This is a genomic window from Brevibacillus sp. SYP-B805 (assembly GCF_011059135.1).
Lineage (GTDB): Bacteria > Bacillota > Bacilli > Brevibacillales > Brevibacillaceae > Brevibacillus_F.
The window spans coordinates 56,153-112,936 of sequence record NZ_JAALGD010000012.1 but is presented as its reverse complement, the minus strand read 5'-3'; the positions used below and the strand labels follow the sequence as shown (position 1 = coordinate 112,936).

63 protein-coding genes, 1 other RNA gene and 1 other annotated feature (2 of these 65 only partly in view) are annotated in these 56,784 nt (G+C 57.1%); of the genes, 60 read left to right on the top strand and 4 right to left on the bottom strand.

Features of this window, described 5'->3' with window-relative positions; translation table 11 throughout:
• The 13 genes from G3578_RS15260 to G3578_RS15200 all read left to right on the top strand — a co-directional run.
• Positions 1–64, top strand: partial view of a sugar ABC transporter ATP-binding protein gene (locus tag G3578_RS15260; protein ID WP_165213820.1) — the final stretch only. 1,442 nt of this gene lie to the left of the window's left edge; only the last 64 of its 1,506 coding nucleotides appear in the window; the start codon falls outside the window, past its left edge; the stop codon is at positions 62–64.
• Entirely contained in the window at positions 27–998 is a 972-nt protein-coding gene (locus G3578_RS15255) for an ABC transporter permease (protein WP_165213819.1), read from the top strand. The genes G3578_RS15260 and G3578_RS15255 overlap by 38 nt, the downstream gene beginning before the upstream one ends.
• A gap of 132 nt (positions 999–1,130) precedes the next feature.
• A complete protein-coding gene (locus tag G3578_RS15250; RefSeq protein ID WP_481752750.1) occupies positions 1,131–1,772 on the top strand; it encodes an HD domain-containing protein in 642 nt (213 codons plus the stop codon).
• Positions 1,759–3,438 carry a CocE/NonD family hydrolase gene (locus G3578_RS15245; protein ID WP_165213818.1) on the top strand — a complete coding sequence of 560 codons (1,680 nt, stop codon included), beginning with the start codon at positions 1,759–1,761 and terminating at the stop codon, positions 3,436–3,438. The genes G3578_RS15250 and G3578_RS15245 overlap by 14 nt, the downstream gene beginning before the upstream one ends.
• A gap of 212 nt (positions 3,439–3,650) precedes the next feature.
• An RNA gene (ffs, locus tag G3578_RS15240) (signal recognition particle sRNA small type) lies at positions 3,651–3,750 on the top strand.
• 223 nt (positions 3,751–3,973) lie between these two features.
• The gene (locus G3578_RS15235; protein WP_481752749.1) at positions 3,974–5,401 is read left to right on the top strand and encodes a PAS domain-containing sensor histidine kinase; all 1,428 of its coding nucleotides are present in this window, start codon (positions 3,974–3,976) and stop codon (positions 5,399–5,401) included.
• A gap of 151 nt (positions 5,402–5,552) precedes the next feature.
• Positions 5,553–7,274: a DNA polymerase III subunit gamma/tau gene (dnaX, locus tag G3578_RS15230; protein WP_165213816.1), complete on the top strand. Its 1,722-nt coding sequence runs from the start codon at positions 5,553–5,555 to the stop codon at positions 7,272–7,274.
• Between the two features lie 22 nt (positions 7,275–7,296).
• Positions 7,297–7,608 (top strand): YbaB/EbfC family nucleoid-associated protein, encoded by a 312-nt coding sequence (locus tag G3578_RS15225; protein ID WP_165213815.1) that lies wholly within the window; start codon positions 7,297–7,299, stop codon positions 7,606–7,608.
• Between the two features lie 39 nt (positions 7,609–7,647).
• Positions 7,648–8,244, top strand: a complete 597-nt coding sequence (gene recR / locus G3578_RS15220) for a recombination mediator RecR (RefSeq protein ID WP_165213814.1) — start codon at positions 7,648–7,650, stop codon at positions 8,242–8,244.
• 139 nt (positions 8,245–8,383) lie between these two features.
• Complete coding sequence (locus G3578_RS15215) at positions 8,384–9,358, top strand: CPBP family intramembrane glutamic endopeptidase (protein ID WP_165213813.1); 975 nt, start codon at positions 8,384–8,386, stop codon at positions 9,356–9,358.
• A gap of 21 nt (positions 9,359–9,379) precedes the next feature.
• Positions 9,380–9,610 (top strand): DUF2508 family protein, encoded by a 231-nt coding sequence (locus G3578_RS15210; RefSeq protein ID WP_165213812.1) that lies wholly within the window; start codon positions 9,380–9,382, stop codon positions 9,608–9,610.
• Positions 9,611–9,626: 16 nt separating this feature from the next.
• Positions 9,627–9,890, top strand: coding sequence for a pro-sigmaK processing inhibitor BofA family protein (locus G3578_RS15205; protein WP_165213811.1), 264 nt, complete (start codon positions 9,627–9,629; stop codon positions 9,888–9,890).
• Between the two features lie 291 nt (positions 9,891–10,181).
• Positions 10,182–10,823 carry a SurA N-terminal domain-containing protein gene (locus G3578_RS15200; protein ID WP_165213810.1) on the top strand — a complete coding sequence of 214 codons (642 nt, stop codon included), beginning with the start codon at positions 10,182–10,184 and terminating at the stop codon, positions 10,821–10,823.
• 42 nt (positions 10,824–10,865) lie between these two features.
• Here the strand turns inward: G3578_RS15200 and G3578_RS15195 are convergent, their stop codons facing one another.
• Positions 10,866–11,384 carry a hypothetical protein gene (locus G3578_RS15195; RefSeq protein ID WP_165213809.1) on the bottom strand — a complete coding sequence of 173 codons (519 nt, stop codon included), beginning with the start codon at positions 11,382–11,384 and terminating at the stop codon, positions 10,866–10,868.
• A 191-nt stretch (positions 11,385–11,575) separates the two neighbouring features.
• On the opposite strand from G3578_RS15195, the gene G3578_RS15190 reads away from it, so the two are divergent.
• The 12 genes from G3578_RS15190 to rsmI all read left to right on the top strand — a co-directional run bounded on the left by G3578_RS15190 (position 11,576) and on the right by rsmI (position 20,109).
• Positions 11,576–12,586 carry a hypothetical protein gene (locus tag G3578_RS15190; protein WP_165213808.1) on the top strand — a complete coding sequence of 337 codons (1,011 nt, stop codon included), beginning with the start codon at positions 11,576–11,578 and terminating at the stop codon, positions 12,584–12,586.
• Between the two features lie 44 nt (positions 12,587–12,630).
• A complete protein-coding gene (locus G3578_RS15185; RefSeq protein WP_165213807.1) occupies positions 12,631–12,813 on the top strand; it encodes a sigma factor G inhibitor Gin in 183 nt (60 codons plus the stop codon).
• A 133-nt stretch (positions 12,814–12,946) separates the two neighbouring features.
• The gene (locus G3578_RS15180) at positions 12,947–14,416 is read left to right on the top strand and encodes an aminotransferase class I/II-fold pyridoxal phosphate-dependent enzyme (protein WP_241254642.1); all 1,470 of its coding nucleotides are present in this window, start codon (positions 12,947–12,949) and stop codon (positions 14,414–14,416) included.
• A 19-nt stretch (positions 14,417–14,435) separates the two neighbouring features.
• Entirely contained in the window at positions 14,436–15,065 is a 630-nt protein-coding gene (gene tmk / locus G3578_RS15175) for a dTMP kinase (protein ID WP_165213805.1), read from the top strand.
• 25 nt (positions 15,066–15,090) lie between these two features.
• Entirely contained in the window at positions 15,091–15,420 is a 330-nt protein-coding gene (locus G3578_RS15170; protein ID WP_165213804.1) for a cyclic-di-AMP receptor, read from the top strand.
• Positions 15,421–15,455: 35 nt separating this feature from the next.
• Positions 15,456–15,902: a YaaR family protein gene (locus tag G3578_RS15165; RefSeq protein ID WP_165213803.1), complete on the top strand. Its 447-nt coding sequence runs from the start codon at positions 15,456–15,458 to the stop codon at positions 15,900–15,902.
• Positions 15,903–15,913: 11 nt separating this feature from the next.
• Positions 15,914–16,894, top strand: a complete 981-nt coding sequence (holB, locus tag G3578_RS15160) for a DNA polymerase III subunit delta' (RefSeq protein WP_165213802.1) — start codon at positions 15,914–15,916, stop codon at positions 16,892–16,894.
• A 3-nt stretch (positions 16,895–16,897) separates the two neighbouring features.
• A complete protein-coding gene (locus tag G3578_RS15155) occupies positions 16,898–17,713 on the top strand; it encodes a PSP1 domain-containing protein (protein ID WP_165213801.1) in 816 nt (271 codons plus the stop codon).
• Positions 17,714–17,744: 31 nt separating this feature from the next.
• A complete protein-coding gene (gene yabA, locus G3578_RS15150; RefSeq protein ID WP_165213800.1) occupies positions 17,745–18,122 on the top strand; it encodes a DNA replication initiation control protein YabA in 378 nt (125 codons plus the stop codon).
• 69 nt (positions 18,123–18,191) lie between these two features.
• Entirely contained in the window at positions 18,192–18,959 is a 768-nt protein-coding gene (locus G3578_RS15145; RefSeq protein WP_165213799.1) for a tRNA1(Val) (adenine(37)-N6)-methyltransferase, read from the top strand.
• Complete coding sequence (locus G3578_RS15140) at positions 18,913–19,212, top strand: GIY-YIG nuclease family protein (RefSeq protein ID WP_165213798.1); 300 nt, start codon at positions 18,913–18,915, stop codon at positions 19,210–19,212. Before G3578_RS15145 ends, G3578_RS15140 begins: the two co-directional genes overlap by 47 nt.
• A 3-nt stretch (positions 19,213–19,215) precedes the next feature.
• Complete coding sequence (gene rsmI, locus G3578_RS15135; RefSeq protein ID WP_165213797.1) at positions 19,216–20,109, top strand: 16S rRNA (cytidine(1402)-2'-O)-methyltransferase; 894 nt, start codon at positions 19,216–19,218, stop codon at positions 20,107–20,109.
• 38 nt (positions 20,110–20,147) lie between these two features.
• Here rsmI and G3578_RS15130 read toward each other — a convergent pair whose 3' ends face one another.
• Positions 20,148–20,402, bottom strand: coding sequence for an AbrB/MazE/SpoVT family DNA-binding domain-containing protein (locus tag G3578_RS15130; RefSeq protein WP_165213796.1), 255 nt, complete (start codon positions 20,400–20,402; stop codon positions 20,148–20,150).
• A 395-nt stretch (positions 20,403–20,797) separates the two neighbouring features.
• Positions 20,798–21,056, top strand: a binding site (T-box leader).
• A gap of 53 nt (positions 21,057–21,109) precedes the next feature.
• Here G3578_RS15130 and metG point away from each other — a divergent pair.
• The 11 genes from metG to spoVG all read left to right on the top strand — a co-directional run bounded on the left by metG (position 21,110) and on the right by spoVG (position 30,569).
• Entirely contained in the window at positions 21,110–23,140 is a 2,031-nt protein-coding gene (metG, locus tag G3578_RS15125; RefSeq protein ID WP_165213795.1) for a methionine--tRNA ligase, read from the top strand.
• Between the two features lie 18 nt (positions 23,141–23,158).
• Positions 23,159–23,938, top strand: a complete 780-nt coding sequence (locus G3578_RS15120) for a TatD family hydrolase (RefSeq protein ID WP_165213794.1) — start codon at positions 23,159–23,161, stop codon at positions 23,936–23,938.
• A gap of 406 nt (positions 23,939–24,344) precedes the next feature.
• The gene (locus G3578_RS15115; protein ID WP_165213793.1) at positions 24,345–25,430 is read left to right on the top strand and encodes a 3D domain-containing protein; all 1,086 of its coding nucleotides are present in this window, start codon (positions 24,345–24,347) and stop codon (positions 25,428–25,430) included.
• 266 nt (positions 25,431–25,696) lie between these two features.
• Complete coding sequence (rnmV, locus tag G3578_RS15110) at positions 25,697–26,251, top strand: ribonuclease M5 (RefSeq protein ID WP_165213792.1); 555 nt, start codon at positions 25,697–25,699, stop codon at positions 26,249–26,251.
• Positions 26,248–27,138 carry a 16S rRNA (adenine(1518)-N(6)/adenine(1519)-N(6))-dimethyltransferase RsmA gene (gene rsmA / locus G3578_RS15105; RefSeq protein ID WP_165213791.1) on the top strand — a complete coding sequence of 297 codons (891 nt, stop codon included), beginning with the start codon at positions 26,248–26,250 and terminating at the stop codon, positions 27,136–27,138. The genes rnmV and rsmA overlap by 4 nt, the downstream gene beginning before the upstream one ends.
• 188 nt (positions 27,139–27,326) lie before the next feature.
• Positions 27,327–27,602: a biofilm formation stimulator Veg gene (veg, locus tag G3578_RS15100; RefSeq protein ID WP_165213790.1), complete on the top strand. Its 276-nt coding sequence runs from the start codon at positions 27,327–27,329 to the stop codon at positions 27,600–27,602.
• 78 nt (positions 27,603–27,680) lie between these two features.
• Complete coding sequence (locus G3578_RS15095; protein WP_165213789.1) at positions 27,681–27,863, top strand: small, acid-soluble spore protein, alpha/beta type; 183 nt, start codon at positions 27,681–27,683, stop codon at positions 27,861–27,863.
• Positions 27,864–27,992: 129 nt separating this feature from the next.
• Positions 27,993–28,871, top strand: coding sequence for a 4-(cytidine 5'-diphospho)-2-C-methyl-D-erythritol kinase (ispE, locus tag G3578_RS15090; RefSeq protein ID WP_165213788.1), 879 nt, complete (start codon positions 27,993–27,995; stop codon positions 28,869–28,871).
• Between the two features lie 59 nt (positions 28,872–28,930).
• On the top strand, positions 28,931–29,749 hold the full coding sequence (gene purR, locus G3578_RS15085; RefSeq protein ID WP_165213787.1) for a pur operon repressor: 819 nt from the start codon (positions 28,931–28,933) through the stop codon (positions 29,747–29,749).
• A gap of 23 nt (positions 29,750–29,772) precedes the next feature.
• Positions 29,773–30,162, top strand: a complete 390-nt coding sequence (locus tag G3578_RS15080) for a RidA family protein (protein WP_165213786.1) — start codon at positions 29,773–29,775, stop codon at positions 30,160–30,162.
• Between the two features lie 119 nt (positions 30,163–30,281).
• Complete coding sequence (gene spoVG, locus G3578_RS15075) at positions 30,282–30,569, top strand: septation regulator SpoVG (protein WP_165213785.1); 288 nt, start codon at positions 30,282–30,284, stop codon at positions 30,567–30,569.
• 235 nt (positions 30,570–30,804) lie between these two features.
• On the opposite strand, the gene G3578_RS15070 is transcribed toward spoVG, so the two are convergent.
• Positions 30,805–31,806, bottom strand: coding sequence for a CobW family GTP-binding protein (locus G3578_RS15070; protein WP_165213784.1), 1,002 nt, complete (start codon positions 31,804–31,806; stop codon positions 30,805–30,807).
• 150 nt (positions 31,807–31,956) lie between these two features.
• Here G3578_RS15070 and glmU point away from each other — a divergent pair, with 150 nt between their 5' ends.
• From glmU to G3578_RS15010, 12 genes are all read left to right on the top strand, one after another.
• Positions 31,957–33,342, top strand: coding sequence for a bifunctional UDP-N-acetylglucosamine diphosphorylase/glucosamine-1-phosphate N-acetyltransferase GlmU (gene glmU / locus G3578_RS15065; RefSeq protein ID WP_165213783.1), 1,386 nt, complete (start codon positions 31,957–31,959; stop codon positions 33,340–33,342).
• A gap of 21 nt (positions 33,343–33,363) precedes the next feature.
• On the top strand, positions 33,364–34,314 hold the full coding sequence (locus G3578_RS15060; RefSeq protein ID WP_165213782.1) for a ribose-phosphate diphosphokinase: 951 nt from the start codon (positions 33,364–33,366) through the stop codon (positions 34,312–34,314).
• Between the two features lie 80 nt (positions 34,315–34,394).
• On the top strand, positions 34,395–34,988 hold the full coding sequence (locus tag G3578_RS15055; RefSeq protein WP_165213781.1) for a 50S ribosomal protein L25: 594 nt from the start codon (positions 34,395–34,397) through the stop codon (positions 34,986–34,988).
• Positions 34,989–35,163: 175 nt separating this feature from the next.
• On the top strand, positions 35,164–35,997 hold the full coding sequence (locus G3578_RS15050; protein ID WP_165213780.1) for a GAF domain-containing protein: 834 nt from the start codon (positions 35,164–35,166) through the stop codon (positions 35,995–35,997).
• A gap of 137 nt (positions 35,998–36,134) precedes the next feature.
• Positions 36,135–36,704, top strand: coding sequence for an aminoacyl-tRNA hydrolase (gene pth, locus G3578_RS15045; protein WP_165213779.1), 570 nt, complete (start codon positions 36,135–36,137; stop codon positions 36,702–36,704).
• Between the two features lie 88 nt (positions 36,705–36,792).
• The gene (locus tag G3578_RS15040) at positions 36,793–37,023 is read left to right on the top strand and encodes an anti-sigma-F factor Fin (RefSeq protein ID WP_165213778.1); all 231 of its coding nucleotides are present in this window, start codon (positions 36,793–36,795) and stop codon (positions 37,021–37,023) included.
• A 140-nt stretch (positions 37,024–37,163) separates the two neighbouring features.
• Positions 37,164–40,712: a transcription-repair coupling factor gene (mfd, locus tag G3578_RS15035; RefSeq protein ID WP_165213777.1), complete on the top strand. Its 3,549-nt coding sequence runs from the start codon at positions 37,164–37,166 to the stop codon at positions 40,710–40,712.
• A 32-nt stretch (positions 40,713–40,744) separates the two neighbouring features.
• On the top strand, positions 40,745–41,806 hold the full coding sequence (locus G3578_RS15030; protein ID WP_165213776.1) for a peptidylprolyl isomerase: 1,062 nt from the start codon (positions 40,745–40,747) through the stop codon (positions 41,804–41,806).
• Positions 41,807–42,036: 230 nt separating this feature from the next.
• Entirely contained in the window at positions 42,037–42,579 is a 543-nt protein-coding gene (spoVT, locus tag G3578_RS15025) for a stage V sporulation protein T (RefSeq protein WP_165213775.1), read from the top strand.
• A gap of 107 nt (positions 42,580–42,686) precedes the next feature.
• A complete protein-coding gene (locus tag G3578_RS15020) occupies positions 42,687–44,330 on the top strand; it encodes a putative polysaccharide biosynthesis protein (protein ID WP_165213774.1) in 1,644 nt (547 codons plus the stop codon).
• Positions 44,331–44,351: 21 nt separating this feature from the next.
• Positions 44,352–45,821 (top strand): bifunctional methyltransferase/pyrophosphohydrolase YabN, encoded by a 1,470-nt coding sequence (yabN, locus tag G3578_RS15015; protein WP_165213773.1) that lies wholly within the window; start codon positions 44,352–44,354, stop codon positions 45,819–45,821.
• Positions 45,822–45,826: 5 nt separating this feature from the next.
• The gene (locus G3578_RS15010; protein WP_165213772.1) at positions 45,827–46,120 is read left to right on the top strand and encodes an RNA-binding S4 domain-containing protein; all 294 of its coding nucleotides are present in this window, start codon (positions 45,827–45,829) and stop codon (positions 46,118–46,120) included.
• A 290-nt stretch (positions 46,121–46,410) separates the two neighbouring features.
• On the opposite strand, the gene G3578_RS15005 is transcribed toward G3578_RS15010, so the two are convergent.
• Entirely contained in the window at positions 46,411–47,004 is a 594-nt protein-coding gene (locus G3578_RS15005) for an LOG family protein (RefSeq protein ID WP_165213771.1), read from the bottom strand.
• Positions 47,005–47,168: 164 nt separating this feature from the next.
• Between G3578_RS15005 and yabP the strand changes: the two genes are divergently transcribed.
• The 12 genes from yabP to hpt form a co-directional block, all read left to right on the top strand.
• Positions 47,169–47,453, top strand: coding sequence for a sporulation protein YabP (gene yabP, locus G3578_RS15000; protein WP_165213770.1), 285 nt, complete (start codon positions 47,169–47,171; stop codon positions 47,451–47,453).
• Positions 47,450–48,022, top strand: a complete 573-nt coding sequence (yabQ, locus tag G3578_RS14995; RefSeq protein WP_165213769.1) for a spore cortex biosynthesis protein YabQ — start codon at positions 47,450–47,452, stop codon at positions 48,020–48,022. Before yabP ends, yabQ begins: the two co-directional genes overlap by 4 nt.
• 25 nt (positions 48,023–48,047) lie before the next feature.
• Positions 48,048–48,353, top strand: coding sequence for an FtsB family cell division protein (locus G3578_RS14990; RefSeq protein WP_165213768.1), 306 nt, complete (start codon positions 48,048–48,050; stop codon positions 48,351–48,353).
• 53 nt (positions 48,354–48,406) lie between these two features.
• Positions 48,407–48,775, top strand: coding sequence for a S1 RNA-binding domain-containing protein (locus tag G3578_RS14985; protein WP_165213767.1), 369 nt, complete (start codon positions 48,407–48,409; stop codon positions 48,773–48,775).
• Between the two features lie 351 nt (positions 48,776–49,126).
• Positions 49,127–51,601: a stage II sporulation protein E gene (gene spoIIE, locus G3578_RS14980; protein WP_165213766.1), complete on the top strand. Its 2,475-nt coding sequence runs from the start codon at positions 49,127–49,129 to the stop codon at positions 51,599–51,601.
• A 197-nt stretch (positions 51,602–51,798) separates the two neighbouring features.
• Positions 51,799–52,176, top strand: coding sequence for a YmaF family protein (locus G3578_RS14975; protein ID WP_165213765.1), 378 nt, complete (start codon positions 51,799–51,801; stop codon positions 52,174–52,176).
• Positions 52,177–52,261: 85 nt separating this feature from the next.
• Positions 52,262–53,032, top strand: a complete 771-nt coding sequence (locus G3578_RS14970; RefSeq protein WP_165213764.1) for a vWA domain-containing protein — start codon at positions 52,262–52,264, stop codon at positions 53,030–53,032.
• Positions 53,022–53,939, top strand: a complete 918-nt coding sequence (locus tag G3578_RS14965; protein ID WP_206529713.1) for a serine/threonine protein kinase — start codon at positions 53,022–53,024, stop codon at positions 53,937–53,939. Before G3578_RS14970 ends, G3578_RS14965 begins: the two co-directional genes overlap by 11 nt.
• An 87-nt stretch (positions 53,940–54,026) precedes the next feature.
• On the top strand, positions 54,027–54,776 hold the full coding sequence (locus G3578_RS14960; protein ID WP_165213860.1) for a threonine/serine exporter family protein: 750 nt from the start codon (positions 54,027–54,029) through the stop codon (positions 54,774–54,776).
• A gap of 5 nt (positions 54,777–54,781) precedes the next feature.
• On the top strand, positions 54,782–55,243 hold the full coding sequence (locus tag G3578_RS14955; protein ID WP_165213763.1) for a threonine/serine exporter family protein: 462 nt from the start codon (positions 54,782–54,784) through the stop codon (positions 55,241–55,243).
• Positions 55,227–56,636: a tRNA lysidine(34) synthetase TilS gene (gene tilS / locus G3578_RS14950; RefSeq protein ID WP_346774018.1), complete on the top strand. Its 1,410-nt coding sequence runs from the start codon at positions 55,227–55,229 to the stop codon at positions 56,634–56,636. The genes G3578_RS14955 and tilS overlap by 17 nt, the downstream gene beginning before the upstream one ends.
• 2 nt (positions 56,637–56,638) lie before the next feature.
• Positions 56,639–56,784: the 5' end (the start) of a hypoxanthine phosphoribosyltransferase gene (gene hpt / locus G3578_RS14945; RefSeq protein ID WP_165213761.1), read on the top strand. It continues 394 nt past the right edge of the window; 146 of the gene's 540 nt are visible here — the first part of the coding sequence; it begins with the start codon at positions 56,639–56,641; its stop codon lies beyond the right edge, outside the window.

Below are 56,784 nucleotides of genomic sequence, written 5' to 3'. Positions count from 1 at the left end.
AGCGACGGAAGGGAGGATCATGATGTATGCAACCGGTGCCAAATCACAAGCAGACACTGCCTAAGAGATCGATCAACATCAAACGCTTATGGGAACAATACAGTGTCATCATTGCCTTCTCTATCTTGATAGTAATCGCGGCCTTTGTCCATGAAAACTTCTTCACCTCCGGAAACCTGATCAACATTCTTCGGCAGGTGGCGATCATCGGAATCATCGCCCTTGGTCAAACGATCGTCATCTTATCCGGTGGCTTTGATCTCTCGGTCGGGGCCTCGCTGGCTCTTTCCGGCGCAGCCGGGATCGCCGTCATGAACCATACGGGAAGCATATTCATGGGGGTGGCGACGACCATCCTGTGCGCGATGCTGATTGGCGCCGTGAATGGCACCCTGATCACGAAGGGAAAAATCGCTCCGTTTATCGTGACCCTCGGCATGATGGCAAGCGCCCGCTCGATCGCGCTGTACTTTGCGGATGGCGGCAGCTCAACCGGAAAGGTGGACGGCTTCACCCAAATTGCCAACGGTGAACTCCTGGGGATTTCGTATCCCGTTTACCTGTTCTTTGCGGCAGTCCTTGTGATTTATACCATCATGAAAAAGACACGCTTCGGGCGCCATGTGTATGCCATCGGAAGCAATGAGAAAGCGGCCCTCCTTTCTGCCATTCAAGTCAATCGCGTGAAAATGGCGGCGTATACCCTGTGCGGGCTGCTGGTAGGCATTTCTGCGGTGATTGAATCCTCCCGCTTGAATTCCATTTCTTCCTCCAGCTCGGGGATCAGCTATGAATTGGACGCGATTGCGGCGGTCGTAATCGGGGGAACGAGATTATCCGGCGGCAAGGGAAGTATTCTCGGCACCTTGTTTGGGGTCTTGATTCTCGGTGTATTAAACAACATGATCAACCTGATGAACGTCTCTCCATATCTGCAGGGATTGGTGAAAGGATGCATCATCATTATCGCTGTCCTCCTGCAGAAAAGGGAAAACTGACGGATTGGCATGGAATCTGCGGATCGACGATTGCAGCGGACAGTGGCGGAAACAACTGCAGGCACCGGAGGTTTTTCCGGTGCCTAATATTTTGAAAAGGGGCAATTCGTGATAAAATTCAGACGAATGGAGGTGGGCTCTTTGCATGACGTATTCCGGCCATTCGTGGACGGATTTGTACGGACGGGCAATTTGGAAGAGGATATGCGCCGTTTTTTGGAGCGGCATGGACGTTCGGAAACCGCAGAGCATTGCCGGCGTGTGGCGCTGGAGGCCGAGGCGCTTGCGCTGCGGTGGGGCCATGATCCCGTGCTCGCCAAAGCGGCGGGCTACCTGCATGATATCAGCGACGTGATTCCCAATCACGGGCGCATCGAGGCCGCACGGCGGCTTGGCTTGGAGGTGCTGCCCGAGGAAGAAGCGTTTCCGATGATCGTGCATCAGAAGCTGTCCAAGGTGATGGCCCGGGAGATATTCGGCGTGGAAGAGGAGGCGGTCCTGAGCGCGATTGAATGCCATACCACCTTGAAGGCAAACGCGGCGCCGCTTGATCTGATGCTGTTTGTGGCGGATAAGGTGTCGTGGGATCAGCCCGGGACACCGCCCTATCTGAACGAGGTGAAGAAAGGACTGGACATTTCGCTTAGGCACGCGGCCTTTGCCTATCTACATTACCTGTGGGAGAGACGGGATACGCTGAAGGTGGTTCATCCCTGGTTGATCGAAGCCTACCATGACCTGGTGAAAGGAGGAGCAGCTCATGACCTCGCCTGACACAGCTACCCAGGAGATTCGCATCGAACGGAACATCCGGATTCCCATGCGCGACGGGGTGACGCTCTCGGCCGACGTGTACCGGCCGAAAGCGGACGGGCGGTATCCGGCCATTGTGGTGCGTACCCCGTACATGAAAAATACGAAGGCCGCCCACGAGAACGGCAGCTATTACGCTTCTTACGGATACGCCGTGGTATATGTCGACGTGCGGGGGCGCTGCGATTCCGACGGGGAGTTCGTGCCGTACTTCAACGAAGCGCAAGATGGATACGACTGTATTGAATGGGCCGCTGCACAGCCGTGGTGCACCGGCGATGTGGGAACGATGGGCGGCTCCTATCTGGCCCGCATTCAGTGGTTGACGGCCCTGACCAAGCCGCCCCATTTGCGGGCGATGATCTGTGCGGTGACGCCGTCCGATCCGTTTGTGGAGTGGCCGACGGGCGTGCCGACGCCGCACCATCTCTGCTGGCTGTACATGACCAGCGGACGGGTGATGCAAAACGTCGATGTGATCGATTGGGAATCGATCTATTGGCATCTGCCGCTCGCCACCATGGATGAGCTGACCGGCAAGCCTTCCGCCGTGTGGCGCGAGGAGTTGGAGCACCCGTATCTGGACGATTGGTGGAAACGCATCTGTTATCAGGACAAGTTCGACCAGATCGATCTCCCGGTGCTGCATATCTCCGGCTGGTATGATGACGAACAGGTGGGAACGCCGCTCAATTTTGCCAAAATGACCCGGGAAGCGGCCAGCGAAAAGGCGCGGCGCAGCCAGAAGCTGCTGATGGGCCCGTGGACGCACCAGATCAATACCTCCGCCAAAATCGGCGACATTGACTTCGGGCCGCAGTCGCTCATCGACCTGAAAGGGTACCAGCGGCGCTGGTTCGATTATTGGCTGAAAGGGATGGACAACGGGATCATGCAGGAGCCGCCTGTGCGCATTTTCGTGATGGGGGAGAACCGGTGGCGCGACGAGCAGGAGTGGCCGCTGGCCCGCACGGAATGGACCCGGTTCTATCTGCACAGCCAGGGACGCGCCAACAGCCGCTTCGGAGACGGCTGGTTGTCGACGGAGCTGCCGGCATCCGGCGGCGAAGCAGACGCGGACCGGTATACATACGATCCAGCCAATCCGGTGCCTTTCATCACCGATATGACTTCTTCGCAGATCGGCGGGCCGGATGATTATGCGGCGATCGAACGGCGGGATGATGTGCTTGTCTACAGCACCGAGCCGCTGCCGGAAGAGGTGGAAGTGACGGGCCCGATCAAAATGGAGCTGTATGCCGCCTCCAGCGCGGTCGACACCGATTTTATGGTGAAGCTGCTGGATGTCTGGCCGAACGGTTATGCCCAACGGCTGACGGACGGCATGGTGCGGGCCCGCTTCCGGGAGGGGATGGACCGGCCGTCCTTGATCGAGCCGGGGCGCATTTACAAATATGAGATCGATTGCTGGAATACGTCCCATCTCTTCAAAAAAGGACATCGCATTCGCGTGGAGATCGCTTCCAGCGCCTTTCCCAAATATGACCGGAACCTCAACACGGGTGCGCCGCTCGGGCAGTCCGCCGAGATGGCGGTGGCCGAACAGGTCATTTTCCACGATCCGGATCATCCGTCGGCAATCGTTCTGCCGTTGATTCCGCGCTAGACCCCGACACGTTTTCTGTTGCGGATGATTGGGCAGCGTGTCGATATTGCCCGGGCAATTGTGCTTGACCAAAGCTCCTGGTCTTTCCCTGTGTGAATGATGCTGGCAAAGGGGAACCTTTCCTCCGTTGGTGAGGATTATGACTTGCAGGGCGGGATTTTCTTTGCTATGCTAGATAGGCAGTCTCGCAAGGGATTGCCATGGTGGCGACGGATTGGGTCCTGTGCAACACGAACCCGCGAATCTGGTCAGGTCCGGGAGGAAGCAGCCATAAGTGGTCATTCGTGTGTGCCGCAGGGAAGCCTGATCCCCAGCCGCCACCCTGCTCTCATACATATACGGATTGAACCAAGCGGCATGCCGAGAATGGTCGGTGTGCCGCTTTTTTCTCTTTCTTTCCCGTTTGTAACATTCTGCCGGATTATGGCGAAACATTTTACCTGTCAACGAACCGGACAAGGCAGGGCATCGCCTCTCCTCTAGCGAATTTACCCGTAACATCTGTTCACGAGAATCATAGATGGGGGGAACGACAGTGGAGGAAACGTTTTCCTTGCAACTCTCCGGTTCGCCGAAACGGTTGCAGCAGTTTATGCAACAACTACCCAATGCCGTTTTCCTGGTTGATCGAACAGGTACCATACTGGAAGTGAATGAAATCCTGCTGCGGGTGACAGGGTATGCACGGGAAGAGATCCTCGGCCAGCCCTTTCATCTGATTCTTCCCTATAAAGGGACGATGGAACAGTTTTACCGGAATATATTGGAAAAAGAGCGGCAGAAGGTTGTGCCCGCCGAGGTGGAGTGGCGCAGCAAACAGGGAAAGAGCGGAAAAAGCACGGCCATGATCCTGTATCAGGCGGAAGAGGCGCAGTATATGATCCATCTGTTCCAGCTGAACAGGGATATGCGCTACCCGCTGCCGCTTCGGCTTATACAGAAGCTCAGCAATGATACCAGCCTGGGGATGGTGATCGTCGATGGGGAAGGGCACATCGTCGAAATCAGCCAGCTGGCGTGCAAATTGCTGGGTGCGGAGCGCGCGCAGGTTCTCAATAAACATATCGATCAGGTTTTTGCCGGCGTGCCCGAGGAACACCGGCTGATTCAGCGCGACCTGTTGAAAGGCGTGAAACTGCAAAGCAAACCGATGTACTGGTCCTACAACAACCAGCGCTTCGAACTGCTGGTGGATGCCGGGACGCTGCAGGACGAGAGCGGCGAAACGCTGGGGGCGTTCGTTCTGTTTAAAGATATTACCAATCTGCGCTCCATTGAACAGAAGATCGAACGCAACGAACGGCTGGCCATGATCGGCCAGATCGCCGCCGGCACCGCCCATGAGATCCGCAATCCGCTGACCTCCATCAAAGGGTTCCTGCAGATGTTCTCCCAGCTCTTTACCGACATGGGCATGGATCGGGAAAAATCGTACACGGAGATCATGCTGACCGAGATCAACCGGATCAATTCCCTGGTCAATGAGTTTCTGCTGCTCAGCAAGCCGCGGGATGTGCAGTATTCCTTGGTTGATTTGAACCTTGCCTTTGAGGAGTTGATGCCGATAGTGGAGAGCCAGGCCATCCTGCACGGCATCGAGGTAAGGTTCGACTCCCGGGGGCAGCTGCCCAATGTGGTGGGCGACTCGGAACTGTTGAAGCAGGTTTTTCTCAATATCTGCAAAAACGGCATTGAGGCGATGGGAAACGAAGGGATACTGCAGATCACCCACCATATCACGGACGACGGCGAGCGGCTCAGCATCGACATCCACGACACGGGGCCGGGAATCCCCCCCTATGTAATTGACAAAATTTTTGATCCATTCTACACAACAAAGGAAGAGGGAACCGGGCTGGGACTCTCCGTCTGCCAGAAGATCATCCATGATATCGGCGGCCAGATCCGCGTGTCGTCCAAAGGATTCGGCACCACGTTTCACATTCTGCTCCCTTTTGTCTAGTGTTTGGATTACGACCGACAGCGGCGGATCGCGGAGACCGGGATCGGTGTTCAAGATCCGTCTTATTTGCCTTCCCGGCTCTCCTTTTGTAAAGAGCCCTCCTATTGTATAATGTATAGGATATGGACAGTTCGATGGGGAGTGCAGCGGAATGGCTTATACAGCGTTATATCGCGTATGGCGGCCACAAACCTTCGGCGACATCGTGGGGCAGGAGCATGTGACGACGACCCTGCGCAATGCGCTTCGCGAAGGACGGCTTTCCCATGCCTATCTGTTTAACGGACCGCGGGGAACCGGAAAAACCAGCGCGGCCAAGATCATGGCCAAGGCGGTCAACTGCGAACAGCCGCAGGACGGGGAACCGTGCAACGCATGCCAAACCTGCGCGGCCATCACCGAGGGCGCGGTGACCGATGTGCTGGAGATCGACGCGGCCTCCAACCGCGGAGTGGAAGAAATCCGCGACATTCGCGACAAGGTGAAGTTCGCGCCAAGCGATGTCAAATACAAAGTGTATATTATCGACGAAGTGCATATGCTGACCACGGAGGCTTTCAACGCGCTGTTGAAAACGCTGGAGGAGCCGCCGTCGCATGTCCTCTTCATCCTGGCGACGACGGAGCCGCACAAGCTGCCGGCCACAATCATCTCCCGGTGTCAGCGCTTTGATTTTCACCGGATTCCGCTGGCGGAGATGGTGGCCCGCTTGCAGCAGATCTGTACGGCCCACGGGGTGGAGGCGGAGGCGCAGGCCCTGCAGCTGGTTGCCAAGATGGCGGAGGGAGGCATGCGCGATGCCCTGAGCCTCCTGGATCAGGCGATCAGCTACAGCGGCCGGACGATCACCGCAGCCGACATCATGCAGATTACCGGAACCGTCACCCAGACCTACTTTTCCGCGCTGGCCAAGCTGGTTGCCGCTGGCGATGTGGCGGGCGTGATGGAAGCGTTCGATCAGGTGATGGTGCAGGGGAAAGACCCTGAGCATTTCCTGCAGGACTTCCTGTATTACTACCGCGACATGCTGCTGTTGAAGACGGCGCCCAAGCTGCAGGAGATCGTGGAGCGCACGCTGGTTGACGAGCAGTTTGCGGGAGTGGCGGGGCAGTATTCGCTGCCCGCCTTGTATGAGATCATCGAGGTGCTGAACCAGGCGCTGACGCAGCTGAAATGGTCCACCCATGCGCGGGTGCTGGTGGAACTGACGCTGGTGAAGCTGTGCCAGCTGCCGCAGAAGGCGGAGAGCGCCGGCCAGGTGGCAAGCGCCGACGAGTTGGCCGCGCTGACCGGGCGCATCCGGGCGCTGGAGGAGAAGCTGCAGCAGGTTCTGCAGGGGCAGGGAGCGCTCCCGCAGGCCACGACAGCGGCTGCCGGCAGCGAACCCAAGCCGCGTGAACCGCGCCGTGCCGCAGCGGCAGGGGGCGGAAACGGCGGATCGCGGGTATCGGCTGCCAAGCTGCGCGAAGCGGTGCGCGGGTATGATGAAGCCTTGACCCAGAAGATCCGCGGCGCGTGGAGCCAGATCCTGGCCGAAGTCAAGAAGGTGAAAATCCAGTATCAGGCCTGGTTGGTCGCCGGCCAGCCGGTGGCGGCCAGCCCTTCGACCTTGCTGGTGGCTTTCACCAGCTCCATTCACCGCGACAAGACGATGGAGCCGGAACTGAAGAGCGTCGTGGAGCGGGCGATCCAGACGGTGACGGGCAAACAGCTGGCCCTGTTGTCCGTGATGGAAGAAGAATGGCAAAGCGTGGAAGCGCAAAAAGGCGAGGGCGGGTCGGCGGCAGCGCCGGCCGAGACGGAGGAGCAGGACCCGCTGATCGCGGAAGCGCTCAAGCTGGTTGGCGAACAGCTGCTGGAAGTCAAAGAGTGACGAAACAAGGAGGACTGTCAAAATGAAAAACATGCAGCAAATGATGAGACAAGTGAAAAAGATGCAGGAAGAAATGCAAAGAACCCAGGAAGCGCTGAAGGAGAAAGTGGTGGAAGGCTCTGCAGGCGGCGGCGCCGTGGTGGTGAAAGCCAACGGCCACAAGCAGATTCTCGACATCGCGATCAAACCGGAAGTGATTGATCCCGAAGATGCGGAGATGCTGCAGGATCTGGTGCTGACGGCGGTGAACGATGCGCTGCGCAGCGTTGACGAGCTGGTGGCGAAAGAGATGGGACGCTTTACCGGAGGCATGAATATCCCCGGTCTGTTCTAGGACGGCAGCACGCAACAGCCCAAAGGAGCCAGTGTAACCATGTATTATCCGGAACCGGTATCGAAGTTGATCGAAGGGTTTATGAAACTGCCGGGCATCGGCCCGAAAACCGCGGGCCGGCTGGCGTTTTACGTCCTCAACATGAAAGAGGACGATGTGCTTGATCTGGCCAAAGCGCTGGTCAACGCCAAGCGGCAGCTCCACTACTGCTCCGTCTGCAACAACATCACGGATATCGATCCCTGTCACATCTGCCGTGACAAGCGGCGCGACCCTTCCACCATCTGCGTCGTACAGGAGCCGAAGGATGTGGTGGCGATGGAGAAGACCCGGGAGTACGAAGGGTATTACCATGTCCTGCAGGGGGCCATTTCCCCGATGGATGGCATCGGGCCGGAGGATATCCGCATCCCCGATCTGTTGAAGCGGTTAAGCGATGAAAAGGTAAAAGAAGTGATTCTCGCCACCAACCCCAATATCGAAGGGGAGGCGACAGCCATGTATATTTCCCGCCTGATCAAGCCGTTTGGCATTCGCGTTACGCGCATTGCGCACGGGCTGCCGGTCGGCGGGGATTTGGAGTATGCCGACGAGGTGACCCTCTCCAAAGCGTTGGAAGGCCGACGCGAAATCTAGCAGGTCCGCCCGGCAGAGTGAACGCTCTGGCTGGGCGTATTTTTTCTGAACAGCGGACGGATTCAGATGTTTATCAAGGAGAATGGTTGGGGTTATTTTCCGGGCGGACAAGACATAGAGTAGGGATAGGAGGGAGAAGATGCAGACAGGATTGGAAGTTCCGGTGGGGAGCGGCAGAGAGACACGCGGATCCAGGCGCTGGGCCGTCCCTCTGTTTCTCGGGTTTCTGTTTACGACTTTGGCAGAGCTGACGACTATCCGTTTTGTGCCTGGAAAAGACGGGCGCTGGGTGGTCAGAACGGCGGAAGATCCAGGGGACGGGATCATCCTGTTTGTGCTGGGCGTCAGTCTGCTGACGTTGGTATGCGGCATCGGATTCCTCATTCAGTGGGCGCGGGAACGGATCAGGGGAGGAGGCGGGCTGTGGCCCTCCCGGATGGTTTCCGGTACGGATGTGATTGTTACGTGTGCCTGGCTGCAGCTCTTGCAAATCGTCTTTCTGTTCGTCACGGAGCTGTTTCTGCCCCCGACGCTGTTTGCGGAAGGGACGGCTGCGGGCATGCTGGAGTCCGCTTCCCTGCAGTTCTTTATCCTGGCGGTTGCGTTTTTCCGCTTCCGGGGAAGGGGAACGGCGCTCGGATTTTGCCGCCCCCGCCGACCGGGACGGATGCTCGCCGCCATTCTGCTCCTGTTGGGGCTGATCCTGTTTGTCCTCGATCTGGTCGTCACCAACCCGGTGGCGGACCTGTTTCATCTCTCCCTGGATTCGGAAAGGGAGCAGCAGATTCAGCAGGAAATCCTCGCTTCCCAATCCCGCGATCCCCTGCATTTCTGGGCAAACGTGGCGATTGTCGGCCTGATTGTGCCGCTGGCGGAAGAGATTCTGTTTCGCGGCGTGATCCAGACGTACCTGGTGCACCGCTTCGGGGCCATCATCGGCATCGGGGTGAGCAGCTTCTGGTTTGCGCTGCTGCATGTAGACCCGGCCTTGTTCGCCCCCCTGTTTGCGATCGGGCTGGCGCTCGGGATTCTGCGGCATCGGTTTCAAAGCCTGTGGGGAGCGATCATCCTGCACAGTTTGAACAATCTGTTCAGCGTGATGGTTCATTTATGAGGGAATCGGGAGGCTGGCAAGATGGATTGGTGGAAGAGGCAAAAAGCGGCGCTTGTCATCGGCGGCAGCCACTGGTCGCTGCCGGATGCGGTGGATCAGGCCCAGCGGGATTGGCAGAATGCCAAGCAGCTGGTTGATCTGTCCGAGGAGAGTGAGGTGGAAGACGCCATCTACTACCTGCAGCTGACGGAAAAACGCTACATGTATTTGCTGGGGAAAATGCGCCGCCAGTATGCAGGGACAAAGGCGTAGGGGAGGCAGAGGAGCGATGGAATGGCTGATCGCCCTGGTGGTTGTTGGGTTTTTGCTGTTGGTATCCGTCAGCAAGTCGGTGGCTCGTCCCATTCGCTGGCTCGGAGTCGCGGCTTTGCAGCTGGTGATCGGGGCCATACTCCTGTTCTTTGCCAACCTGGTGGGAGAAATGGCCGGTTTCCATATCCCGATCAATCCGGTGACGGCGCTCCTGGCAGGATTCCTGCGGCTTCCCGGGGTATTGGCGTTGATTGTCATCAAGCTTTATATCATGACGTGACCTCCCAGCATGCTGACGAGATTCGCATGCATAAGGGAGCATTCGGTTAACATCAGGTTCAGTCCGGGAAACAAGTGACGAAAGCCTGCTCAACGAACATGGAGCGGGCTTTTCGTCTTTTTGGGGGCTTTGCAGCGCATCGGATTAATGGATGAGATCCCAGGTACAACGCAGCATGGCGGAAGCGCACAGCGGAAATGTGGAAAGATTGTGGAAGCGATGTTCCATTTTTCTCCCATAACTCTTCTCTATAATACGGAATGCAGATAGGCGGAAAGAGAGGAAGCAACCATGAAAAAATTTGACGCAACCGCAGTCGCGATCTCCATTTTGCTTTTGGCGCTTGTCATCCTGGGAGTTTCGCGGGAACAGCATCATGATCCGGTGGTGGCCAAGGTAGGCAGCATCTCGATTACCCAGACGCAGCTCTATGATGCCATGAAAGACAAATACGGCCAGAAGGTGCTCAACCAGCTGGTGGCTGACGAACTTGTGAAGCTGGAAGTAAAGCAGCAGGGTATAGCAGTCAGTGAGGCGGAGATCGACAAGAAAGTGTCCGAACTCAAAAAAGAATTGGGAACGGAAGAAAAATTCCGGAAGTTCTTGAAAGACAGGCAGCTGGACGAGCAGGGACTGCGTGACAAATTGTCCTTGCTCTTGGCACGGGACAAGTTGCTGGATCAGGCCTATCCGGTTACGGAGAAACAGATACAGGAGTACTATGAGAAGCACAAGGAAAAGCTCGGAAAACCGACGCCAACGCTGGAACAAGCGACACCCAAGATCAAGGAGAAGCTGACGGACAGGAACCGCCAGGACCACTACAGCGACTGGATAGAGGAGCTGAAGAAGAAATACGGCGTGACGTATGAGGACCCTGCATTTGCAAAAAACGAAGACAGCAAAAGTGATGACAACAAGAAATCGTCATAAGGCGGCATTTGGGGGCAAGGGAGTCGATCGCTCCCCCTGATGTCAGCCATCCGTCAACAGAAACGCCACGCTTCTCCACTCATACTTCACCCGGCACTGCTGCGGCTGGCGCAGGGAGGCAAGCAGGGAAAACAGGCGGGGCAGATTCAGAGCGGCCGCAGCCGCTGCCAGGGAGAGCCCATAGGAGATTGGCAGCCAGACATACAAACCGGCGGCACTCAGCACGCTGCCGAGGATGACGGTCAGCTCCGCTTGTCGAAAGAAGGAAAGCGACACGGGAACGGCGGTGCCGGCCCCCCACCAGGGAGAAAACAGCGTATCGGGAGTGATCCTTGTCTGTTGGCTGCGGGAATAGGCGTACAGGCGGAACAGCAGGAATTGCAGAACCGGTACGATCACCAGGATGGACAGGGAAACGATCAACTCGGATAGCGGCACAAGGGCGGCCAGGGAAGCGGCCGCCAGCCCGGCAGCCAGAACAGCGAACTGCAGCAGATAACCGACAGCGCCCCAGCGAAAGCGATGGAGCAGCTTGTAGCTGTAGATGGTTTGTTCTTTCACGGAAGCACTCCTTTCCGGCAAGCGGCAGCCGGGACGGATGATCTTTCCCTGATTATAACAGAGAACGGTTTTCCTGTGCTTGCTCCGATACGAACTTTGCCTGCAAACGGGAGCCGGTGGCGATGCCATCGGCTTCGTTTTTGGGAAAGAATAAACCAAGATAATCAATGCCCAAAGGGGGAACACGACCGGTGCCGCGAGACGAGATCAGGCTGATCGGCATGGAGACCGGCCAGGAACAGATGGCCGTTGCAGCCAGACTGGGCCTCACCCTGTTACCGCCTGCCGAAAACGAAGGCGCTACCGGCAGCGCAGCGGCTGGGGTGTTCGTCGACAGGCCCATCGACGCGCCGCTGCTGCAGAAGCGGCTCGCAGCGCTTGTCCGGAGCGGCGGGGAACCGGCCGTTCTGCTGCTTGTGGGGCACAAGATCCCCTATGGCTTTGCCGATCGGATGGCAGAGGGTCTGGATGTGCCCGTCGAGGTGGTTCGCCTCTGTCTGTGGGAAGGCGAGAACCGGGCGCTCATCGGCGGCGACCATCGCGGGAGATGGGTCCATCGCCTCCGTCGGCATCTCGCGGAAAGGGGGCTGATCTCGCTTCTCTGCCGCTGCATCGAGGTGGATGAGGCCGTCCGCCACCTGCCGCTCTATCTGGCATGGAAGCAGCGTTTCTACCTGCAGCTGGGCGAGCGGTGTGACGCGTCGGGAGCACGGCTGGAAGTGGTGGCGCAGGCGCTCGGCATGGATGCGCGAATCGGCCAGGGTTGGCTGTGCAGGGAAGCGGCGACCCCGGAATGGGAGCGGGAGATCGTCGCCTGGCTGGCCCGCCAGTGCGGAAAGGTACGGGAAAAAACGAAGGTTGACCGCCTTGCCTTTTGGGGGCCCAAGCGGCTGTGGAACGCCATCGCCATGCACGTTCCAGGCGTCAGGGAGGTGCGCTTGTACGATCCGGCAGAGGCGGAAAAGACGAACGAGCCCTCCTTGTTGGAGGATACGCTGGCGCAGGCCGATCTGCTGGTGATCGCGGACGCGGATCAGCGGATCAGGGAGCTCGGGCTTCATGTGATCGTCTCCCTGATGCGCCAGCCGTTCGTCATCGACGCCTGCTCCTGTTATCCGCTGTCCGAAGCGGAAGGATTTGCAATCCCGTATCGAACTTTGGGTCAAAACACGAACGTTTGGGAATGGAACGGATTAGAATAGGGTATAATGTTTGGTAGATTACGGAAGAGAGTGGGCGTTAAACCATGGAAAGCAGCAGTCAGCGTTGCATCGTCTGCGGACAGGAACGGTCAGCCGGCATCGCCATCTGGGACCAGTTCATCTGCCAGCCTTGCGAGCAAGAGATGGTGAAAACAGACGTCAGCGACGAGAAGTATCCGTTTTTCATTCACCAAATGAGGCAAATATGGCTGCGAAAGAATGCGTAGCCATTTTGGACGACGGGTTTTGTCCGACAGCGGCATCAGCGGTTCAGCTGGTGCCCGCTTGCTTTTTGCCGACCATTGCCCGCAGAACCATGATACAATGGAGCTAAACATAGACAAAGGACGTGACGGAGGCTTGGAAGAGAGAGGGGAGTTTTGGGAAAGACAGCGGCGAGCCCCGCTGTTCGAGGCCTTGGAGCGGCATGCCGGACGCCGTCCGCATCCGTTCCATGTGCCCGGCCACAAGATGGGGACGAGCTTCGATGCCCATGGACGTGCCCGGTTTCAATCGATCCTGCCGCTCGATCTGACGGAAATATCCGGTCTGGATGATCTGCACCAGCCGGAAGGAGTGATTGCCAAGGCGCAGGAATTGGCTGCGGAAGCGTTTGGGGCGGAGTGGACCCGCTTTCTCGTCGGCGGCAGCACAGCCGGCAATCTGGCCCTGATCATGACCGTGTGCAAGCCGGGAGAGAAGATCCTGGTGCAGCGCAACTGCCACAAGTCGGTGTATCACGGCATCATCATGGCGCGTGCCATACCCGTGTTCATTGTGCCGGCTGTCGACTGGGAGAGCGGCGTGGCGGCGGGGCTCCGGCGGGAGGATGTGGAGCGGACGCTCGCGGCCCATCCCGATGCAAAAGCGGTGTTTCTGACCAACCCGACCTACTACGGGATGGGAATCGACCTGACGAAGATGGCGGCCACGGTGCATCGCTTTGGCGTACCGCTGCTGGTGGACGAGGCGCACGGGGCCCATTACGGCTTCCATCCGGCGCTCCCGCCATCCGCCATGCAGTGCGGGGCGGATGCGGCCGTCCAATCCACGCACAAGATGGGCACCTCGATGACCATGTCCTCCATGCTGCACGTGCAGGGGCCGCGCATTGACCGCGACCGCCTCCAGCGCATCCTGGGGATGATTCAATCATCCAGCCCCTCCTATCCGCTGATGGCTTCACTTGATCTGGCCAGGAGGCATATGGTGTTAGAAGCGAGGAAAGAATTGGAGCGCGTGCTGCCGCTGGTGGATCGGCTGCGTGAGCGCATTGCGAACCTTGACTGGCTCTGTCTGCCGGTCCTTGCCGAAAACAGCGGCTATACCACGCACGATCCGCTCAAGCTGCTATTGAGCCTGCGGACACGCGCATGGACGGGCTACGACTTGCAGAAGCTGCTGGAGGAGGCCCGCATTTATCCGGAACTGGCGGAACGGGCACACGTGCTGCTGGCCGCGTCAACAGGAACTTCGCCGGCAGACGTCGAACATGTATGGCAACTCCTCGAAAGCGTGGATGTTCCCCCGATGCATGCAGGCGATGCGCCGTTTCCTGTCGGGCTCCTCGCTTCCAGCTTTCTGCGTGAGCAGGCGATGCCGATGCACGAAGCGTTTGATGCGCCGAAAAAGACGGTGCCGCTTGCGGAAGCGGCCGGCAGAATATGCGCGGAGATGGTGATTCCGTATCCGCCCGGCATTCCGCTGATCGCGCCCGGCGAGCGCATCGACGCGGAGGTGCTCGCGCTCTTGCAGGAGCTGGCGGCAGGCGGCGCACGTTTTCACGGCATCAAGGATCCCGAACTGACCACGATCGAAACGATCGCCTGAGGAAGAAGGAGGACAACCGTTGAGGGGCTTGTTTATCACCTTTGAAGGACCGGACGGCGCGGGCAAGACCACCCAGGTAAAAGCATTTGCCGAAGCCCTGGCGCAGCGGGGCCATGACGTTCTCGTCACCCGCGAACCGGGCGGCACCGCGATTAGCGACAAGATCAGAGGGCTGATTCTGGACCCTTCCCACAGGGAGATGGACGATGTGACGGAGGCGCTTCTCTATGCCGCTTCCCGTGCCCAGCACGTGCGGGAAAAAGTGCTCCCCGCGCTCGCCCGGGGCACGATCGTCGTCTGCGACCGCTTTGTCGATGCAAGTTTGGCGTACCAGGGGTTTGGATTGGGACTGCCTGTGCATAAAATTAAAGAAATCAATGAGTTTGCAACCGGGGGGCTTGTGCCCGATCGCACCTACCTGCTGGATATCCCAGTGGCCGCCGGACGGGCACGGCTGCAAGCCCGAGCCGGCCTTGACCGGATCGAACAAAAAGAGGCCGCCTATCACGAGCGTGTGCGGGAAGGGTTCCATACGCTTGCGAAAGAACATCCCGCGCGCATCCGCGTGATTGATGCCACTCAATCGGTGGAAGCCGTTGCGCAAGAAGTGCTCGCTGACTTCTTGCGGTGGCTCCCTTCCATCACATAACACCAAGCGGAAAGGGTGAGATACAATGAAAATGGTGATCGCCGTTGTACAGGACAAGGACAGCGGTCGGCTGTCTCAAATGCTGGTGAAAAGCGGTTTTCGCGCAACGAAGCTGGCAAGTACGGGTGGTTTCCTGCGGGCCGGCAATACCACGTTTCTGATCGGCACGAGTGACGAAAGCGTTCAGGACGTTATCGACATCATTTCGCAGAGCTGCAAGTCCCGGAAGCAAATGGTGACACCCGTATCTCCTCTCGGCAATGCGGTGGATTCGTTCATGCCGTATCCGCTCGAGGTGCAGGTGGGCGGCGCTGCGGTGTTTGTGCTGGATGTGGAAAGCTTCCATTCCTTTTAAGAACGGGCAGGACATCTTGCGGCGGAGGTGAGGGTATGAAAATCGGCGACGGGTTGCGCCCGCATTTCGATCCGTTAAAACCAAACGAAACGCGCAGGAACGCTTCGCTGGAAAGGCTAAATTTTGGCCAGCTGGTGAAGGACGAAGAGGAACGCATGTCGCAGGAGCGGCTGACGCAGCTCCTGAACGAGATCGACAGGCAGGGACAGATTCTGGCCCGTTCCCGGTCGATTCGCGACTTCTATCATTACAAGAACCTGGTCAAACGGTTTATGGAGGAAGCGGTGAAGTTCGGCGTCGCCCTCGATGACCGCAAGGGGATGAACCGCCGCGGCCGAAGCCGGCTGTACAAGATCATCAAGGAAGTGGATTCCCATTTGCTGCAGCTGGCGGATGACCTGTTGAGCGACCAGGCGCCGATGATCGATCTGTTGGCCCGCATCGGCGAGATTCGCGGCATGTTGATCAATCTGTATTTCTAGGTGTGACATAGATGACGTGGAAGAATATCAGCGAGCAGCCGCGGGTGGCGGAGCTGCTCGCCGGCAGCCTGCGCCATGACCGGCTGGCTCATGCCTATCTGTTCGCCGGCCCCCGTGGTTCGGGAAAAAAGAAAATCGCGCTGCATTTGGCCAAGTCGTTGTTCTGCACGGAGCTTGCGGGCGACGCTTGCGGCGAATGTCTGCAGTGCCGCCGCATTGACGCGGGGAACCATCCCGATGTGCACGTGATCGTGCCGGATGGCGCCACCCTCAAGATCGATCAGGTGCGGGCGCTGCAAAAAGAGATGATGATGCGGGCCGTGGAGTCGGGGCGCAAGGTATATGTGCTGGAGCATGCAGACCGCATGACCACCCAGGCGGCCAACAGTCTGCTCAAATTTCTGGAAGAACCTCCGGCGGGCGTGACGGCCATTCTGCTTACCGAGAACAGCCATGCCGTCCTGCCGACGATTCTCTCCCGCTGTCAGGTGATGGTGTTTGCACCGCTTTCCCCGGAGGTGATTGCCGGGCGGCTGCAAGCGGAGGGCATCGCTCCGGGGCTGGCCAGAACGGCTTCCCACATTACAACACATTTGGAACAGGCCCGGGAATACTGCCAGTCAGAATGGTTTGCACAGCTTCGAAATATAGTGATACAATTGGTGAGTGAGATGAAACAGCGCAATTCCCTTGCGCTGATGACCATACAGGATCTGTTTGGCAAGAATGACAGTTTAAAGGAGGAACTGCCCCTCTTTCTGGATTTGCTCATCCTTTGGCTGCGCGATATCCTTTATGTGCAAGTGGGAAGAGAGACCCGTCTGATCAATAGCGACCAACAGGATGTGCTATCAAGACAAGCCTTGGTATGGACTCGAGCCGAGCTCTTGCACGGAATCGATCTGGTCATGGAAACACGAAAACGGATAGAGCGAAATGCCAACCCCCAGTTGGCGCTAGAGAGGCTGGTTCTCCAAATCCAGGAGGGATAAACCTTGTACGAGGTAGTAGGCGTCCGCTTCAAAAAAGCGGGTAAGATATATTACTTCGATCCGGACAAGCTGCCGGTGGAAAAGGACAGCCATGTCATCGTCGAAACGGCGAGAGGGATCGAATACGGCAAAGTGGTCGTCGGCCGCAAGACGGTTGGCGAGTCGGATGTGGTGCTGCCGCTGAAGAAAGTGATTCGCGTCGCGGATGAACGGGACGCCAATCAGGTGGAAGAGAACAAGAAAGCGGCCAAGAGCGCGTTTGCCATCTGCCAGACGAAAATCAGGGAACACAAGCTCGACATGAAGCTGGTCGATGTGGAATATACCTTTGACCGCAACAAGATCATTTTCTATTTTACCGCGGACGGACGCGTGGATTTCCGCGAACTGGTGAAAGATTTGGCTGCCGTTTTCCGCACGCGGATCGAACTTCGCCAGATCGGCGTACGGGACGAAGCAAAAATGCTGGGCGGCATTGGACCGTGCGGCCGCTTGCTCTGCTGCTCCACCTTTCTCGGCGATTTCGAACCCGTTTCCATCAAAATGGCGAAGGATCAGAATCTTTCCCTCAATCCGTCCAAAATCTCCGGCCTGTGCGGAAGGCTGATGTGCTGTCTGAAATTTGAAAATGACAATTATGAAGACTCCAAGGAAGAACTGCCTGATGTAGGCGCCCATGTCATGACTCCCATGGGAGAAGGGCGCGTGGTAAGCGTCAATATCCTGGATCTGACCGTCCAGGTGGAGCTGTTGGAAAAGTCGCGGGTGCTGGAGTTTGCGCTGGATGAGATCGTGTTGAGCGAGGCGGCGAAGGATTAAACTGCATCGGTAGCGGAGATGGGGTGGAGAAGTGGATAAACGAGAGATCTTCGTCAAGATGACCCTGATGGAAGAGAAAGTCGGTCAATTGTACCGGGAAATCGGGGAACTGAAAGACGTCATCGTGGCATTGATGGAAGAGAATGCACAACTGCTCGTTGAAAACGAACACCTGCGGAAGCGTCTGCACGAAAAGCCGGGAGAGCCGCCATCGCCGGAGACGGCGAAGAACGCCGGACAGGGGCAGGCGGCGAAAAACAAGAGGAAGTTCGTGGGGGAAGCCTACGACAATCTCGCCCGGCTGTATGCAGAAGGATTCCATATCTGCAATGTCCACTACGGAAGCCTGCGAAAGGAAGGGGACTGTCTCTTCTGCCTCTCTTTCCTGAGCGGCGCCGTTCACAAATGACCTGGACCGATGCGTTGGTCGGGTCTTTTTTCATAGCACCAAACAGCACCAATGAAGGGGTACCCGGATATGCAAGCGGAAAACAAGGTACCGCTCTACGAATCGGAGCGGATCGACGATTTGCTGACACACAACATGAAGATTATCCAGAGCCGGGAAGTGTTTTGTTTCTCGCTGGATGCGGTTTTGCTGGCCCGTTTTGCCTCTGTGCCCAAACGGGGGCGCGTGATGGATCTTTGTACCGGCAATGGAGCCATCCCGCTGATCATGAGCACCCGGTCCAACGAAGCGGTGTTTGAGGGCCTGGAGATTCAGCCCCGGCTTTACGACATGGCGAGGCGCAACGTGCTGATCAACGGGCTGGAATCGCGCATCACCATGCATCATGGCGATGTGAAAGAGGCGGTGAGCCGGTTCGGACATGGCGCGTTTGACCTGATCACCTGCAATCCGCCGTACATGCCGGCCGCCAGCGGAGAACAGAATCTCAACGAGCACTACGCGATCGCCCGGCATGAAATCCTGCTGAATCTGGAGGACGTGATTCGCGTCAGCAGCCAATTGGCCAAGAACGGCGGGAAAATCGCGCTGGTGCATCGCGCCACCCGGTTGATCGATATCGTGACATTGATGCGCCAATACGGCATCGAACCGAAACGGATGCGATTCGTTCATCCGAAGCGCGACGCCGAGCCCAACATCGTGCTGATCGAAGGGATGCGCGGCGGCAAACCGGAGCTGCGGATTCAGCCGCCGTTGATTGTATACGAAGCGGAAGAGGTATACTGTGATGAACTGCAGGAAGTCTATTACGGTAAGCGGGATTCCCTCGCATAAAAGCCATTTTGTCTATATTCTCCGCTGTGCGGACGGCACGCTCTACACCGGCTATACGACCGAGCTGCTGCGGCGGATTCGGGCGCATAATGAGGGGAAAGGGGCCAAGTACACACGCGGCCGCGGCCCGGTGGAACTGCTCTACGCCGAAGAGGGGGAGAGCCGCTCATGGGGCCAGAGGCGCGAAGAGGAGATCAAGCGCCTCACCCGGCATGAGAAGGAAGAATTGATCCGCAAGGGAGGCTTCACCTAACCGATGAAAGTGCAGCAGAGCTTCAGTGACAATAAACAGGGATGCCTCTATCTCGTCGCGACGCCCATCGGCAACCTGGACGATATCACCGTCAGGGCGCTGGAAACGCTGCGTGCCGCCGACGTGATCGCCTGCGAGGATACCCGGCAGACCCGCAAGCTGCTGAACCATTTCCAGATTGACAAGCGGACGGTCAGCTACCATGAGCACAACAAGCAGGCGAGCGGCACCGGACTCCTGCAGTGGCTGGCCGAAGGCAAAAAGATCGCGTTGGTGAGCGACGCGGGTCTTCCGGCCATTTCCGATCCGGGAGCCGACCTGGTGAGGGACGCCGTCGCGGCAGGCTACCCGGTCATCCCCATTCCAGGCGCCAATGCGGCGTTAACGGCCCTGATCGCTTCGGGCCTGCCTACGGAACGCTTTGTGTTCGCCGGTTTTCTGCCGCGCGAGAAAAAGGAACGACAGGCAGAGCTGGAACGCCTGAAGCGTTATCCGGAAACCCTGCTGTTCTATGAAGCGCCTCACCGGATCGTCAAGACGCTGGAAGACATGCGGGAGGTTTGGGGAGAACGGCAGGCGGTGCTGGCCCGCGAACTGACGAAGCGGTATGAAGAATTCGCCCGGGGGACCTTGTCCGAGCTGATCGGGTGGCTGCATGAAGGAGAGGTGCGCGGCGAGTTCTGCATCGTGGTGGCCGGTTATGCCGGAGCGGATGCAGGCCCGGGGGGAGACGAGGCAGCGCCATGGTGGCAGGCGCTGAGCCTCGTGGAGCACGTGGATCACTACTGCGGCCAAGGGATGTCGAAAAAGGAGGCGCTCAAACAGACAGCGGAGGATCGCGGCCTGCCCAAGCGGGACGTCTACAACCGGTACCACCGTGAAGAAGAAAGAGGCTGACCCGAGGGGCAGCCTCTTTTGATTATGGAACCGAGCCGCTATCGTTTTTGAACAACCGGCAATTCGCTCAGGCAGTCCTGGCAAATGATTTTTCCTTTGAAATGGGTAACTTTATCAGCGTTGCCGCAGAAAATACATGCAGGCTCATATTTTTTCAAGATAATGCGTTCGCCGTCCACATAGATTTCCAGCGCGTCCTTTTCAGCAATGCCAAGGGTACGGCGAAGTTCAATCGGAATCACAACGCGGCCCAATTCATCCACTTTTCTTACAATACCTGTTGATTTCATCATGTCTGGATTCTCCTCTCTCGGTAGCTTAATATCCGGCAGCGATTGTCGATTGCTTTATTAATTTATCGTCATTATTCGACAATTAAAGCTGCCTTCATAATACCAGTGATTCCCAAAGGTGTCAATACATTTTTTTCAGTCATTTTGAAGCACTTTGATAAAATCCTTTTTAGATCATGATAATTTTATCGAATGCTCTTTTTTTTGATCTGTTATTGGAAAAAAGTAACTGGTAACGACTTTGTGGAAATGTAAGGAATTTTAGTCGTTTCGTGTCGAATTCGTGCCTTTTATTCGACAAAGTCTGCTGACAAAGGGTGAAGAGGAGCCTCGTTGACAGAGGGTTTACAAATGGCGATGGTAGAGTACAATAGAAAGGGAAACCAATTGGATACACACCGACGATGACGGGAAGAGTAAGCCTGTTTGCCTTATGACAGAGAGCCGGGGTAGCTGCGAACCGGTATAAGGAGACAAGCTGAACATGGCCCCCGAGTCTTTATGGGCGAATCGCCTCCTGGCAAGGAGCGCGACTAGTCGATAACGTATCCCTGCGTTACAGGGGAGGGTCGCATGCGACTCACCGAGTCCGTCTCCTGTGAGGGAGATGGAGCATTTGGGTGGTACCACGAGTTCAACAGGCTCGTCCCAATCAGGGATGGGTCTTTTTTATATTCATTCCCATTTTGCACTGGAGGATGTTGCCCATGTCAAAACCCACCTATTACATTACGACCCCGATTTACTATCCGAGTAACAAGCTTCATATTGGCAATGCCTACACCACCATCGCCGCTGATGCGATGGCCCGTTACAAGCGGCTGCGCGGGTTTGATGTCTACTATCTGACAGGGACGGATGAACACGGCCAAAAGTTGCAGGAACGCGCCGCGCAGGAAGGGATGCAGCCGCTGGAATTTATCGATCCGGTGGTGGATTGGATCAAGGACCTCTGGCAGCGGCTGGACATTTCCTACGATGATTTCATCCGCACCACGGAGCCCCGCCACAAGGAAGCGGTGCAAAAAATCTTTCAGCGCCTGGTCGATCAGGGCGATATCTACCTGGGCGAATACGAAGGCTACTACTGTGTGCCCGATGAAGCGTTCTGGACGGAAACGCAGGCCAGGACCGACAAAGGCTACTTCTGTCCCGACTGCGGCCGCGAGCTGAAAAAGGTCAAAGAGAAGAACTACTTCTTCCGCCTCTCCAAATATCAGGATCAGCTCCTCAAGTATATTGAGGAACATCCCGATTTCATCCAGCCGGAGACGCGGCGCAACGAGATGATCAACAATTTCCTGAAACCGGGCCTGCAGGATCTCAGCGTCTCCCGCAGCACGTTCGACTGGGGGATCAAGGTTCCCAACGACCCCGAGCACGTGATTTATGTCTGGATCGACGCCCTGGCCAACTATATCACCGCGCTTGGCTACCTGTCCGACGATGACAGCAAATTCCGCCGCTACTGGCCGGTCGATGTCCATCTGGTCGGCAAGGACATCATCCGCTTCCATACCATCTACTGGCCGATTATTCTGCTGGCGCTGGGCCTGCCGCTGCCGAAAAAAGTGTTTGGCCACGGCTGGCTGCTGATGCCGGACGGCAAGATGTCCAAGTCCAAGGGGAATGTGATCGATCCCAAACTGTTGATCGACCGGTACGGCTCCGACGGCGTCCGCTACTATCTGCTGCGTGAAATCGCCTTCGGGCAGGACGGCGTCTTTACGCCCGAGATTTTCATTCAGCGGCTCAACTTCGATCTGGCCAACGACCTCGGCAATCTGCTCAGCCGTTCGCTCGTCATGATCGAGAAATATTTCGACGGCGTCGTGCCCGCCCCGACACAGCCGGGCGAATTCGACGACAGCCTGATCAGCCTGGCGACCAGAACGAAGGCGCTGGTGGAAGAGCACATGGACGAGATGCGCTTCAGCAACGCGCTCACCCATATCTGGGAACTGATTGGCCGCAGCAACAAATACATCGATGAGACCATGCCGTGGAACCTGGCCAAGTCGGAAGAAAACCGGGAACGCCTGGGAACGGTTCTCTACAATCTGGTGGAGAGCATCCGCATCGTCTCCATCCTGATCCAGCCGTTCATGACCAAGGCGCCGGCGAAGATCTGGCAGCAGCTGGGCATTGCCGATCGGCCGGAAGCCCGCACCTGGGAGTCTGCCGGCACGTGGGGAGGACTGCCCGTTGGCAGCCGTGTGAACCGCAGCGAACTGCTCTTCCCTCGCCTCGATATCGAAGCCGAGCTGGCGTTTATTGACGAATCGACCGCCGAGGCGCGCCGCCAAGCGGAAGAAAACAAGAAAAAGCAGGAAGCATTGAAAGGAGAATCGACGATGAGCGAGACGACCAACCCAACCGCAGAACCGACAGCGGAAAAACCGGCCGATGTGAAGGAAGAGATCGGCATTGACGATTTCGGCAAAGTGGAGCTGCGGGTCGCGCAGGTGATCGCCTGCGAGAAACACCCGAACGCCGACAAATTGCTGGTGCTGCAGCTCGACCTGGGCTACGAAAAGCGGCAGGTGGTATCCGGCATCGCCAAATACTACACGCCGGAGGAGATGGTTGGCAAAAAAGTGATTCTGGTGGCCAACCTGAAACCGGTGAAGCTGCGCGGCGAATTGTCGCAGGGCATGATCCTGGCGGCTTCCGTCGTCGACCAGCTGACGCTGGCGACGGTCGATCCCAGCATGCCAAATGGCGCGATTGTCAAGTAAGGAAAGGATGAACGGCCCGTGGTCATTGATACGCACGCCCATTTGAACGCGCCGGAGTTCGACGAGGACCGCGACGAAGTGATTGCCCGCGCGCGGGAGAACGGCGTCAGCACGATCGTCAACATCGGCTTCAATGCCGAGACGATCCCCACCTGCCTGGAACTGGCCGAACGGTATGATTTCATCTATGCCGTGATCGGCTGGCACCCGCAGGACGCCAAGGACATGACGGACGACCATCTCGCCTGGATCGAGGAATTGAGCCGCCATCCCAAAGTGGTCGGCCTCGGCGAGATGGGGCTGGACTATTACTGGGACACGTCGCCCAAGGATGTGCAGGCGGAGGTGTTCCGCAAACAGATCCGTCTTGCCCGCAAGCTGGGGATGCCCATCGTCATCCATAACCGCGACGCCCATCACGACGTGATCACCATCCTGCGGGAGGAGAAAGCGGGCGAGGTGGGCGGCATCATGCACTGCTTCTCGGGGAGCTGGGAGACGGCCAAAATGGCGCTCGACATGAACTTCTACATTTCGTTCGGCGGGCCGCTAACCTTCAAAAACGCGAAGCAGCCCAAGGAAGTGGCAGCCAAAGTGCCGCTTGACCGGCTGCTGGTGGAAACGGATTGTCCGTATCTTACCCCGCATCCGTACCGCGGCAAGCGCAACGAATCCGGTTATGTCCGCTACGTGGCGGAGGAGATGGCCCGCCTTCACGGCCTCTCTTACGAAGAGATGGCCAGAATCACGTCGGAGAATGCGCGCAGAGTGTTCCGGCTGCCTGCCCCCGACGCATAAGCGGCAGGCTTAAGAAACCCTTCGATTCGATCCGATCAACGAATCGAGGGGTTTTTGGCGTCTTCCGCACGCTGGCGGGGGACGATCTGGGACAATCGCCGTTCTATTACCCGCCTGTCATGCATATCATGTTCAATGTCGAACGAAAAGGAGAAATCGACAGGGGAGACTCGACAGAAAGTGCCTTTCTTTTGCGGGCAGTGTCTGCTACCTTTGGAGGTAGTTTTTGGGAGAGCAAGAAAGTTTCGGTGAGTAAATTTGACAAACCGGAAAAAGTAGCATACAATCAAGTGCGACTTATGCACACCCCCGAAACTGGCTTGATCCGAAAGCTGCGGCTAAAGAAGGCCTCTTCTGTCAGGGAAAGGCCTTCCATGGAAGCTTTTCTGGAAAAGGAGTGTGAGACATGGAGTTGAGCAAGTTATGGATGGCACACAAGAAGCTCATCCTGGCAGCGGCCAGCTGCCTGGTTCTGGTGATGGCATCCGTAATCAGCGGCACCTTCATCCTCACTTCCCAGCCAAAGCACATTACCTTCTCTTACAACGGAGAAACTAAATCGTTCGAGACAACTGCAGAAACAGTCGAAGATTTCTTGAAGGAACAGCACATCGCGTTAACCGACAAGGATTTGCTGACCCCGTCAGCAGATACACCGCTAACAGACGAACTAACCATTGCATTACATACCAGCTGGGAAGTACCTGTCCACGTTGATGGACAAACCAAGGTCGTACATACCGTGAAACGGGATGTAGCGAGCATTTTGCAGGAGGCGGGCGTCACGCTCAAGCCGACGGACAAGGTGGAACCGGCGCTGTCCGCATCCATCGACCAGGGGACACCGATTCACGTCACACGCGTTGATGTAAAAATCGTGCAAGTGAAAGAAGAATTGCCTTATCAGGAAATTCGCAAATTTGATCCAACCCTCAAGAAGGGGGAAACGCGAGTCCTGCAGCAGGGACAGCAGGGCCTGGCGGTGGATCACTACAAACTGGTTTCGGAAAACGGCAAGGAAGTGTCGCGTGAATTGGTCAAACGTGACGTGGTTACGCCGAAGCATGACCGGATCATCGCGGTCGGCACCAAGGTTGTGACGGCATCAAATGCGTCAAAACCGGCGGTGACGGCGGCGGGGCTCGTGTCGCGCGGAGGCAAGGTATTCCGGCCGCAGCGGGTACTGACCAACGTTACCTTGACCGCCTACACACCGGCAGGCGGAGGAAAAAGTCCGAAATCGCCGGGATACGGCCGTACCGCCACAGGCGTCAAAGCGACCGAAGGCCGAACGATCGCCGTCGATCCAAGCGTCATCCCGCTGGGGTGGTGGGTCTACATCGAGGGGGTCGGCTACCGGCGGGCGGAAGATACCGGCGGCGCGGTAAACGGCAAGACAATCGATGTCTTTTATGATACCCAATCGGAAGCGCTCACGTTTGGCCGCAGAAGGGGTAAAACGGTATATGTGATCGGACCGCATAAACCATAAAGGCATCTAAAAAAGGGAATGTAAGGAATTTTTAGGAAGATTCGGGGAACCGCCCGGCACAGCAAGGAACCCCGCTCGGCACAGCGTTGGCTGCCGTCGAGCAGGTGGAGCGCTTGCACAGCCCGGGCGGGTTTTCTTTTGCCTCTGGTTATGATACGCTAACTCTACCTGTTCTGACGTGAACGGGGGCGATTCGTTACATCTTTTTCGCCAAAAATTGGTTTGAAAAAAAAGAACATCCGAAACCAGGGATGGGAGCAAGGAACATGAAGATAAAAGAAGTGATCGTCGTCGAAGGGCGCGACGATACGGCCGCCATCAAGCGGGCGGTCCAGGCGGATACGATCGAAACGGGCGGTTCCGCCATCAATGCGGCCACGATCCGCAAGATCCGGCTGGCGCAGGAGAAGCGGGGCGTCATCATTTTTACCGACCCCGACTATCAGGGAGAGCGCATCCGCAAGATCATCAGCCGGGAAGTGCCCGGATGCAAGCATGCCTTCATCAAGCAGGAAGAGGGGATGAAAAAGGGAGATATCGGCGTGGAGAACGCCTCCCCCGAGACGATTCTCCGGGCCCTTTCCGAAGTGCGGACCGAAATGGCCGACGAGGTCGGCGAAATCACCTTCGCCGACATGGTGGAGCATCGGCTTACCTCCGGCCCCGACTCCAAGGAGCGGCGCCTGCGTTTGGGAGAACGCTTGGGGATCGGTTATGCCAACGCCAAACAGATGCTGCAGCGCTTGAACGCTTTCCGGATCAGCCGGGAGGAATTCGAGAACGCCATGGCCGCCATCGATGAAGGGAGGGATCAGCAGTGACGGATGTCCGCCTGAAAGACATCGCCACCCCGTCCCGAACGCGCGATATCCTCGAGAAATACGGCTTTTCCTTTAAAAAGAGCCTGGGACAGAACTTCCTGATCGATACCAACATCCTGCACAACATTGTCGAGACAGCCCAGCTTGACAAAGAAAAGGGCGTCATCGAGATCGGCCCGGGCATCGGGGCGCTGACGGAACAGCTCGGGCGTGCGGCTGGCAAGGTGGTCGCGGTGGAGATCGATCAGCGGCTGCTGCCGATTCTGGACGAGACCCTGGGGCCTTACCCCAACATCGAGATCGTTCACGGAGATGTGCTGGAGATCGATTTGCACCGTTTGATCCGCGAGCGGTTTTCCGGCTATCAGAAGATCAGCGTGGTGGCCAACCTGCCCTATTATGTCACGACGGCCATCCTGATGAAGCTGTTGGAGGAGCGGCTGCCTCTGGAGCATATCGTGGTGATGATCCAGAAGGAGGTGGCCGACCGGATCGCCGCCAAGCCGGGGACCAAAGATTACGGGTCGCTTAGTGTGGCCGCCCAATTCTACGCGGAGGCGGAAGTGGCGATGGTTGTGCCCGCCAGCGTTTTCGTGCCGCGGCCGCATGTGGATTCCGCGGTGATCAAACTGACCCTGCGGAAGCAACCGCCGGTGGAAGTGGCGGATGAGGCGCTTTTCTTCCGGGTGGTTCGGGCCAGCTTCGCCCAACGGCGGAAGACGCTGCTCAACAATCTGCAGCACAATCTGTTTACAAAAGAGCAGAAGGATCAGGTGATACAGTTGCTTGCCGCCGCCGGGATCGACCCCGCCAGACGCGGGGAAACGCTGTCCCTTCAGGAGTTTGCCGGTCTGGCCAATGTGATATATGCCGCCAAGATAAGATAGCAATGGGAAAAATAACCCGCTGATTCGACACATGATTGTCGAAAAAGCGGGTTATTTTAATAGACGGTGAGCAGTTTCACAAAAAAAATTCCGTTGACAAGAACTCACCCGGGTTGCTATAATTTTAAATTTCTTTGACAAAACAAGCAGGGACTGTTATAATGGATACAAGCGAGGTGGATGAGACAATGGCTAGAAACGCGTTACTTGATATCAAACGCAGTTTGGATGAGCACATTGGTGAAAGGATTCTGCTGAAAGCCAACGGCGGCCGTCGCAAGACCGTTGAGCGGACGGGCATCCTGGAAGAAACGTACCCCTCTGTATTTGTAGTAAAGCTGGACGATGATCAGTTGTTCGAAAGGGTTTCGTACAGTTACGCAGACATCTTGACAGAAACGGTAGAACTTACCGTATGTAAACAAGACGAGCATATCCGCATAACCGTTATTCAGCAGCAGTAGAGCCTCGGGCTCTGCTGTTTTGTTTTGGCGGGAGAGACGCATACTATATCCGTCAGTGAGAAAAGGAGGTCGTCAGGCATGGGTCGCAGACGAGGCATCATGTCGGAAGCGTTCAAAATGGAACTCGCCAAAGAACTGGGGATTTACGACACCGTCAAGAGCGAAGGATGGGGAGCCATCACCACGCGTGATGCCGGGAATCTGGTGAAGCGGGCAATCCAGATCGCCGAGGAAGCGCTGGCCAAGCAGAACGCCAAGTAATCTCACTGACAGGAAGCCGGGGAACCCCCGGCTTTTTTGCATCATGCCTGGTCAAGTCACACCCAAGTGGCGTCCCAGATTCTCCCTATGCTACAATAAGAGCCTAGGAATCAGAAGAAGGTGAAAGCGTTGCGGATTTCAGTGAAAGCTCCGGCCAAAATCAACTTAACATTGGATGTCCTCTACAAGCGGCCCGACGGCTATCACGAGGTGGAGATGGTGATGACCACCGTCGATCTGGCCGACCGGGTGGATCTCTGGCCGCTGGCAAGCGACGAGATCCGGCTGGAGTGTTCCGCCAGTTATGTACCGGATGATATGCGCAACCACGCCTACAAGGCGGCGCTGTTGTTGAAGGAACGTTTCGGTGTGAAACAGGGCGTGCGCATTTACATAGAGAAGCAGATACCGGTCGCAGCCGGGCTGGCCGGCGGCAGCAGCGATGCGGCGGCAACCCTGCGCGGCTTGAATAAACTGTGGGAGCTCGGTCTCTCCCTGGATGAGCTGGCCGAGATCGGGGCGGAGATCGGTTCAGACGTGCCGTTCTGCGTTTATGGCGGCACGGCATTGGCGACGGGACGCGGGGAAAAGATTGCGCTTCTTCAGGCGCCCCCGCCCTGCTGGGTCATTCTGGCAAAGCCGCCGATCGGCGTGTCGACGGCGGATGTTTACGGGAACTTGCGCCTGCATGAAGGAACGCCCCATCCCCCCACCGGGGATATGCTGGCGGCTGTACGCACCCAGGATTTCGGCTTGATGTGCCGTTCCCTTGGGAATGTGCTGGAAGAAGTGACGGTGGAGCTGTATCCCCAGGTGCGCCAGATCAAGGAGCTGATGGCCGCCTCCGGAGCGGACGGGGTGCTGATGTCGGGCAGCGGTCCGACCGTCTTTGCCCTGGTGCAGAAGGAAGCGAAGGTGCAGCGCATCTACAACGCGCTGCGGGGATTTGTAAAGGATGTGTACGTAGCCCGAATACTTGGCTGTGCGGAGGCGGAAATACTTGCGTAAATCCGTACATAAATGGTACATTAACAACAAATATTCGGGTTTTAGATGGGGGAACAAGCATGAAAAAATTGCGCAGAAGCGCGCGGTTGGTGGATATGACGCAGCATTTGCTGGCCCATCCCCATACGCTGATTCCGCTGACGCTGTTTTCTGAAGAATACGGTTCGGCCAAGTCTTCCATCAGTGAGGATTTGTCGATTATAAAAGAAGCCTTTGAATCACAGGGGATCGGCGTCTTGAAGACGGTGGCGGGCGCCGCAGGCGGGGTTAAATTCATCCCGCAAATGAACGCGAACGATGCCAAAGCGTTTATGCAGGAAATGATCGGACTCCTGGAAAAGCCGGAACGCCTTTTGCCCGGCGGCTATCTGTACATGTCCGACATTCTGGGGCATCCGCAAACGCTTGCCCGGATCGGCAAACTGTTTGCCACCGCCTTCGCGGATCAGGATGTGGAAGTGGTCATGACCGTTGAGACCAAGGGCATACCGCTTGCGCATGCGACTGCCTCCTATTTGAACGTTCCCGTTGTAATCGTCCGCCGGGACAATAAGGTGACGGAAGGTTCCGTCGTGAGCATCAACTACGTGTCAGGTTCCAGCAAGCGGATTCAAACCATGTCGCTGGCCCGCCGCGCTTTGGCGGAACAGTCCCGCGTGCTGATCATCGATGATTTTATGAAAGCGGGCGGCACCGTGCGGGGAATGATCGATTTGCTCCAAGAATTCCGGGCGACGGTTGTCGGGTGCGGCGTGCTGGTGGAAGCGGCCGACGTGTCGGAGCGCCTGGTCGATGAATACATTTCGCTGGCGCGGCTGAAGGACGTCGATGTAAAAGAGAAGCAGATCCGGATCGAATTGGGCAGCTATTTTGCATAGCAAATAAAGAAAGGATGAGTCTGATGAGCAATCTGTCGTATGTTTCGACCGACCAGGCACCTGCGGCGATCGGCCCATACAGCCAGGCCGTACAAGTCGGCCCGTTTCTTTTTACCTCCGGCCAGATTCCTCTGAAGCCGGACGGTACGCTGGTGGAAGGGGACATTGCCGCACAGGCGCATCAGGTGTTTGCCAACCTGCAGGCGGTTCTTGCAGCGGCAGGGGTGTCGTTTGCCCAGGTGGTCAAAACGACCGTCTTTCTCAAAGATATGAACGATTTCGCCCGGTTGAACGAGGTGTATGCCCAGTATTTCGGCGATTACAAACCGGCTCGTTCGACGGTCGAAGTGGCCCGCCTGCCGAGAGACGTGCGCGTGGAGATCGAATTGGTCGCTTATCTAGGAGAGAAGTAACAGACATCCGACCATCTATCAAGAATTTTTTGCGAATTTGAGGAATTTCAGCAGGAATATTTAACCATCTTGTGGAACTATTATGAAACGCTTTTATAGATAAAGGGAGTGAACACAAGATGGAAGTTACAGACGTAAGACTTCGCCGAGTCAATACCGACGGAAGAATGAAAGCCATTGCCTCCATTACGATCGATCACGAGTTTGTGGTTCACGATATTCGGGTCATTGACGGCAACAACGGTATGTTCGTGGCGATGCCAAGCAAACGTACTCCTGATGGCGAATTCCGCGATATTGCACACCCGATTTCGTCGGCTACTCGTGAGAAGATCCAAGCGGCTGTGCTCGCAGAATATGAGCGTGTCGGCTTGGAAGAAGAAGACCGTATTGAGGCAGGCGCATGATGACAATGACCAAAGGGGCTGTTCACTAGGAGGAACAGCCCCTTTTCTTGTCAGAGAAGAAATTTTTTGGAGCCTAGACAATGAAGAAAGGTTGGGGGCCCCGCCGACACCAGCGTTAGCTTAAGTCGGCGGGGTTATGGTTGGGGCCCCCGCCCGGCGCAAAGAGGGCCCCCACTCGGTACAGCGTTAGCTAGCGCCGAGTGGGGGGAGCGTTAGCTCAAGCCGGGTGGGTTATTTAGTAGCATTTTTCCAGATCGGCGATGATTTTCTCCCGATCCAGCCCTTCCCCGATGAAGACGGCCACCATCTTGGGTCCGAAGTTGGGGAACGGAAACAGATTTACCTGATTGTCGGTGTGCTGGAACGAGATCAGCTCGTCTTGACCGATGAACTGGACATATCCCTTGGCGCGGTAAACGTTTTTGGGAAGGTCCCAGAGAAAGTTTTCAAATTTTTTGCTGTCGACCGGCCCCTTGAACGCATAGGAGAAGGACTCGATGCTGTAATAAAGGGTCGGATCGGTCTTGAGGCCCAGGGTTTGTTTGAGGAAACGGCCGATCCCTTTTTGCACGGGAACGCCCGCAGCCGCCTTGTCGCGCGCCCGTTCTTCCGCGGCGCGTTCAGCCAGACGCTTCACCCGGAGCAGGGCAGGCAGATCGATGTCGCCGTGAGTGGTAGGGTGAAGGGGGGCGTACGGATTCAGCTCTTGCAGCTTGGCTTTCACTTTGGCCAGCACTTCGCCGGAGACCAGGTCGATTTTGTTGAGCAGGATCAGATCGGCATATTTGACCTGGTTGCGGATGGTTTTTACCAGCGCCCCGCTGGATTGGAAGCGGGAGTTCAATTCAAGGAAGCGGGATGCGTCCACGATGCTGATCAATCCTTTGACGGCCAGGGAGTCAACCAGCTCCGGATGGGTAAGGGCGTCCACCACGTCGATCGGGTCCGCGACGCCCGTGGTCTCGATGATGATCTGGTCCGGCTTGAGCCCCGCGAGAATTTCCTTCAGCCCCTCCGTCATCTCTCCCCGGATGGAGCAGCAGATGCAGCCGTCCAGCATTTTTTTCACGGGAAACCCGAAGCCCTGCAGCTGTTCCCCGTCCACATCCTCTTCGCCCATTTCGTTCATCATCACCACCACGTTGCCGCCTTCCTTGCGCAGGTGGTCCAGCAGGCGGGTAAGCAGCGTCGTTTTGCCGCTGCCCAAGAAACCGGTCAGCACATAGACATCGACCATGAAAGTGACTCCTCCTCCCGTTCTCTCTACCCCTTGGGTCATGCTGTCTTTTCCATGATAAGGCAGGGGCGGAGGGGCGTCAAACTTCTCTTGAAATCGACATACGATTAAGATATAGTCATGATGGAACTTCTAAGCTGGAGGGTTATCATGTCAAACATCCATGCCGTTGTGCTGGCCGCCGGACAAGGGACCAGGATGAAATCCAAGCTGTACAAGGTTCTGCATCCGGTCTGCGGTAAACCGATGGTGCAGCATGTAACGGACACGTTGGCTGCGATGAAGGTGGAGGATGTCGTTGTAGTGGTTGGACATGGTGCCGATGCCGTTCGCGCGGCGCTTGGCGAGCGTGTCACCTACGCGCTGCAGAGCGAGCAGCTGGGAACCGCACACGCCGTCCAGCAGGCTGTCCCGCATCTGGCGGGCAAGGAAGGCGTCACGTTCATCCTGTATGGAGACACGCCCCTTCTCTCGGCGGATACGCTCCGCGAACTGCTCGCGTACCATCAGGCGGAGCAGGCGGCGGCAACCGTTCTAACCGCGACCTTTGCCGACCCGACCGGTTACGGACGGATTATCCGCAATGAAGCGGGCGAGGTTTTGCGAATTGTCGAACACAAGGACGCCACCCCGGAAGAAAGGCTGGTCCGGGAAATCAATACAGGCATTTACTGTTTTGACAACCAGAAACTGCTTGCCGCGCTGAAGCAGGTCAACAACGACAATGCCCAGGGTGAGTATTATATCACAGACTGTGTTGGTATTTTGCGCGATGCCGGCGAGAAGGTCGTCGCGTACATTGCCCGCGATCCGGATGAAACCATGGGAGTCAATGACCGCGTCCAGCTTTCCCAGGCGGAACGTTACATGCGCCTGCGGATTAATGAACAACATATGCGCAACGGCGTCACCATCCAGGATCCGGCTTCCACTTATATTGAAGCGGATGTGACCATCGGGGCGGACACAACCATCCTGCCCGGAACCCATCTGCGGGGCAAAACGGTGATCGGTTCGGACTGCCTCATCGGGCCGCAGGCGGACCTGCGTGACGTGACCGTGGGGGACGGTGTTACGATCTCCTACGCGGTGCTGGTGGAATCCGCCGTGGAAGCGAATGTGTCGGTCGGGCCGTTTGCCTACGTGCGTCCGGGGACGCACATCGCGGCCGGCGCCAAGATCGGGGATTTCGTCGAGCTGAAGAACGCCCGGATCGGCAAAGGCTCCAAGGTGCCCCATTTGAGCTATATCGGGGACGCCGAGATCGGGGAAAGCGTGAACATCGGCTGCGGCACCATCACGGTCAACTACGACGGGGCGAAAAAGCATAAAACCATCGTGGGCGACCAAGCCTTTATCGGCTGCAATACCAACCTGATTGCCCCTGTTACGATCGGAAACAACGCCTATGTCGCTGCCGGATCCACGATCAACCAGGACGTTCCGGACGATGCGCTGGCGATCGCACGTGAACGGCAGGTAAACAAACCGGGCTACGCGGCAAAGTTGCCACGTAAGCAAAGAAATCAGGAATAATACGGGAGGTTCTTACGAAAGATGGCGAACTACCGCGACCCGAAACTGAAGGTCTTTACATGCAGCGCCAATCCGCAACTTGCGCACGAGATTGCCGACCATATCGGCCTGCAGCTGGGCAATGCCCAGGCGGTTCGTTTCAGCGATGGCGAGTGTCAGATTAAATTGAACGAAAGCGTCCGCGGCTGCGACGTCTTCGTGATCCAACCGACCAGCGCGCCGGTCAATGAGCATTTGATGGAACTGCTGGTCATGGTGGATGCCTTGAAACGCGCATCCGCCAAGAGCATCAACGTGGTGATTCCGTACTACGGCTACGCCCGTCAGGATCGCAAAGCCCGTGCGCGCGACCCGATTACGGCCAAGCTGGTGGCCAATCTGATCGAGACGGCAGGAGCTCACCGCGTCATCACGATGGATTTGCACGCGACGCAGATTCAGGGCTTTTTCGATATTCCGGTGGATCATCTGCTGGGTGTGCCGATTCTGGGCAAATATTTCGCCGAAAAAGGGCTGCAGGACATTGTGGTCGTATCGCCTGATCACGGCGGGGTGACGCGTGCCCGCAAGCTGGCGGAGCGTCTGGAAGCGCCGATCGCAATCATCGACAAGCGCCGTCCGGAACCCAACGTGGCGGAAGTGATGAACATCGTGGGCAATATCGATGGCAAGACGGCGATTTTGATTGACGATATCATCGACACGGCAGGAACGATTACCCTGGCGGCCAATGCCCTGGTGGAAGCGGGGGCCCGCGACGTTTATGCCTGCTGCACCCATCCGGTTCTGTCCGGTCCTGCCATCGAACGCATCGCCAATTCCAAAATCCGCGAGCTGGTGGTAACCAACACCATCGCGCTGACGGAAGAGAAAATGATCGACAAAATCAAGGTGCTCTCGGTGGCGCCGATCATCGGGGAAGCGATCATCCGCGTTCACGAAGAGCTTTCGGTCAGCAAGCTGTTCGATTAAGTTCATCCAGATTCAAAATGGCCTCCTTTGGACAAGCTAGAAGGGAAAGAATTGCTAGTTTGTCGTAAGGAGGTTTTTTTATGGAAACGATTCAAGCGGCCTCACGGACTGCCAAATCCACGGCGGCGCTGCGCCGGGACGGCTGGATTCCGGCTGTGGTCTACGGAACGGGGATCGCCAACCTGCCGATCCAGGTGAAAGCCAGGGAAATGGATGCCGCGCTGCGCCATCAGCCGACCAACAAGCCGTTTACCCTGGTGATGAACGGAACGGAGCATACCGTGATGGTGTACGAACTGCAGCGCCATCCCGTGACAGGAGCGCTGCTCCATGCCGACTTCAAGCGCATCAATATGAACGAGCGCATCCATACCAGTGTGCCCATCGTGCTGCAAGGCGATCCCGAGCTGGGGGTAGCCACGCTGGTGCGCCACAGCGTAGAGGTGACCTGCCGGGCGGCGGATATTCCGGAATCTTTCATCGTCAATGTCGATGGGTTACATATCGGGGATGTCGTCCTTGTCAAGGATCTGGACATCCCGGACACGGTGACGGTGCTGCCGGATGAAACGGAAGTGGTCGTCAGCGTGATGCCTGTCAAGGCTGTATCCGACGAAGCCGCTGACGCGGCGGAGGCGGCTGGGGAACCGGCTGAAGAGGCGAAAAAAGGATAAGCAGGCAGGGCTTACGCTGTCAGCAAGAGAGATACTCCCTTGCATTCCGCTGACAAGGGAGTCTTTTTTTATGTGAAAAAAAAAACCTCGTCACAATGATACGCGACAAAGGGAATCTTTGGAAGACCCTGACATTTTCTTCTTTCTTGCTACATAAGATGGGAGCAATATCCTGATGAAACCGGTGACAAACATGGACAAGATGATGGAACAGATCGGGAAGGCGATTTCGTCTGCGGCGGCCCAGCCGTGGGTGCTGACCGCTTTGGGTGTGATCCTGGTCGCCTTTGCCGTGCTGTTGGGCGCGTTGGCCGTGTGGAAGCTGCATCGGGGTTCGGAGGTAACCATCGCCGGACTCATCAACATCAAACCGCATGAGCTGGTCCGGGCGCAGCGCGAGGAGATCGGGAAGCTGACGGCGGACGCGAAGCAGAAGTCGCTCATCATCAAGTTCCTGCAGCAGTTGTCCATTGAGGTATCCAAGGCGATGGCCTGCCGGAACGAAGAAGAATGCAATGAACTGTGCGAAGCGGTCTATCAGTATGCGCTGCCCGGGATCGGCATCATGCTGACCAGACAGCCCGCCAACAACCACCGGGTAGCGATCTTTGTCCCGGAAGGGGAGGGGCAGCTTAAGATCCACGAAGGGGTGAATTTCAGTCCGGACGGGATCAAGCATCTGCGGCTCTCCCTGCTGGATTCGGCTGCCGGGAGGGTGCTGCGGACGGGTGAACCGTATTTCAGCGGAGACGTGACCGCGGAAGGGAACAGCTTCACTATCCATCCCAAGGCGACGAAGGTGTATCATTCCCTCATCTGCGTCCCGATCAAGATCGGTGATGCGGTTTTGGGCGTTTTGAGCATCGATGGGGAGGAAAAACACTCGTTCACCCGTGCAGACATGGAGTATCTGCGCTGTTTTGCCCATGCGCTGGCGCCGTTTCTCTATCTTCAGACCCGAGCCCCTTTAAGCCGGGAGCGCCTTGATCCGGAGGACGGCATCGCCTGAGTCAGGGAACGCTGCCCCACTTTGGCGTGGGGCGCCTTTCTTTTCCGCAAATCACCAGCGATGGCTCCGCCATGCCTTGGCTTGGCGGAGCCGAGTTGTCTCATGTACAATGGGAGGTGAGATTGGAGGGAACGCGGGTGAATATCATCATCGGACTGGGCAATCCCGGGAAGAAATATGAAGATACGCGGCATAATATCGGCTTTATGGTCATCGATAAGATTAGCGACAAGTGGGGGATTCCGGTCCAGCAGGCCAAATTCCGGGCGCTGGTCGGCGAGGGGCGCATCAACGGGGAGCGCGTGCTGTTGGTGAAGCCGCAGACCTACATGAACCTCTCCGGCGAGTCGGTTGGGGAAATCCTGCGCTTTTACAAGCTTACCCCTGACGATATTCTGGTCATTTACGACGATCTGGACCTGCCGCTGGGACAGGTTCGCCTGCGGGAAAAGGGCAGCGCCGGCGGCCATAATGGCATCAAGTCGCTGATTCAGCATTTGGGCACACAGGCCTTTAAACGGATTAGAATCGGCATTGACCGGCCGGCGCCGGGGGGCAATGTCATCGATCATGTGTTGGGCACGTTCGCCGTCTCGGAGCGGCAGGTGGTCGAAGAGGCGGTGCGTATTGCCGCGGAAGCCGCCGCCATGGCCTCGACCGAAAGCTTTGTGAAGGTGATGAATCACGTCCATACCCTGAAGCGGTAGTCCTTGCACACAGACAAAAGCCCATTTGTATGATTTTCCATCCACCGGGCGATACTAACACATATCATGTGCCTGAGGGGTGGCCGGCTTGAGCTATCGCTATGTTTGTCGCTGCTGTGGGATGAAGATCGCCGAAATCGATCATGCCATGGTAACGGAAGGGCGTCTCGGGTTCGATTCCTTGACCCCTGAAGAGCGCCAATCTATAATATCGAGAGAACGTGGAGGGGATACGGTTGTGCGCGTATTGTGCGACTACTGCAAAGACGCGTTTGACCAACATCCCGAGCTCACGCTGGTGGGCAATCCGCTGCAATAACACGGAGCCTTGCAAGCAGAAGGATGAACGCGTATGCTGCGAAGGAAGTGGACAGAAAGGCTTGCACGGACAAGGCCTTGGCAAACGTTGCTAAGGCTTATTTCTGCATGGGGTAGTTAGTCCGGAGAGGAGACGTATAGATGCAGGTCATCATTAATCCGATCAAAGAGGATTCCCAGTTTGGGACGATTGTCGCCGGTTTGACACGGGGGCTGCATGAACAGCTCGTATCGGGGCTGGCGGGCTCCTCCCGGCAAGCGCTGATGGCGGCCCTCTACCAGACGGCGGAGCGGCCCATCTGTGTGGTTACGCACAATATGTTCCAGGCGCAGAAAGTATACGAAGATTTGCTGGAGCTGGTGCCTGACGATCAGGTGCTGTTATTTCCGGCCAATGAACTGGTCGGGGCGGAGCTGGCCATCGCCAGTCCGGAGATGCTGGCGCAGCGCATCCATGTGTTCAACCGTTTGGCCCAGGGCTTTACGGGTATTTTGGTTGTGCCTTTTGCCGGGCTGCGCCGGCTGGTGGTTCCTCCGGAAGTGTGGAAAGAGGCGCAGCTTACCCTGAAGGTCGGGGATGAGCTGGATGTGGAGGCCTTTTTGCAAAGCTTGATCGCATTGGGGTATGAGCGCGTCGAGATGGTGGAGCGCAAAGGGGAGATGAGCGTCCGCGGGGGGATCATCGACCTGTACCCGATCGACGCCGAATGGCCGATCCGCATTGAACTGTTCGACGTGGAGATCGACTCCATCCGGACCTTTGACATGGTGACGCAGCGCTCCCATGAAAGCGTCCAATCCTATACCATCGGTCCGGTCAAGGAGATGATCGTCTCTACGGCGCATCTGCAGGAGTCGGCGCTGCGCCTGGAGAAAAAGCTGGGCGAAGCGATTGACAAGCTGAAGGACAGCAAGGCAAAGGAGAAGATGGTCAGCCGGATCGGGGGGGATGCGGAGCTGATGCAGCAAGGGCAGCGGCTTCCGCACCTGTACGCCTACATCTCCGCCATCTATCCGTCCAATGAAACGATCTTGTCCTATATGCCCAAGGAGACGGTGCTGATCATCGATGAGCCGTCCCGCGTGCTGGAAACGGCGGCCCAATTGCAGAAAGAAGAAGCGGAATGGATGACGGCCCGGATCGCGGAAGGCGAATTCATGGCCAATCTCAGCCTGTCGCGCACCTACGACGACCTTGTCATGCAGCGCGGCCGCCAGATCATCTACATGTCGCTCTTCCTGCGCCAGACGCCGAGGACGCAGCCGCAGAACATCGTCAACTGGACATGCCGGACTATGCAGAATTTTCACGGCCAGATGAACGTGCTCAAGACCGAGCTGGCACGCTGGATCAAATCGCAGGACCGAATCGTATTCGTCGCTGCGGATGCCGAACGGGCCAAGCGGCTGGAGCGCGTTCTGCATGATTATGGCATGGAAGCGGATCTGCTGCTGGACAAAGCGGAGACGATCCCGCCCGCACGGCCGACGATCCTGATCGGCAACCTGCAGACGGGCTTCGAGCTGCCCATGAACAAGCTGGTGGTGATTACCGAAGGGGAGGTATTTACCGCCAAGCAGCGCAAGGCGCGCAAAGTGCAGCAGACGATGAGCAACGCCGAGCGGATCAAGAATTACCTGGAATTGAAACCGGGGGATTATGTCGTTCATATCAATCACGGGATCGGCAAATATCTGGGCATCGAAACCAAGGAAATCCTGGGCATTCATAAAGATTATCTGCACATTCGCTATGCGGGCGGAGACAGCCTGTTCGTGCCGATCGAGCAGATCGACCACGTGCAGAAATATGTGGGCAGCGAGGAGAACGAACCGAAGATCTACAGCCTTGGGGGCAGCGAGTGGAAGCGCGTCAAGAACAAGGTGAAATCTTCCGTGAAAGACATCGCGGAGGATCTGATCAAACTGTATGCGGCAAGGGAGGCGGCCGTCGGGCACGCCTTTTCGCCGGATACCGAGGAACAGCGGGAATTCGAGGCCATGTTCCCGTATCAGGAGACGCCCGATCAGCTGCGGGCCATCAATGAGGTCAAGGCGGATATGGAACGAACCCGGCCGATGGATCGTCTTGTATGTGGGGACGTAGGCTACGGCAAGACGGAGGTGGCGATCCGGGCAGCCTTCAAGGCCGTGATGGACGGCAAGCAGGTGGCGGTGCTGGTGCCGACCACGATTTTGGCCCAGCAGCATTATGAAACGTTCCGCGAGCGTTTTGCCGACTTTCCCATCCGCGTCGACGTGTTGAGCCGTTTCCGCACCCGCAAGGAGCAGACGGCGACGATCAAGGGGTTGAAGGATGGCACGGTGGATGTGGTGATCGGCACGCACCGCCTGTTGTCCAAAGACATCCAGTTCCGGGATCTGGGCCTTTTGATCGTCGATGAGGAGCAGCGGTTCGGGGTCAGCCACAAGGAAAAACTGAAGCAGCTGAAAACCAACGTGGATGTCCTGACGCTGACCGCCACCCCGATTCCACGGACGCTGCACATGTCGATGATCGGCGTGCGGGACTTGTCCGTCATCGAGACGCCGCCGGAAAACCGGTTCCCCGTGCAGACCTATGTCATGGAGTACAGCCCTTCCCTGGTGCGGGAGGCGATTGAGCGGGAGCTGGCGCGCGGCGGGCAGGTGTTTTTCCTGTACAACATGGTCCAGGGCATCGAACAGATGGCGGAACAGATCGCAGCGCTCGTTCCCGATGCCCGCGTCGCAGTGGCCCACGGCCAGATGAACGAGGGAGAGCTGGAGAGCGTCATTCTCGACTTCCTGGAAGGCAACTCGGACGTGCTGGTGAGCACCACGATCATTGAGACAGGGGTGGATATCCCGAACGTGAACACCCTGATCATCTACAATGCGGATCGCATGGGCCTCTCCCAGCTGTACCAGCTGCGCGGGCGCGTCGGACGCTCCAACCGCATCGCCTATGCCTATTTCACCTATCAGCGGGACAAAGTGCTGTCGGAAGTTGCGGAAAAACGGCTGCAGGCGATCAAGGAATTTACCGAACTGGGCTCCGGCTTCAAAATCGCCATGCGCGACCTCGCCATTCGCGGGGCGGGGAACCTGCTGGGCGCGGAGCAGCACGGTTTCATCAATTCCGTCGGTTTTGACTTGTACAGCCAGATGCTGAAAGAAGCGATCGACGAATTGAAAGGGGAGGTCAAGCAGGAGACGGCTTCCCCCGTGGAAATCAACCTGCATCTCGACGCCTATATCCCGTCCACGTACATCACCGACAGCCGCCAGAAGATCGAAATGTACAAAAAGTTTGTCGCGGCATCCACCCTGGAGGATGTGGCCGACCTGGCGGAAGAACTGGAGGACCGCTTCGGCGATCTGCCGAAGCCCGTGGAGAATCTGCTGTTGATTTCCCGCCTGCGGGTTTATGCCCTGCAGCACCACATCACGGAGATCAGCCAGAAAGATCCGGACGTCATCAAAATCAGCCTGCATCCCAGCCAGAACAACAATATCGACGGGGGCGCCCTGTTTGCCCTGACCAGCGATTGGGGACGGCGCGTCGGTCTGATAGGTGGACAACAGCTCACCATAACTGTTAAAGTAAAAGGGTTGAGCGAGGAAGAAGGCGTCAAGCTGGTGGAAAAACTGCTCAGCGAATTTCACATGGTGCGCAAAGACACCGGTTCCGGCAGTCCGGTCATGTGACCGGGGTGTTGGAAGAAGGGAGAATGATGGATATGAAACGAATCACAACCGTGATCATGGTGTCGGTGCTTGCACTGGCTGTCATCGTAACGGCATGCGGAAATGACCAGAAGGCGGCGACCAACACGCCGGCCCAAACCCAGCCTGCCCAAGGCGGCGAGCAAGCGGCTAATCCTGAGGATCCCTTGTCCCAGTTTCCGGCGCTCAAGCTGCCCTATACCGTGGAGCCGAATGCTACCATTACGGAATATCAGGGCGGCAAGCTGACGGCAAAGGAATTTGAAGACTTTCTGCGGACGATCAGCTTCCTGAATCCGCAGCAGCGTGAAATGATTGAAGCCGCTGACCAGGAATCCTTGAAAAACTTTGCCCGCGAATTTACTGCAACCAAAATCCTGGCGGCCCGGGCTGACGATGCCATTCGCAAGGAATCGCAGAATACGGCGGAGAAAACGTTTGACAAGGTGAAAAGCCAGTATATCGCCATGCTGGGCAAAGACGCGGGAGCCTTTGACAAGCTGATGCAAAACCAGGGGCTTACCCGGGAACTGGTTGTCTCCCAGATGGCGCTGATCAACGATTCGATCGGCGTGTTGAAACAGGGAATCACGGATGCCGAGCTGCAAAAGCAGTACGACCAGGCGGACAAAGCGCAGTTCACGACCGCCTCTGTCCGTCACATCCTGATTTCGACGGAATCGCGGAAACCGGAAGAAGCGCTGAAACTGGCCAATGAACTGATTGCCCGCATCAAGAAGGGGGAAGACTTTGCCGCGCTGGCGAAGCAGTATTCGGATGACCCCGGCAGCAAGGAAGAAGGCGGTCTGTACAAGGACGCCGATGTGAATCAGTGGGTGCCGGAATTCAAAAATGCGGCGCTCACCCTGCCGATCGGTCAGGTGAGCGAACCGGTGAAGACCGATTACGGCTACCATGTGATGCGTGTCGAGGATCGTAAAGTAAAAAGCTTCGCCGAGGCGAAAGACCAAATGCGCCAGCAAGCGCTGGAAACCAAGTATGGGGAATTCGTTCAGGGCGAGCTGGACAAGCTGATTACCAAATGGAATATTCCGCAGCCGAAACAGGCCGGCTGAGGAACAAACAGGGGATCGGGGGACGATTCCCTGTTTTTTCGTCTGCTCGCATATTCTTGCAAACGTGGAGAATACTATACTCACTCGCTACCGCCCGGGGGAGAGTGCAGGAGTACTGGAAAACTTTGAGGCGTCCATCGGATAGTTAAAATTAGCTGGAAAGGAAAAAATACAGGTAACCTGAAAATGACTCACAACCCAAATTCTCAGGAAAGCGAGGCAACAAGAGTATGAAAGCAACTGGTATCGTTCGTCGTATCGACGACCTCGGACGGGTCGTGATTCCCAAAGAGATCCGCCGTACGCTGCGTATTCGTGAAGGCGACCCTCTTGAGATTTTTGTTGACCGTGATGGGGAAGTGATTTTGAAGAAATATTCGCCGATTGGTGAGTTGGGCGACTTTGCAAAGGAATATGCCGATTCCCTCTATGAGAGCTTGAATCACATTGTGCTGATATCCGACCGGGACAGTGTGATCGCCGTGGCCGGTGCATCCAAGAAGGAATATTTGGAAAAACCGATTGGCAATCTCGTGGAGAAATGCCTGGAAGACCGGAAGAGCCGGGTGGAGAAGAACACGGGACAGTATGAGATCTGCCGCGACATGAATGAACAGTATTCGTCGTTTGTGATCGCCCCGATTGTGGCGGGCGGCGATCCGATCGGTGCCGTCATTCTCCTCAGCAAAACCGAAACCGCCAAGATGAGCGAATTGGAAGTGAAGATGGCGGAGACCGCCGCCGGTTTTCTAGCCAAACAGATGGAGCAGTAACATCGAGCAGCCTCGCGTCCGCGAGGCTGTTTTTTCTTAGTATCGCCCCTTGTGCTATAATGGACAAAGCTTAATGGCTTTTGGCTCGAGAGGAGAACAAGCGTGACATGACAGCAGAGAGAAGTTCGGTTCATTTTGTAAAAGGGGCGGCCATCCTTGGGATCGCAGGTCTTTTGTCCAAGCTGTTGGGCGCCGTCTATCGGATTCCGTATCAAAATATCGCCGGCGATATCGGGCTGTATGTGTACATGCAGGTGTATCCGCTGTATACCACCCTGCTGATCCTGGCAACCGCCGGCTTTCCCATCGCGATCTCCAAGATCGTGTCCGAGCGGCTGGCTCTGGGGGATACATATGGCGCGCGCAAGGCTTACCGCGTCGCCAGCCTTTCGCTGCTGGTGCTGGGCTTCGTCTTCTTTCTCCTGCTCTTCGGGGGAGCGCCGCTTGTCGCCGCTTTTATGGGAGATGAACATTTGACCATGCCGCTTCGCGCGGTAGCCTGGTCGCTGCCGCTGGTTCCCATTGCCGCCATCATGCGCGGTTATTTTCAGGGACAGCAGAACATGATGCCCACCGGCGTTTCGCAGGTGGTGGAACAGCTGGTGCGCGTCATCTTTATCCTGATCGCCGCCTATTGGGGAATGATGGTGTACCACGATGCCTATCTGGCGGGCACAGGCGCGGTGTTTGCCGCGTTCCCGGGTGCCTTGGCGGCGGTGGCGGTGCTGGCCTACTACTGGCGGAAGCATTCTCGGCTGCAGGCCGGTGCCCTCGATGGTGAGATTTCGCCTGCGTCTGCGGCAGACAGCTGGACCACGCGGCAGGTGCTGCACAGCCTCTTGTATTATGCGCTGCCCATTTGTCTGGGGGCATTGGTGCTCCCGCTGATCCCGCTGGTGGATTCCGTCACGGTGGTCAATCTGCTGCAGTACAGCGGCATGGATGAAGAAATGGCCAAAGTCGTGAAAGGGGCGTTTGATCGCGGCCAGCCGCTTATTCAATTCGGCACGTTTTTTGCCACATCTCTTTCCCTGGCGTTGGTGCCCGCGATCAGTGAGGCGGCGGCTCAGGGACACCACAAAGTGATCGCGGAGAGAACCGAAGTGGCTCTGCGCCTGACCAGCCTGTTGGGGCTGCCGGCCTCCTTTGGGCTGGCGCTGCTGGCCGAGCCGGTTAATGTGATGCTGTACGGGGATGCGAAGGGAACCGAGGCGTTGGCCATCCAGGCCTTTACCATTTTGTTTGCCACCCTGTCCATCGCCACCTCCGGCATCCTGCAGGGCTTGGGACGGGTCATGCTGCCGGCCCGCCATCTCTTTGTCGGCGTGGTGGTCAAGCTGGGGCTGAATCTGCTGCTGATTCCGTTCGCCGGGATCGCCGGTGCGGCTTTCGCCACGGTCATCGCCTATCTGGTGGCCATGCTGCTCAATATGAAGGGCATTGTCCGGTACACCGGCGCGGTCATCCGGTTTCGCAAAATACTGGGCCGTCCCTTGATCGCCGCCCTGATCATGGTGGTGGCGGTTCTTGTCATAGAGTGGGCGGCTTCCACGGTGCTGCAGGAGATGATCAGCTCCACCCGCCTGCTGCAAACACTGGTTGCGCTGTTGGCGGTGGGAACGGGAGCGCTCGTTTATCTGCTTGCCCTGTTGAAGACGGGAGGGCTCACGGAGGAAGACCTGCGTTTTCTGCCCAAAGGGGGACGGCTCGTTTCCCTGCTGACGCGGCTTCATCTCCTGCGTTCCGAATAACACAGAAGGGAGTCGAAACAAATGCCAGCAATCCGGATCGTCGGGCTGGGAGCGGGAACCCTGGAGCAGCTGCCCATGGGAATCTACCGGACGCTGAAAGAGGCGAACCACCTTTATTTGCGGACGGAGGAACATCCCGTTGTCGCCCAGCTTCGTCAGGAGGGCATCACCTTTACCGCGTTTGATGCCATTTATGAGAAACACGGCGATTTTGACGCGGTGTATACCGAGATCGCCGACCTGCTGCTGCAGGCGGCCCGAGAGAAGGGCGAGATCGTCTATGCCGTGCCGGGCCATCCGCTGGTCGCTGAGCGGACGGTGCAGCTGCTGCTGGAGGAAGGACCCAAGCGGGAGACAGCGGTGGAGGTCGAGGGCGGGCAGAGCTTCCTGGATCCGCTGTTTGCCCGCTTGCGGATCGATCCGATCGAAGGATTCGCCCTGCTCGACGCCACCGCCCTGAAAGCGGAACAGGTGAATCCGCTTCTGCATACGGTGATCGCCCAGGTATACGACAAAATGGTCGCCTCCGATACCAAGCTGACGCTGATGGAGGTTTTCCCGGATGAATATCCGGTCACGGTCGCAACGGCGGTAGGAGCGGCGGGTCTGGAACGGGTGGAGACCGTGCCGCTGTATGAACTGGATCGCGTCCAACACCTGGGCAACCTGTCGCTCGTCTACGTACCCCCGACCCGGGAAGCGGCGGTACGCAATCGGCAGTTCGCCTACCTGAAGGAAATCGTGGCCATCCTGCGCAGCCCCGAAGGCTGTCCATGGGACCGCGAACAGACGCATCAAAGCATCCGCAAGAATCTGATCGAGGAAGCGTACGAGGTGCTGGAGACGATTGACGACGACGATCCGGATGCCATGCGCGAAGAACTGGGCGATCTGCTGCTGCAGATCATGCTCCATTCGCAAATGGCGGCGGAAGACGGCTTTTTCACCGTCGAGGATGTGATCGCCGGCCTCAATGAAAAACTGATCCGGCGCCATCCCCACGTCTTCGGCGAAAAAGCGGCGCGCGATGCCGACGAGGCGTTTGCCAACTGGGAAGCGATCAAGGCCCAGGAGAAAGCGGCCAAAGGGGAGGAGGCATCCGCCCGCTCCGTGCTGGCCGGCATTCCGCGCGAGCTGCCAGCCTTGATGTACGCCTGCAAGCTGCAGAAAAAAGCCGCCGCTGTCGGCTTTGACTGGGAAGACGTGGCGGACGTGTATCGCAAGGTGGAAGAGGAATACCGGGAAGTGCGGCAGGCGTCGGAAGAAGAGCGGGCCGGCGAGCTGGGGGATCTGCTCTTTGCCGTCGTCAATCTGGCCCGCTTCTACCAGATCGATCCGGAAGAGGCGCTGCGCATGACCAACCGCAAGTTTCAACGGCGGTTTGCCTATATTGAACAGAAGCTGCGGGAAGCCAACCGGACCTTCGAGGAGACGGATTTGGCCGAGATGGACCGTTGGTGGGAAGAAGCGAAGCAGCGGGTGAGGAGGTAACAGGGATGAGACTGGACAAGTATCTGAAGGTATCGCGCCTGATCAAGCGGCGCACGCTGGCCAAAGACGTGTGCGACCAGGGGCGCGTGGAAATCAACGACCGGCCGGCGAAGGCTTCGAGCACCGTGAAGATCGGCGACAAGCTGTCGATCCGCTTCGGCCAGAAAATCGTGGTCGTGAAAGTGGAGGATATCAAGGAAAATCCGCGCAAGGAAGAAGCCGCCACCCTGTACCAGGTGATCGGCGAAGTGCCGGTGCCGCGCGATGAGAAGGAAGAAGACGACTACCTGCGGGGGTAGTCGTCTTCGTGAGCAGACAAAGTCGATCTATCATGGATGATGGTTCCTGCTCGCTCTCTTGACGACCCGCAAAGAAGCCTGCAATGTCCACTCCGAAACGCGACGCGGGCTGGGGGCTCAACATCTGGGTGTTTCAGCGAAGTGAGACTCACGCCCCCAGTGCTCCCGCGTCTTCGTTTCTTCGCTGAGTCGGTCGTCAAAGGAGCTCGCTTGGCCCCATCATGCCATGACTCTAACAGAAGTTTGTCATCAGTCCGTGGCGAAGGTAGTCGCCTCGCTCTGGAGGAGCGTTAACGTGTCTCTTCCGGCGGCAGCTCCGTCCATTTGTGTGCGTAGGCAGGCGGGGTGTAATCACGCAGTCTGTCAAGCAGGGTGGCCGGTTCACTCTCCACGATGATCAATTCTGTATGGGTCTCCGGCATGAAACCGGCTTTCACGGCATTCTTGATCATCTCGATCAGCGGGTCGTAATACCCCCGGACGTTCAGAATGCCGACCGGCTTGCTGTGAATGCCCAGCTGCAGCCAACTGACCGCCTCAAAAAGCTCTTCAAACGTGCCGAACCCGCCGGGCAGGGCAATGCAGGCGTCGGCCAGTTCGGTCATCAGGGCTTTCCGTTCGTGCATGTTCCCCACTTCGTGAAATTCGGTCAGGCCGGTGTGCGCGATCTCCCCGCGAAACAGGTTGCGCGGCATCACGCCGATCGCTTTCCCGCCCGCCGTCAACACGTTATCGGCGACGCGCCCCATCAGTCCGATCCTGGACCCTCCATAGACAAGCTCCAGTCCGTTTTCAGCCAGCAGCCGCCCCAGTTCTGCGGCTTTTTGTTCATAATCTGGCAGCAGACCGGCATTGGAACCGGCAAATACGCATACTCGTTTCATCAGCAACCTCCGTCTTCTCTTCGTCCAACCTTTCAGCCTTCCTGCCCTATTATACAATAGATTTCCAGCATGCATTGTACAGGATTTGTCGGGATGGTCCTGTTCTAAACGGACATCCCCCTCCATACCATGGTACAAGAACCGGTTTGTGAGGAGGGCATGAGATGAACGACCATACCAAGCGGCCGCGCCATGAGATCGTGATGATCAATCGCCGCAGCCTGGCGATTTCCGGGGTGAAAAATGTGGAAAGCTTCGACAGCGAAGAGTTCCTGCTGGAGACGGAAGCGGGCTTTTTGACGATTCGCGGCCAGAACCTGCATATGAAGAATCTGAGCCTGGAAACAGGAGAAGTGGCCATCGAGGGGTTGGTGCACGAAATGGGCTATCTTGAACAGGGGCAGGCCGGGGACCGCTCGCGGGGATTCTTCGGCAAATTGTTCAAGTGAGCATCGGGACACAGTTTCAAACGCTTCTCTCCATGTCTGCCTGCGGGCTGTTGATGGGCATGGGGTATGACACCTACCAGGTGTTCAAAGGAAAAGGGCGTTTTCCCCTGTGGCTGGTCTTTTTCCTGGATCTCCTGTTCTGGATCGCCAGCGCCTTGTTTGTGTTTGGAGTTCTGGTCCGCGTCAACGATGGTGTTGTCCGCTTTCCGATTTTTTTCGGCCTGTTTGGCGGAGCCTGGCTCTATTTTGTGATCGGAAGCCGAAGATATGTTCAATTTCTTCACACCGTGATAAAATTTTGTCAGTGGTTGTACAGGACGATCGTCATGATCATCGATACGGTTCTTGTCCGCCCCGTCCTGTTCCTCTACCGGCTGATCCTCATGCTGCTGGAGTTGGTGCTGTCGGTCGTGACGGCGGTGCTGCTTTTTTTCTGGAAAATAGTGCGAATACTCATTGCTCCTGCGCAAAAATGGGGGCATAATGTAGGAAGAAAAATGCACCAGCAGGGAAAAGGATTTTGGGCGGATGTGAAGAAATGGATACGATCAAGAAAAAAACAGGATTAATCACGGCAAAGGTGGCGTAACGAGCATGATGAGCAGCCCCTCCCAACCAAACAAACAAGGTCAAAGGCGCAGAATCCGGCTTGTCCTGTTTTTTGTACTGTGCTTTTCCGTATGGACGGGCTATACCGCCTATTTGCAAAGCGACATCCTGTCCGAAAAGGAAAGCGAACTGGAGCAGTTGAAGCAGGAAGCGGCGGCTGTTCAGCAGCAGCAGGCCGAACTCTCCTACAAAGTGAGCCGATTGAATGACAAGGAATACATCGCCGAATTGGCCCGCAAACATTTCTTCTTATCGAAACCGGGCGAAAAAATCTACGTGCTGCCCGAATAATCCATATTCCCCAACGTATTCATTCATGTGCATGAGGGAGGCTTGCCGCGTTCATGGCCATCGAGGTAGGCAGCAAAGTGGTAGGAAAAGTGACAGGCATAACGAAGTTTGGAGCATTTGTGGAGCTGCCAGACGGGGAGACCGGCCTCGTTCACATCAGCGAGATCGCCGACACGTATGTCACGGATATCCACGAGCATCTCAAGGTGGGTGACATCGTGACGGTCAAGGTGCTGAACATTCGGGACGGCAAGATCGGCCTGTCGATCAAGAAAGCCGTTGACCGTCCAAACAAGCCATCCCGTGGGCCTCGCGAACGGGGAGAAGGGTTCGAGGAGAAGCTGAACCGCTTTCTGAAAGATAGTGAAGACCGGCAATCTTCATTGCGCAAAAATTGGGACAAAAAAGGGCGAGGACGCTGAGGACCGCCCGGAAAAGGCGGGCCAACCAAATTCCTGACAAATTTGCACAATTTGGCGAGAAAAAAAGGAAGGTTCTTTTGCATCGATGGCGAATACCTATATTATAAGCCCGTTTCACCGAGCGCGAATCACCTGCCGGCCGACGTTGTACGCCCAACGTCGGTTATTTTTTTTGCCTTTTCGCCATAGACCGGGGCGTAAGCGGATGCTCATTCCGGGATGCCGCGAAAACCTCAGGAGAACAGGGAATTTGTCGCACGATTTCAGGAATAACGCTCGATCTTTTGACAAATTTTACAAACCCCGCTCCGTATAATGGGAACCACACAATCTGAACGGGGTGGTGCTTGCATGATCGTGAATAAAAACGTCTCCGATGCGGGACAAGCCTGGACGCATAAATTCAATCAGCAGTGGACGCAGACCGCGGGGTCCTGGGGAGAGAGGATCGCGGAATATGGCCAGAAGTGGAAGCTGATCCCGCTGTTCATGGGGTTTTTGCTCGGACGAGCCCTCATTCTGGAGGAGCTGACCCCTTTTGTGGTACCGTATTTCATCGTGATGTACTATGTGCGGCGGGATCATTTGTGGATCGGCGCGTTTGCGTTGGGGGCGGGGGCGTTCTCCCATTCCGTTCCCAACGGGCTGGAAGCAGTGGTAAGCATGGCGGTGGCCCTGGTCGCCTGCCGCATGACGGAGCGGTTCCGCCGCAAGGATTTTTCCCGGACGCCGCTGGTGGTGTTGCTCACGGTCTTCGCGAGCCATCTGTTGTTTGATGCCCTCACCAATCAGGTCTCCACGTACGGGTTGGTGATGGTGGCGGTCGAATCCGTTCTCAGCTTCATCCTGACGCTGATCTTTGTTCAAGCGCTCTCTATCGTGCATCTTGCCAAGCCCTACGAACCGTTGAAAAACGAAGAGATCGTCTCGCTCGTCATCCTGCTGGCGTCGCTGATGACCGGAACCGTCGGATGGGTGGTCGATGGCGTCTCCATGGAGCACGTGCTGTCACGTTATCTGCTGCTGCTGTTTGCCTTCGCCGGCGGCGGAACGATCGGCGCGGCGGTCGGGGTGGTCAGCGGGTTGATCCTGAGCCTTGCCAATGTGGCCGCCCTGCAGCAGATCAACCTGCTCGCCTTCAGCGGGCTGTTGGCCGGCCTCCTGAAGGAAGGGGGGAAAGCGGGGGTTTCCGCCGGCCTGTTGATCGGCACGGCCATCCTCGCCATCTACGGCGGGGCGGAGGATACGCTCTACCTCTCCCTTGTGGAAACAGGGCTGGCCATCGTCCTGTTCATTCTGACACCGGCGATGGTCTGGAAGAAAGTGGCCAGCTTCATTCCTGGCACGACGGAGAACCTGCAATCGCATCAGGAATACATGCGCCGGATCCGCGATGTGACGGCGGGCAAAATCCGGCAATTCTCCGATCTGTTTACCCAGCTCTCCCGCAGCTTTGCCCAGACGGCGGAGCCCGCCGCCAAAGAGGAGCAGGTCGATCTGTTCCTGAGCCGGGTGACGGAGTTTACCTGCCAGAAGTGCTGGAAAAAAGAGCAGTGCTGGGAGCGGGAGACGCAGGCGACGTATCAGGCGATGCACACCATGATGGCCAAAATGTACGAGTCCGGTACCCTGGCCGGTGTGGACGTTCCCCGCGACTGGGAGCGCAAGTGCGTGAAAACGGAGAAGGTGCTGGCGGTGATGGAACAGGAGTACGAGCGTTTTCTCACCTACAGCCTCCTGAAGAAACAAGTGCAGGAAAGCCGCAAGCTGGTGGCCGACCAGCTGTCCGGCGTATCCCGCGTCATGAGCGATTTCGCCCAGGAGATCCAGCGGGAAGGGATCGAACTGAGCTTTCAGGAAAAGCAGGTAAGCCGCGCCCTGGAAGGGTTGGGGCTGTCCATCCGGCGCGTGGACATCCACAGCCTGGAAGAAGGCAAGGTGGATATTGAAATCAGCCAGCCCACCTGCTACGGCCGCGATGAATGCGCCAAGATCGTGGCGCCGCTGCTGACGGAAATCCTGGGGGAAAACATCGTGGTCAAGGAACGGCAGTGCGAAGCCTTCAAGGACGGGTACTGCAAGATGTGCCTGGCGTCGGCCAAGGCGTACGAGATCGATATCGGGGTTGCGGGAGCGGCCAAAGACGGGAAACTCCTTTCCGGGGACAGCTTCAAAACGATGGATCTGGGGAACGGCAAGATGGCGCTGGCGATCAGCGACGGCATGGGCAACGGCGAGCGCGCCTATCTGGAAAGCCAGTCAGCCCTGGATATCCTGCAGCAGCTGCTGCAATCCGGCATGGACGAGAAGCTGTCCATCAAGACCGTCAACTCGGTCCTGGCCCTCCGCTCCACCGATGAGATGTTTGCCACGGTGGATCTGGCGCTGATTGACCTGCAGACGGCCCACACGCGCTTCGTGAAGATCGGGTCTACCCCAAGCTTCATCAAACGCGGTTCGGACGTGATCACCGTCACGGCCAACAATCTGCCCGTCGGCATTTTGGATGAGATTGAAGTGGACATCGAGACGCGGACGCTGAAGCCGGGCGATCTGCTGATCATGATGTCGGACGGCATTTATGAAGCTCCGCGCCATATCGAAAACCGGCAGATGTGGATGAAAAGGCTGATCTCCGAGCTGAAATCGGACGATCCGCAGGAATTGGCCGACCGGCTGCTGGAGCGGGTGATCCACCAGCATTCGGGGCAGATCGTGGATGACATGACGGTGCTGGTCGCCCGGATCGACAGATTTGTGCCGCAGTGGTCCGCGATCCATGTGCATGGGATGGAGCGGGTGGAACGGCCCCGCATCGTAAGTTGACAGCAAGCATCCGAAACAGATCTGAAACGCCCGAATCCCCGCTTCGGGCGTTTTCTCATGGCGGATAACTCTACGCCTCCCGAACCGAACAAGGCGCATAGGTTCGAAATCTTGAAAAAAATGGTACAGATGTCTAGCTACCGTCCTTGCCCGCCTAAATAAGATGGTATCAACCCAAGGCAGAAAGGACGAAAATCATGGCTAAAATCAGGAGCTATACGTTGATTCGAGCGGCAGGAAAGCGTTGGATCAACAAGAAACGAAAAACCCGGCAGACCCATGTACACGAGTTTCTTGGCAGCACAAAGCTTGCGGAACAGGGGAGTGAGAGGCACAACCATCGGTTCGCGGGCGTAACCGGCGGAGTCATCCCCAGGGGCAACAGCCACGTACATGCCATCTTCACCAATACCGACTTCTTTGACCATCATCATGAAGTGGTCATCTTGACGGGCCCTGCCATCCCCGTCGGCAACGGCAAACATGTTCATTTCGTGAAAGGGACGACCACCCGGGATGATGGCCATGTGCATGCCTTTGAATTTTCCACGTTGATTCAAAAGCCGCTGATATAACCCCCCATACCCCAAAGCGATAGTATGTTTTCCGATCTCCCCGTCGATACTGATAGAAAAAATGGTAGACGGGGAGGTAATGTTGATGAAACAACCAACGCTGCGGCAAATTCTGTTGGTGACCGACGGCTGCTCCAATGCGGGAATCAGCCCGGTGGCTGCAGCATCGCTGGCACGGGAACAAGGCATCACCGTGAACGTGATCGGAGTCATCGACCGACATGAGATGGGAGAGCAGGGAGAGCGGGAAATCCGCGAGATCGCGGAAGCGGGAGGCGGCCTGAGCGATATTGTCTACCCCACGCAGCTGGCGCAGACGGTGCAGATGCTGACGCGCAAGGCGATGACCCGCACCATCCATCAAGTCGTCAATAAAGAGTTGAAAGATATTTTGGGAGATTCTACCCTGGAGCGTCTGGAGCCGGAAAAACGGGTACAGGTGGCCGGCATGGTGGATGAACTGGGCGAGAGAAGCAGCATGGAGGTCGTGATGCTGGTGGATACCTCCGCCAGCATGAAAACCAAGCTTCCAGCCGTCCAGCAGGCCATCCACGATTTCAGCATCAGCCTGCGCTCCCGCAGCGGGGAGAGCCGGATGGCGGTTTGTTCATTTCCAGGAAAACATCAGCACCTGGATGTCCGTATCCCGTGGACGGATCAGGTGGAGAAAGCGCATCAGTTGACCGGCTCGCTTGCCGTCAGCGGGATCACCCCGACCGGACCGGCGATCGTGGAAGCGATCGCGCTGTTCGAACACGTCTCCCTTCCTGCGCCGTTGGCCGATCGCTACCGCCGCGAATCCGGCCAAAGAGCGGAAGACGATTCGGAAGGCTACCTGGAAGACCATGTATTCTAAATCTGCGTTTCCTCCGCTGCCGAGAGAGTTCAGCGGCAGATGGAACCACAAGCGGTACAGCGTCATTCGCCCCTTGGGCCAAGGGGCGAACGGCGCTGTTTATCTGGCGACACAGGCGGGCCGGAAGCTGGCGGTGAAGATCGGGACCGACCCGCTTGATCTGCTGATGGAAGTGAATATGCTCAAAAGCGTGCAGCAGGTCCGAGACGTCAAGATCGGGCCGCTTTTGTGTGACGTGGACGATCTGCTCATCGACGGGAAGCCCTGCACGTTTTACAGCATGGAATATCTGGAGGGAGAGCGCCTCGACCGTTACGCCGGACGTGTCGGCCGCGAATGGGTGCCGGTGCTGGCGGTGCAGCTCCTGACACGGTTGGAGATCCTGCATGCGCAGGGCTGGGTGTTTGGGGATTTGAAGCCGGAAAATGTGATCGTCACCCACGGCGACAAACAGGTCCGTCTCGTTGACTTCGGCGGCGTTACCAAAAAGGGTAACGCCGTGCGCCAATTTACCGAAGAGTACGACCGGGGCGGCTGGCAGGCGGGGGATCGGCGAGCGGAAGCCTCGTACGATCTCTTTTCTCTCGCTGTGATCACCATACGGTTGATGACTCCGGACGAACAATGGAAAAAATTCACCCGGGAAGGCCGGACGGTTGCGCGGCTCTGTGATATAATACGGGAAAACGACGGCCTGTATCCCTATCGGATGCCGCTGTTGAAAGCGCTGCAGGGCATATACAAGGATGCTGCGGCCATGAAGCGGGATATGGTAACGGCCATCCGGCTGCGTTCCTCTTCCGGACGGAAAAAGGAGCGGGGCTCTGCCGCCGGTATGGTTCTAGGCGGCTTGTTTGTTGCTTCTTTGTTGACGCTGGCCGGCACGCTGTATTGCTTCTGGTTCTGATACGGGGCCCGGCCCGATGTTGTGAGGGAACCGTCCGGCGCGGCGTCAGTCCGGGCCGGACGGTTGGTGTAAGGGGTGTGAATGGGTTTGTCCGGAGATCTGGTGATGGATACCTGCCTGTTGGCAGGCGAAATCATATTGAAAAACGGCGGCGAGACATACCGGGCGGAAGAAACCATGGCGCTGATCGCCCGCGCCGCCGGTATGGACAATGTGAACAGCTTCGTCACACCGACGTGCCTCATCATGTCGTACCGCTGCATGGACAAGGATTACACACGGATGATCCGCACGCCAAGCAGGACGATTGATCTGCATAAAGTCACGCTGGTAAACGACGTGTCACGCAAGTTTGTCTCGGGCAAGATGACGCTTGCCCAAGCTTACCGGAAGCTGCAGGAAATCGATCGGAAGAAGCCGATTTATCCGTGGTGGCTGCAAAATCTGGCTGCCGGCATCGCGAGCGGCGCCTTTATCGTGCTGATCGGCGCCACCTGGTTCGATATCCTGCCGACCGTTTTCGCGGGAATCATCGTCAATGTGAGTGTCTATTATCTGGAAGCCTATCTTCGGGTGAAGATCTTTACCGAGTTTCTGGCCGCCTTTCTTGGGGGAATGGTGGTCTTTCTGCTGTACCGGTTGTTCCCCCATCTGCATCTGGATTTGATGATCATCGGCACGATGCTGCCGCTCTTCCCCGGGATCGCCGTCACCAACTCGCTGCGGGACCTGATGGCAGGCGACCTGATGGCGGGCGTGTCCCGGGGAGTGGAGGCGGTGCTCACCGCCTTGTCGGTTGCGGCCGCCACCGCAATCATCCTGTCGATGGCGAGGTGACTCTCATGAGCTGGTGGCTGGGACTGCTGTTAAGTTTTCTTTCAACTCTGGCGTATTGTACGCTGTTTAATGTTCCGGTGCGTGCGCTGCTGGCGGGCGGTCTGACCGGCGCCATCGGATGGCTGGTCTACAATGCGATCTCCCCCTACGGGATGAATGCGACCATCGCCACCTTCCTGGCAGCCACAACCGTATCGCTGTGCAGCCAGTTTCTCTCCATCTATCTGCGCGTTCCTTCGACCAACTTCAGTGTCGCAGGGATTATTCCGCTTGTGCCCGGATCGGTGGCGTACCGTTCCATGCTCGCGTTTGTGGAAGGCAACTACCTCAACGGCATTACGCTGGCGACGCAGACCTGCCTGTTGGCCGGGGCGATCGCCGCGGGACTGATGCTGGGCATCTCCATTTTTAGCGTGTGGAAAGGACTCGTGGCAAGAAATGCTGGCAAGCGTGCAAAAACAAATTGAGCAGGAGGCGCTGCTGCTCCCCGGCGAGACGATTCTCGTGGGGGTTTCGGGCGGCACGGACTCCACGGCCCTCCTGCATATCTTATGCGCCCTTAATCAACACTATCAGTACGGCTGGAAGCTGCACGCCCTTCATCTCAACCATGGATTCCGCGGGCGGGAAGCCCGGGAGGACGCCGATTACGTACGCTCCCTGTGCGCGGAATGGGGCGTGGTCTGCCATCTGTTTGAACGCGATGTTTCCTTATATATGAAAGAAAAGGGCCTGGGTGCCCAGGAAGCCAGCCGCGAGATCCGCTATGCCCTGTATCGGGAAGTGGCGGAGGAGATCGGAGCCAGCAAGGTGGCGCTGGCGCATCATGCCGACGATCAGGTGGAGACGGTGCTTTTTCGCCTGCTGCGCGGGACCGGCCTTCACGGGATGGCCGGCATGCCGAAGCGCCGCTGGCTGGTGGAGAACCGCGTCGAGGTGGTGCGCCCGTTCCTGTCGATTTTTCGGCGGGAGATCGAGGCGTACTGTCGGACAGCGGGTCTGACACCCCGCGAGGATTCAAGCAATGCGTCCCGCAAGTACCGGCGCAACCGGCTGCGCCTGGATGTGCTGCCGCATCTTGAATCCATCAATCCGCGCTACCGGGAGCACATTTTGCAGTTTACCCAATTCGCGCAAACGGACGAGAAATATTTGGCCGAGGCAAGCAAAACCGCGCTCGGGCAGGTTATCCTGCAGCGGGAAATGAATAAAATAAGTATCGCGGCCAACAAGTTTCAATCTTGTGACCTTGCTTTACAAAGGAGAATGATTCCTCTAATATTAAGTTATCTGTCAAGCGGTACAGAATGGTCTTCGCAGCACGTGGAGGCCATTTTGGACATGATCAATGGAGATCACCCGTCGGCGGAGCTCCATCTTCCGGATGGAATCACCGTTTCGCGGGTTTATAATCGGATACGCTTTTCCCGCGGTCAATCGGCAGAAACGACCGCACCATACTGGTACGATCTGGTCATTCCCGGCACCACCCCGATTCGGGAGGTCGGAGGGGCGATCCACGCGACCGTGCTGACGTCCCCGCCGGACATGAGCCGGCTGTCCGTTCATGCCGCCGTGTTTGACATGGATCGTCTGGCAGGCAAGCTGGCGGTTCGCAATAGAAGGCCGGGGGATCGTCTGACCTTGTTTGGGGCGGCCGGCAGCAAGAAGGTAAAGGATCTGTTGATCGATGCCAAGATTCCGAGAACGGTTCGGGATCGTTTGCCGCTCCTGGTGGCTGACAACGAGATTATCTGGGTTCCTGGTGTGCGAAGAGCGGCCCACGCGGCGGTGAACGAGCGCACGACCCGTTTTTTGTATGTGGTGGCAGAGTACGGAGAAGATTGGCAGGAGGTTTAGGAATGAACAACGACATCAAGGAGATTTTACTGACAGAGGATGAAATCGCCCAAAAGGTAAAGGAGCTGGGCGCCATCCTGAGCAAGGAATACAGCGGCAAAAACCCGCTCGTCATCTGTGTGCTGAAGGGCGCCGTTCTTTTTATGGC

Bases quoted from the DNA above. Each gene is read 5' to 3' on its own strand.
- G3578_RS15255 (WP_165213819.1), top strand. From the start codon at position 27: ATGCAACCGGTGCCAAATCACAAGCAGACACTGCCTAAGAGATCGATC.
- G3578_RS15245 (WP_165213818.1), top strand. From the start codon at position 1,759: ATGACCTCGCCTGACACAGCTACCCAGGAGATTCGCATCGAACGGAAC.
- dnaX (WP_165213816.1), top strand. From the start codon at position 5,553: ATGGCTTATACAGCGTTATATCGCGTATGGCGGCCACAAACCTTCGGC.
- G3578_RS15225 (WP_165213815.1), top strand. From the start codon at position 7,297: ATGAAAAACATGCAGCAAATGATGAGACAAGTGAAAAAGATGCAGGAA.
- recR (WP_165213814.1), top strand. From the start codon at position 7,648: ATGTATTATCCGGAACCGGTATCGAAGTTGATCGAAGGGTTTATGAAA.
- G3578_RS15215 (WP_165213813.1), top strand. From the start codon at position 8,384: ATGCAGACAGGATTGGAAGTTCCGGTGGGGAGCGGCAGAGAGACACGC.
- G3578_RS15210 (WP_165213812.1), top strand. From the start codon at position 9,380: ATGGATTGGTGGAAGAGGCAAAAAGCGGCGCTTGTCATCGGCGGCAGC.
- G3578_RS15205 (WP_165213811.1), top strand. From the start codon at position 9,627: ATGGAATGGCTGATCGCCCTGGTGGTTGTTGGGTTTTTGCTGTTGGTA.
- G3578_RS15200 (WP_165213810.1), top strand. From the start codon at position 10,182: ATGAAAAAATTTGACGCAACCGCAGTCGCGATCTCCATTTTGCTTTTG.
- G3578_RS15185 (WP_165213807.1), top strand. From the start codon at position 12,631: ATGGAAAGCAGCAGTCAGCGTTGCATCGTCTGCGGACAGGAACGGTCA.
- G3578_RS15170 (WP_165213804.1), top strand. From the start codon at position 15,091: ATGAAAATGGTGATCGCCGTTGTACAGGACAAGGACAGCGGTCGGCTG.
- G3578_RS15165 (WP_165213803.1), top strand. From the start codon at position 15,456: ATGAAAATCGGCGACGGGTTGCGCCCGCATTTCGATCCGTTAAAACCA.
- holB (WP_165213802.1), top strand. From the start codon at position 15,914: ATGACGTGGAAGAATATCAGCGAGCAGCCGCGGGTGGCGGAGCTGCTC.
- G3578_RS15145 (WP_165213799.1), top strand. From the start codon at position 18,192: ATGCAAGCGGAAAACAAGGTACCGCTCTACGAATCGGAGCGGATCGAC.
- G3578_RS15140 (WP_165213798.1), top strand. From the start codon at position 18,913: ATGAACTGCAGGAAGTCTATTACGGTAAGCGGGATTCCCTCGCATAAA.
- rsmI (WP_165213797.1), top strand. From the start codon at position 19,216: ATGAAAGTGCAGCAGAGCTTCAGTGACAATAAACAGGGATGCCTCTAT.
- G3578_RS15130 (WP_165213796.1), bottom strand. From the start codon at position 20,402: ATGATGAAATCAACAGGTATTGTAAGAAAAGTGGATGAATTGGGCCGC.
- metG (WP_165213795.1), top strand. From the start codon at position 21,110: ATGTCAAAACCCACCTATTACATTACGACCCCGATTTACTATCCGAGT.
- G3578_RS15115 (WP_165213793.1), top strand. From the start codon at position 24,345: ATGGAGTTGAGCAAGTTATGGATGGCACACAAGAAGCTCATCCTGGCA.
- rnmV (WP_165213792.1), top strand. From the start codon at position 25,697: ATGAAGATAAAAGAAGTGATCGTCGTCGAAGGGCGCGACGATACGGCC.
- veg (WP_165213790.1), top strand. From the start codon at position 27,327: ATGGCTAGAAACGCGTTACTTGATATCAAACGCAGTTTGGATGAGCAC.
- G3578_RS15095 (WP_165213789.1), top strand. From the start codon at position 27,681: ATGGGTCGCAGACGAGGCATCATGTCGGAAGCGTTCAAAATGGAACTC.
- purR (WP_165213787.1), top strand. From the start codon at position 28,931: ATGAAAAAATTGCGCAGAAGCGCGCGGTTGGTGGATATGACGCAGCAT.
- G3578_RS15080 (WP_165213786.1), top strand. From the start codon at position 29,773: ATGAGCAATCTGTCGTATGTTTCGACCGACCAGGCACCTGCGGCGATC.
- spoVG (WP_165213785.1), top strand. From the start codon at position 30,282: ATGGAAGTTACAGACGTAAGACTTCGCCGAGTCAATACCGACGGAAGA.
- G3578_RS15070 (WP_165213784.1), bottom strand. From the start codon at position 31,806: ATGGTCGATGTCTATGTGCTGACCGGTTTCTTGGGCAGCGGCAAAACG.
- glmU (WP_165213783.1), top strand. From the start codon at position 31,957: ATGTCAAACATCCATGCCGTTGTGCTGGCCGCCGGACAAGGGACCAGG.
- G3578_RS15060 (WP_165213782.1), top strand. From the start codon at position 33,364: ATGGCGAACTACCGCGACCCGAAACTGAAGGTCTTTACATGCAGCGCC.
- G3578_RS15055 (WP_165213781.1), top strand. From the start codon at position 34,395: ATGGAAACGATTCAAGCGGCCTCACGGACTGCCAAATCCACGGCGGCG.
- G3578_RS15050 (WP_165213780.1), top strand. From the start codon at position 35,164: ATGAAACCGGTGACAAACATGGACAAGATGATGGAACAGATCGGGAAG.
- mfd (WP_165213777.1), top strand. From the start codon at position 37,164: ATGCAGGTCATCATTAATCCGATCAAAGAGGATTCCCAGTTTGGGACG.
- G3578_RS15030 (WP_165213776.1), top strand. From the start codon at position 40,745: ATGAAACGAATCACAACCGTGATCATGGTGTCGGTGCTTGCACTGGCT.
- spoVT (WP_165213775.1), top strand. From the start codon at position 42,037: ATGAAAGCAACTGGTATCGTTCGTCGTATCGACGACCTCGGACGGGTC.
- G3578_RS15020 (WP_165213774.1), top strand. From the start codon at position 42,687: ATGACAGCAGAGAGAAGTTCGGTTCATTTTGTAAAAGGGGCGGCCATC.
- yabN (WP_165213773.1), top strand. From the start codon at position 44,352: ATGCCAGCAATCCGGATCGTCGGGCTGGGAGCGGGAACCCTGGAGCAG.
- G3578_RS15010 (WP_165213772.1), top strand. From the start codon at position 45,827: ATGAGACTGGACAAGTATCTGAAGGTATCGCGCCTGATCAAGCGGCGC.
- G3578_RS15005 (WP_165213771.1), bottom strand. From the start codon at position 47,004: ATGAAACGAGTATGCGTATTTGCCGGTTCCAATGCCGGTCTGCTGCCA.
- yabP (WP_165213770.1), top strand. From the start codon at position 47,169: ATGAACGACCATACCAAGCGGCCGCGCCATGAGATCGTGATGATCAAT.
- G3578_RS14990 (WP_165213768.1), top strand. From the start codon at position 48,048: ATGATGAGCAGCCCCTCCCAACCAAACAAACAAGGTCAAAGGCGCAGA.
- G3578_RS14985 (WP_165213767.1), top strand. From the start codon at position 48,407: ATGGCCATCGAGGTAGGCAGCAAAGTGGTAGGAAAAGTGACAGGCATA.
- spoIIE (WP_165213766.1), top strand. From the start codon at position 49,127: ATGATCGTGAATAAAAACGTCTCCGATGCGGGACAAGCCTGGACGCAT.
- G3578_RS14975 (WP_165213765.1), top strand. From the start codon at position 51,799: ATGGCTAAAATCAGGAGCTATACGTTGATTCGAGCGGCAGGAAAGCGT.
- G3578_RS14970 (WP_165213764.1), top strand. From the start codon at position 52,262: ATGAAACAACCAACGCTGCGGCAAATTCTGTTGGTGACCGACGGCTGC.
- G3578_RS14965 (WP_206529713.1), top strand. From the start codon at position 53,022: ATGTATTCTAAATCTGCGTTTCCTCCGCTGCCGAGAGAGTTCAGCGGC.
- G3578_RS14955 (WP_165213763.1), top strand. From the start codon at position 54,782: ATGAGCTGGTGGCTGGGACTGCTGTTAAGTTTTCTTTCAACTCTGGCG.